The 56,925-nt window shown below is 59.3% G+C and carries 52 protein-coding genes, 1 tRNA gene and 1 riboswitch (2 of these 54 running past the window's edge); of the genes, 23 read left to right on the top strand and 30 right to left on the bottom strand.

The features are described from left to right. Positions 1-514 carry the 3' portion of a spermidine synthase gene (locus GJU83_RS09845; protein ID WP_153634204.1) on the top strand. Its footprint begins 230 nt before the window's first position, so 514 of the gene's 744 nt are visible here — the last part of the coding sequence; the start codon falls outside the window, past its left edge; it ends in the stop codon at positions 512-514. Between the two features lie 102 nt (positions 515-616). After that, positions 617-793 (top strand): hypothetical protein, encoded by a 177-nt coding sequence (locus tag GJU83_RS09840; RefSeq protein WP_227514443.1) that lies wholly within the window; start codon positions 617-619, stop codon positions 791-793. Between the two features lie 28 nt (positions 794-821). Here GJU83_RS09840 and GJU83_RS09835 read toward each other — a convergent pair whose 3' ends face one another. Then, positions 822-1,382 carry an LOG family protein gene (locus GJU83_RS09835; protein ID WP_153634203.1) on the bottom strand — a complete coding sequence of 187 codons (561 nt, stop codon included), beginning with the start codon at positions 1,380-1,382 and terminating at the stop codon, positions 822-824. Then, the gene (yghU, locus tag GJU83_RS09830; protein ID WP_069182518.1) at positions 1,379-2,251 is read right to left on the bottom strand and encodes a glutathione-dependent disulfide-bond oxidoreductase; all 873 of its coding nucleotides are present in this window, start codon (positions 2,249-2,251) and stop codon (positions 1,379-1,381) included. The genes GJU83_RS09835 and yghU overlap by 4 nt, the downstream gene beginning before the upstream one ends. Positions 2,252-2,360: 109 nt before the next feature. Here yghU and GJU83_RS09825 point away from each other — a divergent pair, with 109 nt between their 5' ends. Then, positions 2,361-4,469: a NosR/NirI family protein gene (locus GJU83_RS09825; protein ID WP_153634202.1), complete on the top strand. Its 2,109-nt coding sequence runs from the start codon at positions 2,361-2,363 to the stop codon at positions 4,467-4,469. A 26-nt stretch (positions 4,470-4,495) separates the two neighbouring features. Here the strand turns inward: GJU83_RS09825 and GJU83_RS09820 are convergent, their stop codons facing one another. Continuing rightward, entirely contained in the window at positions 4,496-5,047 is a 552-nt protein-coding gene (locus tag GJU83_RS09820) for a carboxymuconolactone decarboxylase family protein (RefSeq protein WP_069182516.1), read from the bottom strand. A 117-nt stretch (positions 5,048-5,164) separates the two neighbouring features. On the opposite strand from GJU83_RS09820, the gene GJU83_RS09815 reads away from it, so the two are divergent. Together GJU83_RS09815 and GJU83_RS09810 are read left to right on the top strand one after the other, a co-directional pair. Beyond that, positions 5,165-5,770: a TetR/AcrR family transcriptional regulator gene (locus GJU83_RS09815; RefSeq protein ID WP_153634201.1), complete on the top strand. Its 606-nt coding sequence runs from the start codon at positions 5,165-5,167 to the stop codon at positions 5,768-5,770. A 229-nt stretch (positions 5,771-5,999) separates the two neighbouring features. Next, positions 6,000-7,310, top strand: coding sequence for an NAD(P)/FAD-dependent oxidoreductase (locus GJU83_RS09810; protein ID WP_153634200.1), 1,311 nt, complete (start codon positions 6,000-6,002; stop codon positions 7,308-7,310). Between the two features lie 24 nt (positions 7,311-7,334). On the opposite strand, the gene GJU83_RS09805 is transcribed toward GJU83_RS09810, so the two are convergent. Then, positions 7,335-7,408 (bottom strand) — tRNA-Gly (locus tag GJU83_RS09805). Positions 7,409-7,478: 70 nt separating this feature from the next. On the opposite strand from GJU83_RS09805, the gene GJU83_RS09800 reads away from it, so the two are divergent. The 3 genes from GJU83_RS09800 to GJU83_RS09790 all read left to right on the top strand — a co-directional run bounded on the left by GJU83_RS09800 (position 7,479) and on the right by GJU83_RS09790 (position 10,362). Beyond that, positions 7,479-9,203, top strand: coding sequence for a potassium/proton antiporter (locus GJU83_RS09800; RefSeq protein WP_069182513.1), 1,725 nt, complete (start codon positions 7,479-7,481; stop codon positions 9,201-9,203). Between the two features lie 107 nt (positions 9,204-9,310). Then, the gene (locus GJU83_RS09795; protein ID WP_153634199.1) at positions 9,311-9,874 is read left to right on the top strand and encodes a L,D-transpeptidase family protein; all 564 of its coding nucleotides are present in this window, start codon (positions 9,311-9,313) and stop codon (positions 9,872-9,874) included. A 206-nt stretch (positions 9,875-10,080) separates the two neighbouring features. Next, the gene (locus GJU83_RS09790) at positions 10,081-10,362 is read left to right on the top strand and encodes an Lpp/OprI family alanine-zipper lipoprotein (RefSeq protein ID WP_064229359.1); all 282 of its coding nucleotides are present in this window, start codon (positions 10,081-10,083) and stop codon (positions 10,360-10,362) included. A gap of 40 nt (positions 10,363-10,402) precedes the next feature. On the opposite strand, the gene GJU83_RS09785 is transcribed toward GJU83_RS09790, so the two are convergent. The 7 genes from GJU83_RS09785 to GJU83_RS09755 all read right to left on the bottom strand — a co-directional run bounded on the left by GJU83_RS09785 (position 10,403) and on the right by GJU83_RS09755 (position 17,986). Then, entirely contained in the window at positions 10,403-11,206 is an 804-nt protein-coding gene (locus tag GJU83_RS09785) for a slipin family protein (RefSeq protein WP_153634198.1), read from the bottom strand. Between the two features lie 37 nt (positions 11,207-11,243). Further along, positions 11,244-12,731 carry an NfeD family protein gene (locus GJU83_RS09780; protein ID WP_153634197.1) on the bottom strand — a complete coding sequence of 496 codons (1,488 nt, stop codon included), beginning with the start codon at positions 12,729-12,731 and terminating at the stop codon, positions 11,244-11,246. A gap of 101 nt (positions 12,732-12,832) precedes the next feature. Then, positions 12,833-13,870 (bottom strand): L,D-transpeptidase family protein, encoded by a 1,038-nt coding sequence (locus GJU83_RS09775; RefSeq protein ID WP_153634196.1) that lies wholly within the window; start codon positions 13,868-13,870, stop codon positions 12,833-12,835. 52 nt (positions 13,871-13,922) lie between these two features. Then, the gene (locus GJU83_RS09770; RefSeq protein ID WP_069182508.1) at positions 13,923-14,492 is read right to left on the bottom strand and encodes a TMEM165/GDT1 family protein; all 570 of its coding nucleotides are present in this window, start codon (positions 14,490-14,492) and stop codon (positions 13,923-13,925) included. 4 nt (positions 14,493-14,496) lie between these two features. Next, positions 14,497-14,679, bottom strand: a riboswitch (yybP-ykoY riboswitch). Positions 14,680-14,719: 40 nt separating this feature from the next. Beyond that, complete coding sequence (locus tag GJU83_RS09765; protein ID WP_069182507.1) at positions 14,720-16,111, bottom strand: DHA2 family efflux MFS transporter permease subunit; 1,392 nt, start codon at positions 16,109-16,111, stop codon at positions 14,720-14,722. A gap of 3 nt (positions 16,112-16,114) precedes the next feature. Beyond that, positions 16,115-16,540, bottom strand: coding sequence for a MarR family transcriptional regulator (locus GJU83_RS09760; protein ID WP_069182506.1), 426 nt, complete (start codon positions 16,538-16,540; stop codon positions 16,115-16,117). A gap of 162 nt (positions 16,541-16,702) precedes the next feature. After that, positions 16,703-17,986: an MFS transporter gene (locus tag GJU83_RS09755; RefSeq protein WP_069182505.1), complete on the bottom strand. Its 1,284-nt coding sequence runs from the start codon at positions 17,984-17,986 to the stop codon at positions 16,703-16,705. A 271-nt stretch (positions 17,987-18,257) separates the two neighbouring features. Between GJU83_RS09755 and GJU83_RS09750 the strand changes: the two genes are divergently transcribed. The 4 genes from GJU83_RS09750 to GJU83_RS09735 all read left to right on the top strand — a co-directional run bounded on the left by GJU83_RS09750 (position 18,258) and on the right by GJU83_RS09735 (position 23,177). Next, positions 18,258-19,160, top strand: a complete 903-nt coding sequence (locus tag GJU83_RS09750; protein ID WP_174805037.1) for a helix-turn-helix transcriptional regulator — start codon at positions 18,258-18,260, stop codon at positions 19,158-19,160. Positions 19,161-19,169: 9 nt separating this feature from the next. Further along, complete coding sequence (locus GJU83_RS09745; RefSeq protein ID WP_167516393.1) at positions 19,170-20,930, top strand: ExeM/NucH family extracellular endonuclease; 1,761 nt, start codon at positions 19,170-19,172, stop codon at positions 20,928-20,930. Positions 20,931-21,065: 135 nt separating this feature from the next. Further along, complete coding sequence (locus GJU83_RS09740) at positions 21,066-21,953, top strand: alpha/beta fold hydrolase (protein WP_153634195.1); 888 nt, start codon at positions 21,066-21,068, stop codon at positions 21,951-21,953. A 156-nt stretch (positions 21,954-22,109) separates the two neighbouring features. Further along, complete coding sequence (locus tag GJU83_RS09735; protein WP_069182502.1) at positions 22,110-23,177, top strand: AraC family transcriptional regulator; 1,068 nt, start codon at positions 22,110-22,112, stop codon at positions 23,175-23,177. On the opposite strand, the gene queE is transcribed toward GJU83_RS09735, so the two are convergent. Beyond that, positions 23,178-23,834, bottom strand: coding sequence for a 7-carboxy-7-deazaguanine synthase (gene queE, locus GJU83_RS09730; protein ID WP_069182501.1), 657 nt, complete (start codon positions 23,832-23,834; stop codon positions 23,178-23,180). After that, on the bottom strand, positions 23,834-24,499 hold the full coding sequence (queC, locus tag GJU83_RS09725; protein ID WP_069182500.1) for a 7-cyano-7-deazaguanine synthase QueC: 666 nt from the start codon (positions 24,497-24,499) through the stop codon (positions 23,834-23,836). The genes queE and queC overlap by 1 nt, the downstream gene beginning before the upstream one ends. Before the next feature lie 185 nt (positions 24,500-24,684). On the opposite strand from queC, the gene GJU83_RS09720 reads away from it, so the two are divergent. After that, positions 24,685-25,218 carry a 3'-5' exonuclease gene (locus GJU83_RS09720; RefSeq protein ID WP_069182834.1) on the top strand — a complete coding sequence of 178 codons (534 nt, stop codon included), beginning with the start codon at positions 24,685-24,687 and terminating at the stop codon, positions 25,216-25,218. A 15-nt stretch (positions 25,219-25,233) separates the two neighbouring features. On the opposite strand, the gene GJU83_RS09715 is transcribed toward GJU83_RS09720, so the two are convergent. Next, on the bottom strand, positions 25,234-25,488 hold the full coding sequence (locus GJU83_RS09715) for a hypothetical protein (RefSeq protein ID WP_227514442.1): 255 nt from the start codon (positions 25,486-25,488) through the stop codon (positions 25,234-25,236). Between the two features lie 533 nt (positions 25,489-26,021). Here GJU83_RS09715 and GJU83_RS09710 point away from each other — a divergent pair. Then, positions 26,022-26,294 (top strand): hypothetical protein, encoded by a 273-nt coding sequence (locus tag GJU83_RS09710; protein WP_069182498.1) that lies wholly within the window; start codon positions 26,022-26,024, stop codon positions 26,292-26,294. Between the two features lie 25 nt (positions 26,295-26,319). Here GJU83_RS09710 and GJU83_RS09705 read toward each other — a convergent pair whose 3' ends face one another. Genes GJU83_RS09705 through GJU83_RS09695 form a run of 3 tightly spaced genes read right to left on the bottom strand, consistent with a single transcriptional unit; the run spans position 26,320 to position 30,827 of the window. Further along, positions 26,320-26,733 carry a response regulator gene (locus GJU83_RS09705; RefSeq protein WP_069182497.1) on the bottom strand — a complete coding sequence of 138 codons (414 nt, stop codon included), beginning with the start codon at positions 26,731-26,733 and terminating at the stop codon, positions 26,320-26,322. Positions 26,734-26,747: 14 nt separating this feature from the next. Next, a complete protein-coding gene (locus tag GJU83_RS09700) occupies positions 26,748-27,305 on the bottom strand; it encodes a hypothetical protein (RefSeq protein WP_153634194.1) in 558 nt (185 codons plus the stop codon). Positions 27,306-27,338: 33 nt separating this feature from the next. Further along, on the bottom strand, positions 27,339-30,827 hold the full coding sequence (locus GJU83_RS09695) for a hybrid sensor histidine kinase/response regulator family protein (RefSeq protein ID WP_228715166.1): 3,489 nt from the start codon (positions 30,825-30,827) through the stop codon (positions 27,339-27,341). Between the two features lie 171 nt (positions 30,828-30,998). On the opposite strand from GJU83_RS09695, the gene GJU83_RS09690 reads away from it, so the two are divergent. Beyond that, positions 30,999-32,069, top strand: a complete 1,071-nt coding sequence (locus tag GJU83_RS09690; protein WP_153634192.1) for a hypothetical protein — start codon at positions 30,999-31,001, stop codon at positions 32,067-32,069. On the opposite strand, the gene GJU83_RS09685 is transcribed toward GJU83_RS09690, so the two are convergent. Then, positions 32,066-32,317, bottom strand: a complete 252-nt coding sequence (locus GJU83_RS09685) for a hypothetical protein (RefSeq protein WP_069182493.1) — start codon at positions 32,315-32,317, stop codon at positions 32,066-32,068. The two genes, GJU83_RS09690 and GJU83_RS09685, sit on opposite strands and share 4 nt — an antisense overlap. 196 nt (positions 32,318-32,513) lie before the next feature. Between GJU83_RS09685 and GJU83_RS09680 the strand changes: the two genes are divergently transcribed. Continuing rightward, positions 32,514-32,858 carry a hypothetical protein gene (locus GJU83_RS09680; protein WP_008176786.1) on the top strand — a complete coding sequence of 115 codons (345 nt, stop codon included), beginning with the start codon at positions 32,514-32,516 and terminating at the stop codon, positions 32,856-32,858. A gap of 10 nt (positions 32,859-32,868) precedes the next feature. On the opposite strand, the gene GJU83_RS09675 is transcribed toward GJU83_RS09680, so the two are convergent. Together GJU83_RS09675 and GJU83_RS09670 are read right to left on the bottom strand one after the other, a co-directional pair. Further along, positions 32,869-34,155, bottom strand: a complete 1,287-nt coding sequence (locus GJU83_RS09675; RefSeq protein ID WP_153634191.1) for a serine hydrolase domain-containing protein — start codon at positions 34,153-34,155, stop codon at positions 32,869-32,871. A gap of 126 nt (positions 34,156-34,281) precedes the next feature. Then, complete coding sequence (locus GJU83_RS09670) at positions 34,282-35,469, bottom strand: sensor domain-containing diguanylate cyclase (RefSeq protein WP_228715165.1); 1,188 nt, start codon at positions 35,467-35,469, stop codon at positions 34,282-34,284. Positions 35,470-35,684: 215 nt separating this feature from the next. Between GJU83_RS09670 and ybaK the strand changes: the two genes are divergently transcribed. After that, entirely contained in the window at positions 35,685-36,155 is a 471-nt protein-coding gene (gene ybaK / locus GJU83_RS09665) for a Cys-tRNA(Pro) deacylase (protein ID WP_153634189.1), read from the top strand. Between the two features lie 3 nt (positions 36,156-36,158). Then, entirely contained in the window at positions 36,159-37,352 is a 1,194-nt protein-coding gene (locus GJU83_RS09660; RefSeq protein WP_153634188.1) for a cation:proton antiporter, read from the top strand. Between the two features lie 94 nt (positions 37,353-37,446). On the opposite strand, the gene GJU83_RS09655 is transcribed toward GJU83_RS09660, so the two are convergent. The 8 genes from GJU83_RS09655 to GJU83_RS09620 all read right to left on the bottom strand — a co-directional run bounded on the left by GJU83_RS09655 (position 37,447) and on the right by GJU83_RS09620 (position 50,138). Continuing rightward, complete coding sequence (locus GJU83_RS09655) at positions 37,447-39,690, bottom strand: NADP-dependent isocitrate dehydrogenase (RefSeq protein ID WP_153634187.1); 2,244 nt, start codon at positions 39,688-39,690, stop codon at positions 37,447-37,449. A 493-nt stretch (positions 39,691-40,183) separates the two neighbouring features. Continuing rightward, positions 40,184-42,172, bottom strand: a complete 1,989-nt coding sequence (locus GJU83_RS09650) for an acetoacetate--CoA ligase (protein WP_153634186.1) — start codon at positions 42,170-42,172, stop codon at positions 40,184-40,186. Positions 42,173-42,188: 16 nt separating this feature from the next. After that, positions 42,189-42,968 carry a 3-hydroxybutyrate dehydrogenase gene (locus tag GJU83_RS09645; protein WP_153634185.1) on the bottom strand — a complete coding sequence of 260 codons (780 nt, stop codon included), beginning with the start codon at positions 42,966-42,968 and terminating at the stop codon, positions 42,189-42,191. Positions 42,969-42,981: 13 nt separating this feature from the next. Beyond that, positions 42,982-44,346: a TRAP transporter large permease gene (locus GJU83_RS09640; protein WP_069182485.1), complete on the bottom strand. Its 1,365-nt coding sequence runs from the start codon at positions 44,344-44,346 to the stop codon at positions 42,982-42,984. Then, positions 44,346-44,984 carry a TRAP transporter small permease subunit gene (locus GJU83_RS09635; protein WP_153634184.1) on the bottom strand — a complete coding sequence of 213 codons (639 nt, stop codon included), beginning with the start codon at positions 44,982-44,984 and terminating at the stop codon, positions 44,346-44,348. Before GJU83_RS09635 ends, GJU83_RS09640 begins: the two co-directional genes overlap by 1 nt. Positions 44,985-45,100: 116 nt before the next feature. After that, on the bottom strand, positions 45,101-46,153 hold the full coding sequence (locus tag GJU83_RS09630; RefSeq protein WP_069182483.1) for a TRAP transporter substrate-binding protein: 1,053 nt from the start codon (positions 46,151-46,153) through the stop codon (positions 45,101-45,103). A 324-nt stretch (positions 46,154-46,477) separates the two neighbouring features. Next, the gene (locus tag GJU83_RS09625) at positions 46,478-47,890 is read right to left on the bottom strand and encodes a sigma-54 interaction domain-containing protein (RefSeq protein ID WP_153634431.1); all 1,413 of its coding nucleotides are present in this window, start codon (positions 47,888-47,890) and stop codon (positions 46,478-46,480) included. Positions 47,891-48,032: 142 nt separating this feature from the next. After that, complete coding sequence (locus GJU83_RS09620) at positions 48,033-50,138, bottom strand: 3-hydroxybutyrate oligomer hydrolase family protein (protein WP_167516392.1); 2,106 nt, start codon at positions 50,136-50,138, stop codon at positions 48,033-48,035. A 351-nt stretch (positions 50,139-50,489) separates the two neighbouring features. Here GJU83_RS09620 and GJU83_RS09615 point away from each other — a divergent pair, with 351 nt between their 5' ends. Further along, complete coding sequence (locus tag GJU83_RS09615; RefSeq protein WP_228715164.1) at positions 50,490-51,413, top strand: alpha/beta hydrolase; 924 nt, start codon at positions 50,490-50,492, stop codon at positions 51,411-51,413. Between the two features lie 11 nt (positions 51,414-51,424). Here GJU83_RS09615 and GJU83_RS09610 read toward each other — a convergent pair whose 3' ends face one another. Continuing rightward, the gene (locus tag GJU83_RS09610; protein ID WP_153634181.1) at positions 51,425-51,787 is read right to left on the bottom strand and encodes a DUF6164 family protein; all 363 of its coding nucleotides are present in this window, start codon (positions 51,785-51,787) and stop codon (positions 51,425-51,427) included. A 97-nt stretch (positions 51,788-51,884) separates the two neighbouring features. On the opposite strand from GJU83_RS09610, the gene GJU83_RS09605 reads away from it, so the two are divergent. Genes GJU83_RS09605 through GJU83_RS09590 form a run of 4 tightly spaced genes read left to right on the top strand, consistent with a single transcriptional unit; the run spans position 51,885 to position 56,382 of the window. Next, positions 51,885-53,294 (top strand): DUF2868 domain-containing protein, encoded by a 1,410-nt coding sequence (locus GJU83_RS09605; protein WP_153634180.1) that lies wholly within the window; start codon positions 51,885-51,887, stop codon positions 53,292-53,294. After that, positions 53,291-54,721: a GTPase/DUF3482 domain-containing protein gene (locus tag GJU83_RS09600; protein WP_153634179.1), complete on the top strand. Its 1,431-nt coding sequence runs from the start codon at positions 53,291-53,293 to the stop codon at positions 54,719-54,721. The genes GJU83_RS09605 and GJU83_RS09600 overlap by 4 nt, the downstream gene beginning before the upstream one ends. Before the next feature lie 50 nt (positions 54,722-54,771). After that, a complete protein-coding gene (locus GJU83_RS09595; protein ID WP_069182478.1) occupies positions 54,772-55,167 on the top strand; it encodes an ectoine synthase in 396 nt (131 codons plus the stop codon). Between the two features lie 12 nt (positions 55,168-55,179). Continuing rightward, complete coding sequence (locus GJU83_RS09590; protein WP_136630970.1) at positions 55,180-56,382, top strand: MFS transporter; 1,203 nt, start codon at positions 55,180-55,182, stop codon at positions 56,380-56,382. Between the two features lie 170 nt (positions 56,383-56,552). On the opposite strand, the gene GJU83_RS09585 is transcribed toward GJU83_RS09590, so the two are convergent. Next, on the bottom strand, positions 56,553-56,925 hold the final stretch of the coding sequence (locus tag GJU83_RS09585) for a type III PLP-dependent enzyme (RefSeq protein ID WP_069182477.1). The gene runs 803 nt beyond the window's last position; only the last 373 of its 1,176 coding nucleotides appear in the window; its start codon lies off the right edge, out of view — the gene reads right to left on this strand; the stop codon is at positions 56,553-56,555.

Here is a 56,925-nt window from a genome sequence, read left to right as displayed (position 1 = left end):
CATGGCCGGTGCATTTCACCATCTCTATCCCGAATGCCGAATACACGCTGTGGAACTTCGCCAGGCGGTACTGGATACGGCCAGAGAGTTTTTCGACTTGCCAGACAGCGAGCGCCTTGAGGTCACCATTGCCGATGCCCGGGATGCCCTGGAAAAGCTGGCGGACGCAAGCACCGATATGGTTCTCGCTGACCTGTATAACGCAGACCGGATGAGCCCGGCGCAGGCCCAGAAGCAGTTCGTGGACGAATGTGCCCGTGTGTTAACCGATGACGGCTGGCTGGTGCTGAACTACCACAGAACACCGGATGTCGAAGGCGCCTACTTCCGAAGGCTGAGGAGGCATTTTGCGGTGCTTCTGGGCTTTCGAAGCAAAAGCAACAACACCGTGGTTTATGCCAGCAAACAGCACTTTCAGTCCGTACACCCGAAAGACCCGGTGCTGACAGATCTGGAGAACCGGCTGCCCATAGACTGGCGTCGCTTGATGGCCAAAGTCAGCCGGATGGAATAAGGGGGAAAACCGTTCTGGAGTTGATCCAGGTCCTTGATGATTGCCGGGGATGATCCATAGTTACTGTCATGGAGTCCATTGTTTTCATCAGGAGTGCTGACCATGAGTGAGGAAGACTACAAAAAGCTTCATCCGGTACTGAGCGAGGTCACCAAGACCTATGTCGATCTCTACACCAACCGGCCCAATGAGAAAAACCGGGAAAAGCTGATCAAACTGGAAGCCCTGCTGCACGAGAAGCTGGAAGCTATTCGCAAAGCCAAGGAAAAAGAGGAATAGGGCCCGGCTGCGCCGGGCCCTGGAGCGGTCACGACCATTTTTCTCCCGGGCTCTGATAGTGCAGGAAAGCCCGGTGCAGAGTGTCTGGCTGATCGGCCTGGATCAGCATGTCGATATACTGCTGCTTGAGAAACCCGGCCTGCTCCATGGTTTGCGCCATCGCCAACAGTGGATCGAAAAACCCGTTGACGTTGTAGATGGCACAAGGCTTGTGGTGCAGGCCCAGCTGGCCCCAGGTCCAGGCCTCGAACAGCTCTTCCAGGGTGCCAATGCCGCCCGGCAGCGCCACGAAACCATCGGCCAGATCGGCCATCAGGGCCTTGCGCTCGTGCATGTTCTTGACCACATGCAATTCGGTCAGGCCGGAATGGGCCAGTTCCCGGTCCCGCAGGTGCTCCGGGATTACCCCGTGAACCCGGCCACCGGCCGCCAGTACCGCATCGGCCACCACACCCATCAGGCCGACATGACCACCGCCGAACACCAGCTCGATACCGTTACGGCCGAGGTAATCACCCAGCTCCCGGGCCTTGTCCGCGTATAGCGGATCGTTGCCGGACCGGGAGCCACAATAGACCGCGACCTTCATTCACCGTCCCCGATTTTGTCCTGGGTCCGGGTCTCGAAATCGCTGGCATCGTGGCGTTCATGCAGCTGGCTGCTCGGCTCACCCCAGGCCCGGTTAACCATCCGGCCACGCCGGACCGCCGGGCGCTGAGCGATCTCATCGGCCCAGCGAATCACGTTGGTGTAGGTGTGAGCTTCCAGGAACTCGGCCGCGTCATACACCTTGTTTTTCACCAGGGCGCCGTACCAGGGCCAGATGGCCATATCGGCAATGGTGTATTCGTCGCCCGCGATGTATCGGTTGTTTGCCAACTGACGGTCCAGTACATCGAGCTGACGCTTGACCTCCATGGTGTAACGGTTGATCGGGTACTCATAGTATTCCGGCGCATAGGCGTAGAAATGACCGAAGCCGCCACCAAGCATGGGTGCGCTGCCCATTTGCCAGAACAGCCAGTTCATGGTTTCGGCACGCCCGGCAACGTCCTTGGGCAGGAAGGCCCCGAATTTCTCCGCCAGATAGAGCAGAATCGACCCGGATTCGAACAGACGGATGGACGGGGTGACACTGTGGTCCATCATGGCGGGAATCTTGGAGTTGGGGTTCACCTCCACAAAGCCGCTGCCGAACTGATCGCCCTCGGTAATCTTGATCAGCCAGGCGTCATACTCGGCGTCTTTGATACCCAGCTCCAGCAGTTCCTCGAGCATCACCGTCACTTTCACGCCGTTGGGGGTGGCCAGCGAGTACAACTGCAACGGGTGCTTGCCAACCGGCAGCTCCTTGTCGTGGGTCGGGCCGGCGATCGGGCGGTTGATGCTGGCAAACCGCCCCCCGCTCTCGGAGTCCCATTTCCAGACTTTGGGCGGCGTGTAGGTAGCGTCGGTCATGGCATTTCTCCTCACAAAGTAGCAGTCAGCTGGCTCCGAGGTCGCATTGAGCCCGGGGCCGAAAACTCTAGCATGGAAGATCAAACAAAAAGAACCACAGGAGTACCCCATGGCAGGGCGCATTGTGCTCCTTCTTGCCTGTCTGTTTGTTATGCCCCTGGTACAGGCCGAGCTGTCAGACAGCAAGCGGGCGCTGATCCAGGAGCTGTTTCCCTCGGCAACCATCATTGAAGACAAGCTGCCGGATTTCCCGGTGTATCCGGTGTATCAACTCCAGGAACTGCTCGGCTATGCTTACGAATCCATAGATCACAGCCGCCTTCAGGGCTTTGCCGGCAAACCGATCAGCATGCTGATTGGTCTGGACACCAAAGGCCGTTTTACCGGTATCAAAGTCCTGAATCACCACGAGCCGGTCTTTCTACATGGCCTGGGCGAAGCTCCCCTGTTCGAGTTTGTAGACCAATACGAAGGGCATTCGTTACAAGAGCAAATCATTGTCAGCACCTCCAATTCCAGCCGTTCAGGTCGAACCAGTGAAGGCAACGTCGTGCACTTTGACGGTGTCAGCAAGGCCACGGTCTCGGTGCTGATCATTAACGACACCGTACTCTCTTCTGCTCTCAAGGTGGCCCGCAAGAAACTCGAGGGCTTTGCCCAGAGCGCGCCCACAAAGGCAAAACCGGATTTCTACCAGCCACTGTCGTGGCAGCAGCTCCTGGACCGAGGTTATATCGGACACTGGCAGATTACCGCCGAGTCCATCGAGGCCGAGCTGGGCCGGCCTCTTTCCGACTACCCCATGGACATACAGCCCGCAGACGGCGAACCTTTTACCGAGCTTTTCTTCGCCTACATCAATTCGCCCATGGTGGGACGGAACCTGCTCGGCGACGATGGTTACCAGCGCCTCATGCAACGGATAGACGAGGGCGCACAGGTTCTGGCCGTCATGTCCCGGGGCGCCTTTCCCCACGTTTCCCGCGAGTTCGTACCCGGCAGCTCTCCGGACCGTGTTGGTCTGACCCAGAACAACCTGGCCGTGGAAATGCGCGACCTGAACCTGCTGGATCAGAATCTCGATTTTCGGGCCGCTGGCATCCCATCGTTCGATGCAGGGAACCTGTTCCGCGTGGGTGGTAACGCCGGCTTCAACCCCGGAGCGGACGCCAACCTGAAGCTCAATGTCGAACTGGCCCGCAATCACCTGATGGTGGACCGCACCTCCCTGAATATCCCGGTTCGGTTCAACGAAGAACTGTTTGAGGCCGTCGAGATTGCTCCCAACCCGGAGGACACCCGTCAACCAGTCTGGATCGGCCTTTGGAAGGAACGCTGGTGGCAGATTTCACTGCTGGTTCTCGGCCTGACCGTTCTGACCGTGTTTTTCGCCCGCCAGAAAACCCTGAGCCGCAACCCGAAGCTGGTACACCGGTTCCGCTGGGGATTTCTGTTCTTCACCCTGTTCTTTATCGGTTTCTACGCCCAGGGTCAGCTTTCGGTGGTTAACATCTACACCCTGTTCCTGGCAGTCTGGGACGGTTTCTCCCTAAACGTCTTCCTGCTGGATCCGATCATTTTCATTCTCTGGGTCTATACATTCATCACCCTGTTCATCTGGGGCCGCGGCCTTTTCTGTGGCTGGCTCTGCCCCTTTGGCGCCCTGCAGGAAATGGCCGCCTGGCTTGGCGAAAAACTGAAGTTCCGCCAGATCAAGGTTCCCGAGCAATGGCACCGGCGCCTGATCCTGCTCAAATATCCGATCCTGCTCGCTCTGGTGGGCACCGCTTTCTATTCCCTGACCATCGCCGAAAAACTGGCAGAAGTGGAGCCATTCAAGACCAGTATTACCCTGTTTTTTGTGCGCTCCTGGCCTTTCGTGCTCTATGCCGTTGGCCTGCTGGTGATCGGCATGTTCATCCACAAGTTCTATTGCCGTTACCTGTGCCCGCTGGGTGCCGGCCTTGCGGTGCTTGGCCGGTTCCGGCTGTTCAGCTGGCTGGACCGGGTTGAGCTCTGTGGAAACCCCTGTCAGCACTGCAAAAACGAATGCGGCATCAATGCCATTCGCAAGGATGGCCGGATCGACTACGACGAGTGCATTCAGTGCCTTGAGTGCGTGGTTATTCTCGAAGACGACACCCGGTGCGTCGATAAACGCCTCGAGAGTAAAAAGAGGTCAAAACAGGCGAACATTCTGGCAACGGACGCGGGCTGACCCGCTCCGTTGCCGCAAAGCCCGGATTACTTCTTCTGCCATTCAAACCTCTTGAACGGCTCATCCACCGGCGTCTCCGCGATGTGGTTCACGTAGTTACTCATCACTTTCTGGGACAACACCAGAATCACTTCCAGTACCTGGCGATGCTGGTACCCGGCTTCATAGAAGGCATCCAGGTCCTCCTTGCTGACATTGCCGTGTTTGCGCATGACCGCGAGGGTGAAGGTTCTGAGCGCTTCCAGCTTGTCACTGGGCAGCGGCGTTTCGTCCCGCAGAGCATTGGTAATGTCATCAGACACTTTCATGGATTTGGCAATCCCCGTGTGCGCGGGAACGCAATAGTGGCAAGCGTTTTCCACGTTAATCGTCTGCCAGACCACGGTCTTCTCATCGTTGTCGAAGCTGCTGTCCAACACCAGTTGGTGCAGTTGCTGATAGCCCTCGAGAAGACCCGGCGCTTCCGCCATAACTGCATGCAAACCGGGAATCATGCCGAACGCCTTGTGCGAATTGTCCAGCAGGGGTTTGGATTGTTCCGGTGCCGTGTCTTTGTCGTGAAGGGTAAAGTCTGTCATTGCCAACTCCATTTTTGAATGAATGCTCAATTACAACTTCAGGCTAACTGTTATTGAGCGATCATTCAAGATATAATTGAGCGGTCATTCAAATCACGACAATGGTGAAGTGTTGTTATGGCCAGACACGCGCGCTATGACCGAAAGACCGCCCTGGAAAAGGCCGTTGGCCTGTTTTGGGAGAAGGGCTATCACGGCAGCTCCATGAAACAGATCGAGCAGGCCCTCGATATGCGCCCGGGCAGCATTTACGCCACCTTCGGAAGCAAGGATGGCCTGTTTTCGGAAGCACTGGCTGCCTATGCCGAACAGGGCGGCAGAGAAATGGCTGTGCACCTCAAGGGTTATGATTCGATCGTTGACGGTCTCCAGGACTACCTGCGCGGCATCGCATGCAGTTGCGGCAACCAGAATGCGACACCCGCCCGGGCCTGCATGATCGTGAAAACACTGCTGGAATCGAAAAACACCCACGCAGAGCTGGCCGAGCTGGCCGACAGCATTCTTGCTGCCATTGAGCACTCCGTTGCAGACCTGGTTGAGCAGGCCCGGGTGAAAGGTGAGCTGGTTCAGTCCGTAGACAGCCGGCGGATTGCCCGGCTTATCCAGGCGCAGATCATGGGCCTGAGATCCATGGGTGAACGCCACCTGGATCCGCAAGCCATGCAGGACCTGGGTGACGATATGGCAGCCATCCTGGACGGATACCGCACCCAGCACTGATCCTCCCCTTCCAGCACCCCGGTGAGAGAGCACACACCGGGGCTGAAAGTATGAGCACTTCCGTAGAATTGTGCCCACAGCCCGGGCCGCGTTAACATTAGCGCCCGGCTCAGACCCTGCGCTGTTTCCCGACCGAGTCCTGGCGACACGGCTGGCCCCCACAGTGAGGACAGCCAAGCATTCTTACCTGAAGAGTGCTTGGCTCTCTTCACTTACAGGTCTGATTGTTATGGATAACCTTCATCACATTGTTGTGGTCGGCGGTGGCGCCGGCGGTCTCGAACTGGTTACCAGCCTTGGCAACAAACTGGGTAAAAAACGCAAGGCGCGGATCACGCTGGTGGATGCCGGCCTGACCCACGTCTGGAAACCTCTGTTGCATGAGGTGGCCTCCGGCTCCCTGGATGCCAGCGCCAACGAGATCAACTACCGCGCCCATGCCCGCAAACACCACTACGAATTCCAGCTGGGCCGAATGAGCGGTCTGGACCGTCAGAACAAACACGTGGTTATAGCCCCGTTTCACGATCTCGACGGCACAGAAGTGGTTCCCGAACGACACATCCCCTATGACACACTGGTCATCGCGGTAGGCAGCACCGCAAACGATTTCGGCACTCCCGGCGCCCAGGACAACTGCCTGTTCCTGGACAGCCTTGATCAGGCGAGACGCTTTCACAATCTGATGCTCAACGCCTTTTTGCGCAAGAATCACGAAGCATTCCAGGGGGCCGAACACACCCTGAACATCAGTATCATCGGAGCCGGAGCTACTGGCGTGGAACTGGCAGCAGAACTGCGCCTGGCTTCCCGGGAACTTCCTGTCTACGGCATGAACCACCTTCAACCCTCGGACGTTTCCATTACCGTGATTGAGGCCGCCGACCGCATTCTTCCGGCGTTGCCCGGCCGGCTGTCTGCGGCGGCTACCAAGGAACTGGAACACCAGCGAGTGAAGGTACTGACCGGCCAGCCGGTCAATGAGGTGCGGCCCACCTCGGTCGTAATGAAGGACGGTACCGAACTAAGCTCGGAAATGACCATCTGGGCAGCGGGCATCAAGGCTCCGGCGTTCCTGGCGGAGCTTGAGGGCCTGGAGGTTAACCGGGGCAACCAGCTGGTTGTGGAGCAGACCCTGCAAACTACCCAGGATTCGGATATCTTTGCCTTTGGCGACTGCGCGGCCTGCCCGCAACCGGATTCCGACCGGCCGGTTCCGCCTCGGGCCCAGGCAGCGCACCAGCAGGCCGACACCCTGTTCAAGACTCTGTGCAATCGCCTGGACAATGGTGAGGCGGTTCCCTTCGTGTACAACGACCATGGTTCGCTGATCAACTTCAGCCGCTACACCACCGTCGGCAACCTGATGGGCAATCTTTCCGGCCGCAGCATGTACGTCGAAGGCAAAGTGGCCCGCATGTTCTACCTGTCCCTTTACCGGATGCACCAGGTGGCCCTGCACGGCATGTTCCGCACCGGCATCATATGGTTGATGGATAAAATCAGCCGTGCCATGCAGCCACGACTCAAACTACACTAAAGGGAGAGCGGGCCAGCGAGGGAGTGGAGCGGGTGAAGGGAATCGAACCCTCGTATGCAGCTTGGGAAGCTGCCGTTCTACCATTGAACTACACCCGCAAAAATAGGGCCGCGACAGCAATATAAGCGGTCAGCCCGGCATTGGGCAAGCATTCTGTCTGGAGCAACAATGGACCCCACCCTGACCCTGATTGGCGCCCTGATGCTGGTCATCAGTATCGTGCTCAGCCCGCTTTCCAGCCGGGTGGGCATGCCTGTGCTGCTGATCTTTCTGGTGGTGGGCATGATGATGGGTGAGGACGGCCCGGGTGGCATCCAGTTCGATGACTTTGAACTGGCCTTTCTGATTGCCAATCTCGCGTTGGGCGTGATTCTCCTCGACGGTGGCATGCGCACCCGGGCGGAGACTTTCAGGGTAGGCCTGAAACCTGCCCTGGTACTTGCCACCCTCGGAGTCGCCATGACCGCCGCTGGCGCCGCGGTTGTGGCCTGGTGGGTGTTCGATCTGCACTGGCTGACTGCCCTGCTGATTGGCGCCATCATTTCCTCTACCGATGCCGCCGCCGTTTTTTCCCTGCTGCAGGGACGGGGGCTGCACCTGAACGAGCGAGTCAGTGCGACCCTGGAAATTGAGTCCGGCAGCAACGACCCTATGGCGATTTTCCTGACGCTCATGCTGGTTACGTTGATTGGCAACGACGGCGACCAGGCGGGCTGGGCCGCTCTTTCCATGCTGGTACAGCAGTTCGGCATCGGCGCTATTGCAGGGATTATTGGCGGTTTTGCCGTGGTGGAGCTGGCCAATCGAATCCGCCTGACCCCTTCTCTGTACCCTTTGCTGGTGGCGGCCGCGGGCATCTCGGTGTTCTCCGCCACCAACGCTCTCGGCGGCAGCGGATTTCTGGCCATTTACCTGACTGGCGTGGTAATTGGTAACCGTCACGTCCGGATGATGCCGATGATCCTGCAGGTTCACGACGGCCTGGCCTGGCTGGCCCAGTTGTGCCTGTTCCTGATGCTGGGGCTTCTGGTCACTCCGTCAGACCTGATCCCCCTGGCTGGAGGAGGGCTGATACTGGCCCTGGCTCTGATCTTCGTCATCCGCCCGCTGACGGTCTTGCTGACCCTCTGGCCTTTTGCCTTTAACCGTCGCGAGATGGGGTTTATCAGTTGGGTCGGCCTGCGAGGGGCTGTCCCCATTGTTCTGGCCCTGTTTCCGATCATTGCAGACTTGCCGGAAGCCCAGCTGGTGTTCCACGCCGCTTTCTTTATCGTCCTGGTCTCTCTTCTGGTTCAGGGCACCACCATGACCCCTCTGGCCAGAAAGCTTCGCCTGGAGGTGCCGGCCGGCGAGGACCCCTATCGAAGACTCCCTCTGGATGCTCCAGCGGCGGGAGACCACGAGTTGATGCTGTTCCCGTTGCGCGGCGAAACCTGGCAAACGCCACGTCGGCTGGGCCAGTTGCGCTTTCCGGAGAACACGGCTGTGGCCGGAGTCTTCCGCAACCGGGTCTGTCTGCAGCCAAAAGCGGACCTGGAAGTATCCAGTGGCGACATGGTCGCAATGTTTGCGACTCCCAGTGTTCTGCCTGAACTCGGCAAGGCGCTGAGCGGCAGACACGCACCCAAGTACCTGGCCGAACGGGCGTTTTTCGGGGATTTCGTACTCAACGGCGATGCGCTTCTGGGTGACGTGGAGCAAGTCTACGGCATTGAGTTCGACGACCTGCCGCCGGAGCTTTCCCTCGCCGAATGCTTTGCCAAAAGGACAAAAGGGCACCCGGTTGTTGGTGACGTAGTAACCCTGGGCCCGGTGACACTGGTTGCCCGGGCTACCAGCGCCGACAAGGTCACCAAGGTGGGCCTGAAGATGGACAGTTCACAAAATGTGTGAAGAGCAAACCAGATAGCCAAAAAAGTTAACAAAACCCCTTAACAGATCCCTTTTGGCCTATGGTATAAAACGTCTGAACAAACATTAATCATTGGTAAGTTGAGGACATGAGCATTTTCCGCGCCCTCCCAGCCTCCATTGCCCTGCTCTGTCTGGCATTGGCTCCGAGCGCTTTGGCCACCGAACTGCTGGCCAAGGCCGACACCCGTATGCCGGCTGCCACCATGTACAAGCCCGCGGATATCGAGAGTGTCAGCAAGGTGGTCGTTCGCAAGGGAGAGCGCCGCCTGTACCTGATGGATGGCGAGGAGGTGATTCGCAGCTACCGAATTTCCCTTGGCGACAATCCGGAAGGTCACAAGCTGTACGAAGGTGACGAGCGCACGCCGGAAGGCGATTACACGCTGGACTGGCGCAACGCCGAGAGCGACTTCTACAAATCCATCCATATCTCGTACCCCAGCGAGCGGGATCGCGAACTGGCATCTGCCTGGGGCCTGGACCCGGGTGGCAGCATCATGATTCATGGCCTGCCCAATAACGTAGGCGATATGGCTTTTGCTTATGCTGGTCTTGACTGGACCGACGGCTGTATCGCCGTGACCAACGAAGAGATGGACGAAATCTGGCAACTGGTCTCCAACGGAACGCCCATCAGCATTCATCCCTGAAGCAAACCTGACGGCAGCATTAAGTTGTTGTCATATGCTTAGCAAATTTACGTATCTCTAGTTAACATTCCTGCTTACAGTGTTTTACACTGTTTTACGACTCCGGTAGTCACTACCTGACAAGCGATGCTGCGCAGGTTGACAGGAAGTCGTCTATACTGACTTTCGGATCACAGGAAATAACTCGACCAATAAGGGGATTTACAATGCGTAAACTGACGATCGCCGGGATTGCACTGGCCACTGCTCTGACTGCAGGTTGTGCCACCACTGACCAGGGCGCCATCGACGAAGCAAATGCAACCGCCAGCTCCGCTGAGCGCACTGCAGAAAATGCACTGAACACCGCTAACAGCGCTGCCAGCTCTGCCCGCACTGCCCAGCAGACTGCGGAAGAAGCCCTGGCCGCTGCTCGTGCAGCCCAGAAGGCTGCCGATGAGGCAAACGAGCGTGCCAAGCGTATGCTCGAGCGTGCCAGCCAGAAGTAAGGCTGATACGTAACGAAAAGGCCGGCATTGCCGGCCTTTTTTATGCCCCGGTATCCGGTTTGTCCGGATCGGACTTGTCAGGGCTGGCAGGTTTGTTGTCCTTGAGGAACGTGGTAATCAGCTCCATTGGCAATGGGAACACAATGGTGGATGAGTTGGTGTTACTCATATCCGCCAGCGTCTGCAGGTAACGCAGCTGCATGGAACCGGAATTCGTGGACATGACATCCGCCGCTTCCACCAGCTTTTTGGACGCCTGCAATTCGCCCTCGGCGTGGATGACCTTGGCGCGACGTTCGCGCTCTGCCTCTGCCTGACGGGCAATGGCACGGATCATCGATTCATTGAGATCCACATGTTTGATTTCAACGTTGGCCACCTTGATGCCCCATTCCTCGGTCTGGGCATCGATGATCTCCTGGATATCGGAATTGAGCTTGTCCCGCTCTGACAGCATCTCGTCGAGATCGTGTTTGCCGAGCACCGACCGCAGCGTGGTCTGGGCCAGCTGGCTGGTTGCGGAATTGAAATCCTCCACCCGGATAATGGCACGCTCGGGATCCACAACTCGAAAGTACAGCACGGCATTCACCCGCACAGTCACGTTATCCCGGGAGATCACGTCCTGACTGGGGACATCCAGGGTGATCACCCGCAGGTCTACCCGGACTATCTGCTGAATGCCCGGAATAACAATGATCAGCCCCGGACCTTTGACGCCCTGGAAACGCCCGAGAAAGAACACAACGCCACGTTCATACTCCGGCAGGATCTTGATCGCCGAAGCAAGAATGAGCAGTAACACCACCGTAGGTGCCAGATAGGGAATCAGATCGCCAATCATACGGCCTCCTTGTATTGCCGTTACTTTGTCTGCCGGTTCAGTCGTTGTCCGGAATGACCCTGACAGTTACCGTTAAACCCTCAATCGCTGTCACTTGAACCCGGTCGCCCTCTTTGACGGCTCCCTCGCTGATGGCATTCCAACGTTCACCACTGAGCCGCACGTGGCCCCGGTAGTGGCCATGTTCTTCGGAGAACTCATCCAGGGCCACGCCCTCTTCATGGGTCAACTGTTCGGTGCCACTGACCGGATGCCGCCGACGCAGACCGATAAACCGGGTCACCGTCCAGAGGATAAACCCGGCAGCCACCACGGCGGTGCCTCCGATCGTTGGCAGGGAAATATCCCGGTGACTGCCGTCCATCAGGATGATCGAGCCGGTAACAAAGGCAACTATTCCGCCAACCCCCAGTATCCCGAAGCTGGGCACGAAGGCCTCGCCCACAATGAACGCCAGTCCGAGCAGAATCAGTGCCAGGCCGGCGTAATTCACCGACAGGACCTGGAAAGCGAAGAGCGCAAGGATCAGGGAGATGGCGCCAATCACGCCCGGCACCACCGCACCGGGGTTCGCCAGCTCGAAGATGATGCCGTAGAAGCCGATAATCATCAGGAAATAGGCGACGTTCGGATTGGTGATCACGGAAAGCAGGCGCGTGCGCCAATCCGGTTGGGACCTGACAATTTCCAGGCTGGCCGTGTTCAGGGTCGTGTCGCCCGACGCCATCCGAACGGTGCGGCCATCCACCTGCTGGAGCAGATCCCGGATGTTGGGCGAAACCACGTCGATAACGTTCTTCTCAAGGGCCTCATCGGCACCCAGATTCACAGCCTCACGGACGGCTTCTTCAGCCCAGTCGGCGTTGCGGCCATGGCGTTCGGCCAGCCCGCGAATGTAACTGACCGCATCCTCCAGAACCTTGCGCTCCATGGCGGTGCCACCGCGCCGTTTGCCGTCATCGTCGCCGGCCTGCTGTTCGCCGTTCGACGAAGAACCGGAGTCTGAATCCGAACCTTCCCCGGATTTTGGCTCGCCGGGGGCCGGATCGCTCTCCGGTTCGGGACTACCCGGCAGACCGCCCATCTGGACCGGCGTCGCCGAGCCCAGGTTGGTCGCCGGAGCCATGGCGGCAATGTGACTGCCGTAGAGGATATAGGTGCCAGCGCTGGCCGCCCGCGCGCCCTGCGGAGAGACATAGGTAGCCACGGGAACCTCAGAGGCAAGAATCGTCTTGATGATATCCCGCATGGAGTCCATCAGACCGCCCGGCGTATCCATTTCGATGATCACCAGACCAGCGCCCTCGGACTCAGCCCTACGAATGCCTCGGGTAACGTAGTCCATGGTGGCAGGGCCAATGGCGCCCTCGACAGTAAGTACCAGGGCCGTTTGAGATGATTTTTGCTGGGCAAAGACCTGATGTGCCAGAGAACCCAGTGCGAGCATAACGCCTGTCAGCAGCACCAGGGCCCAGAGCCGAAGGCGGGCGGGATTCGGTGATCGCACGGGATGATGTGCCTGCATAATGCCTCCCTGGACCGGAACAACTTCAATGCCTGGATATGCGGTGGCTCAGCGGCCGCGGTTTTTCCCTGCAAGACGGCACCCGTGCCCGGACGCCTGACTTAGAAGTATAGCCGCTGCTCAGGTTCGCCCGTCGGTTCCGGCGATTTCTCTTCCACGGTCTTGTCGGCGGCCATTCGGGTCACACGTTCACCAATCATCGTTGGCAGGCCATCGGCCTGGTCCACTGCCAGCTCAATGGCGCCACGCTTGACCTCGACTCCCGGGTGCTGGCTGCGGAAGGCTTCGACTTCGGCAAACACCTGGTTCCAGAGCCGATCCCGATCCTCGCGGGGGTAGTCTTCGTGGGGGCGATGCACCTCAAGCCAGACTTCACCATTCGAAAAACCGATCTTGACCGCATCGTGGACAACCTGAACCGGCGTACCCTTCTCCACCTGATACACGAACCGGGAAATATCTTCGTTGTACATCCGGAAGCAGCCATGGCTGACCGGCATACCCACGCCAAACTTCTTGTTGGTACCGTGGATCAGATAGCCTTTTTCACTCAGCAACAGGGCGTGGGTACCAAGCGGATTGCCGGGACCGGGGGGAATCATCCGGGGCAAATACTCACCGGACGCCTCGTATTCCGCCCGGATGCTCGCCGGCGGATACCAGGCCGGAGACTCCAGTGGCATGGTGACCTCTGCGTCGGTCAGGGGGGAGGGGTTCTCCGCCGTACCGACGCCCACGGGGTAAACCTGCACACCCTCATCGGTGAAATAATAGAGACGATACTCGGCGAGGTTGATGACAATACCTTCGCGCCGCGCATCCGGCAGCACATACTGGCGCGGCAGGGTGATGGTGGTACCTTCTCCGGGTAGCCACGGATCCACACCGGGGTTGGCCTTCACCAGCTCCAGATAGCCCATCGCTAACCGGTTACCGATGCCGGCAAAGGTGTCTTCATAGCGGGTTTCAAAAACACCAAGCTCACCGGCCAGATCACCCTGAACCGGGAAGGTGGGCACGCGGGGACTTCTGTCCGGCGCTTCCGGGCCGCTGGCGGCGTCCAGGGGCTCCGCCGACCCCGCGGTCGGAAACACGAGGAACTGCGCCAGGGAAAAAACCGCTAAAAATCTGAACCACATAGAAAACGTTCCGAAAGCATCAGGCAACCGGGTACAGTGACAGCAAGTACCCTCAGGAGTTCACATAGGTAGCCCATACTGTTACGACGGCAAGCGCGACGAACAGCACACTTGCACCAATCCGCGCTGTGGCGAGGGGCAATCTCTCCATCAGCCAGCGTCCTGCCATGATAACCGGTATGTTTGCCAACAGCATCCCCACCGTGGTGCCCAGAATCACCCAGAAAGTCTCGGTGAAGCGGGCGGCGAGAACAACGGTCGCCACCTGGGTCTTGTCGCCGATCTCTGCCAGGAAAAACATGATGGTGGTGGCCGTGAACGCCCCCATGCCCAGGAACTTTGAATCCTCGCTGTCATCCTTGTCCGGCACCAGCAGCCAGAGCGCGATCGCAACAAAACTGACAGCCAGAATCCACGGTAACCAGGCTTGTGGAATGAAGGAAGCAACCCAGGCACCAAGCCAGGCCGAGAGGGCATGATTGAGAACCGTTGCGACAAAAATGCCGAGGATAATGGGCAGGCGAGTGGCGTAGCGGGCAACCAGGAATAGCGAAAGCAGTTGGGTCTTGTCACCAATTTCCGCTATGGCAACAGCAACCGTTGAGGCGAGGAAAGCGTCCATGAAAAACTCCAGGGCGGATAACCAGACATGAGGCAGCCCACCTTCCGCCCAATGGAGGTGAAACCGCCTCAGGTCTTGCCAATATCACCGGAATCTCGGTGAAACATGATAGCCATGGGGATTTGGCCCCAAGTATGTTGACTATCATCCGACCGGCAGTTCCGGTGCGGAGGCTACTCCCCTGAAGAGATGTCGGCATAGTAATGAATCCGGAGCAGGGCCGCAACCTAGGTTCGCATTCTCCATACCGGAATCGCAGCCACCGCCACGAATACCGCCACCAGCCACCAAGCGGAATGGAACGCATTGATTGTGGGCATCCCGGAGGAGTGCTCGCCGAATTCCACAGTAAGTGCCACCAGATTGACCCCAAAGGCGCCTCCGAGCTGGCGCATGAAGTTGAGCGTGCTGGAGCCGGCCCCCAGCTCCTGAGGCTTTAGGGGATTCAGGGCGCCGGTGGACAGGGCGGGAAGCATGAAGCCGATCCCGATTCGGCCGAGGACCGTCCAGAGCACCAGCCAGCCGAAAGCCAGCTCGAGGTCGGACAGCGCAAACAGCATGGCGGAAAGGGCAAAAGCGCCGATGCCGAAGACCACCAGAACCCGGGCGCTATGCCTGTCCGCAAGCCGACCGGCCAGGGGAAAGGTCATACCCAGGACAATCCCTGCCGGCAGCATCAGCAAACCGGCTTCGGTCGCGCTGAATCCGAGCGCTGTTTGCACGAACAGAGGAATCAGGTAGGTGGACCCGAACAGCGCCAGCCCCAGGGCCACAGCACCGAGACAGGCGAAGACAAAGACCGGTTTGCGCAGCAGGGCCATGTTTACCAGTGGATGCGCTGTTCGTCGCTCACGCAGCACGAAGAGCAACAACCCACCAAGCGCCATTACTGTTCCGGCGAGGATCCGGTTTTCCTGGCCCGCCGCGTGCTGTAACCGGTTCAGAGTATCGAGGGACACGGCGATGGTAAATCCGAGCAAGATCAGGCCAGGCAGATCGAAACGATAGGGTGCCGGCCGGGAAACCGGCAACGGCAGAAATCGCCAGGCCATGAAAACACCCACCAGGGTGACAGGAGCCGGCGCGAACATCACATAGCGCCAGTCCAGTTGATCAACCAGGAAGCCCCCCAATACCGGGCCAAGGGCCGGTGCCAGGATCACCCCCATGCCATAAATCCCCATGGCCTGGCCGCGGCGATCACGTGGAAAAATCCGGAACACCAGGTACATACCCATGGGCTGCATCAGGCCGGCCATGGCGCCCTGACCTATACGGGCAGCAATGAGCTGTCCCGGTGTCTCGGCAAAGCCACCGGCGAGGGAAATCAGGGTAAAGAGAAACATGGCTGCGGCAAGGGTCTTGCGAACCCCGAAGTGATCCAGCAGCCAGGAGGAGGCAAGCATGGTAGTGGTCATGGCTGCGATAAAGCCGGTTGCCAGCCAGTGGACCTGACCCTGGCGAATGCCGAACTCCACCATGATATCGTGCAGCGCCACGTTGACCACGGTGGCGCTGAGAACGGTGGCCATGGTGCCGATCATCACCGTGGCCACCGCCAGCCAGCGCCAGCGGTCTCCGTAGCGCGCCTTCAGGCCCTCAACCGAATTATCAGCCAAGGATTACTTCTGCTTTTCGGCGTTTTCCAGGATCTTGTGGAAGACCTTCACGGTGCACTCGATCTCTTTGTCGCTGATGCCCTCAAGCATCTCCTCGCGCAGCACCTCGGCTCGCTCGGAAAGGTCGTCCATGAACGCCCGACCGGCAGTGGTCAGATGCAGGCGCCGAGCCCGGCGATCGTGGGGGCACGGCCGACGCTCGATCAAACCTTGTTGCTCCAGGCTATCAAGCAGACGAACCAGGGTCGGATTCTCGATCGCCATGAGGCTGGCCAGTTCACGCTGGGTAAGGCCTTCGCCGCCTTTTTCCAGGTACACCATGGTGCTCCACCGCGCCTGGGTGACGCCCAGATCCTTCAGGCGCTCATCGAGCATTTTTCTCCAGCGTCGGGTAACCCGCGCTACTGCAAAAGGAAACTGGTCTCTCATTTATCGTCACTCCATCTCAAAAAAGGGCCTGGCCCGGGCCGGGCGCTGCCGCGCACTCGGCCAATTCATCACATTATCGGAAAGTCACCAATAGTATGCTAACCATTGTGATGAAAACAGATACGGAAGTAAAAACAAAATTGGGGAAAACCGAAAGCAGCGTCAGCTCGCCTGACGCTGCTCTTCGTGCATCTCCTCGACTTCCGGAGACTCGTGGAACTCGGTATTTCGCGGATCGATCTCGGCGAGAACCGGCGACGCTTCGGGCATGGCCGGCACGAAATGCTCCTGATCTGCAACCGCGACATCCTCGGTGTGACTGATCCGATAGCTGGTGATCAGCGCCAGCAGCACCAGAAAGCCCGCATTGCCAAAGAACAGGCCTTTGGGCCCGAGCAGGTTGATCAGTTCAGCCATGACCACAGGCCCGATGACGCTGCCCACCCCGTAACTGAGCAGCAGCGTCGCGCTGGCAGCCACGATGCGGGAACTTTCCATACGGTCATTGGTAATGGCGACCGCAACCGGGTAGAGGGCCGCGGACAGGCCGGTAAACAGTCCAACCAGAAGGGTCAACAGCCACGCATTGCCAGCCCCAAGGACGCCAACACCGCCTGCGGCGGAGGCCGCCACCAGAGCAATCCAGAACATTACCCGGCGCCGGTCAAAACGGTCGCAGAGCCGGCCCAGGGGCCAGGCAAGAATCATTGCGGCAACAATGGCGCTGGCCATGAACGTGGAGGTCCGGGCAACGTCCAGCCCCACCAGGGTTGCGTACACAGGCCCCAGCGCATAGAAGCCGCCAATCATCACGCCACAAATGAGAGCCCCGGCCACACCGCTGAAGGATTCTCTGGCCAGAGTGAAGATAGAGATACGCTGGACCTGCTCAATAACAGGCGCCTCCATTTTGGTTAGTGCAAGCGGCATCAGGGCCATTGCCAGCAGGATCGCGGCAATCGAGAACGGCATGAAGTTGGCCGGGTCGCCAACGTTCACGATAAGCTGTCCGCCGGCCGCGGACAGATAAAAAACAATCTGGTAAACCGCGAACAACGCACCGCGATTGGCATTGGTAGCCCGGCTTGAGAACCAGCTTTCAATCACCACCAGCACACCGGCAATACTGAACCCGGACAGCACCCGCAACACTGCCCAGAAAATCTCGGATACGGCCATTGGGTAGAGCAGTGAGGTAATGGCTGCCCCCGCAGCGAACACGGCAAAGGCACGGATATGACCAACCCGGCCTATAATCCTGTGGACATACAGCGTTCCCAGCACAAACCCGATGGAATAGCAGACCAGAATCCAGCCGATTATGTCCGGTGATATCGCTTCTATACTCAGACGTATACCCAGGAGCGTCATCAGGAAAGCATTACCGCTGACAAGCAGAATGATGCTCAGAATCAGGGCAGAAAGGGAGGTGACCATTCGGGTCATTACAGCAGCTCCGGGCGTAACAGGGTATTTTCGTTTCGATGAAAGACAAAATAGCAGCAAGCACCGGACTCTGCCGGCCGCGTATTAGATCAGGAGCGGAAAACGAAACCACTAGGCACTTCCCGAAACCTGTTAACCGCGTCACAAAAACCTGCAAAGGCCGCCGCAGAGCGGTTTAACAGGGTTTTACATTAATGTGCCGTAACAGACCCTAAGGGCCGGAGCAGGTAACATGAAAGCGAGCTATTCATTGGACCGTGAGCGCCTGGTTATGAAAAAAACGGACTGGCCCATACGCTGGGATCTGCTGCTTCGCTACCGACTGATCGAAACCATCGCCCTGTGGGAAGGTCGCCTGACCACCAACCACATCTGCCACAGTTTCGGCATCGGTCGCCAGCAGGCGTCCAAGGACATCAACACCTATCTGCGCGAACTGGCGCCGGGTAATCTGGTTTATGACCGCCATCTGAAAGGCTACGTGCCGGCCGAGAAATTTCGTCCGGTGGTTACCCGTGGCGTGGTAAACGAGTATCTGGACCTGCTGGCCCGCCAGCAGAACCTGAGCAATACCTTTGAATCACTGAATATAGACCTGCCGGACAGCACCGTGGTTCAGGGCCCGAACCGGGTGATTGCACCGGAAACCATGCGTGCCGTGGTGACCGCCACACGTCAGGGCAGACAGTTGCGCGCCAGCTACGCCTCCCTGAGTCGACCTGAAGCGGTGGAAAGCATTCTGGAGCCCCACACACTGGTTTGTGCCGGCAATAGCTGGCACTTGCGTGCCTGGTGCGACTCCAATCGGGAGTTCCGGGACTTCGCCCTGAGCCGTTTCCGTACCTCGCCCGAGGCATTGCGGCAGCGGGCCAGGCACAGCCGGGAGCAGGACGAGCACTGGAACCGTGAGGTTACCCTGGTCGTTACGCCGGACAGACGCCTGACCGAAGCCCAGCAACAGATCATCGCCCGGGACTATGGCATGGAACATGGTCGTCTGGAGGTTGCCACCCGCGCCGCACTGGCTCCCTATGTGTTGTCCCGTCTCGGAATCACCTTCGACAACGAGCATCCGGATCCGTTGGTTCAGCAGCTTGAACTGGCCAATCCGGACCAGCTGGGCTTTGGCAGCAAACGTGAACAGGCTCTGAAGGCCGTTGCCGGTCTCAGCTAAACTGCCGGTGTGAATTCTAAAATTCGACGCTATTCCTATATCTGCTTCCTGATTCTGCCGTTCCTGCCCATGGCGGCAACGGCGGAATCAGCCTGTGGCAAACCCGCAACACCAATTTCCGAAGTACAAGGGACCGGCCCGGCCTCACTTCTGACAGGCAAGACGGTCACGGTGGAGGGTATCCTGACCCAGGATTCCCGATCAGAAGGCGGGTTTGGCGGCTTCTATCTTCAGCAGGCCGACCACCAGACCGACAATGATCCCACCACGTCCGAGGCCCTGTTTGTCTATACCGACCGCAAGGTCGGCAAAACCGGCATGCGGCTGCGGGTTACCGGCAAGGTGAAGGAATACCACGGACTGACTGAACTGGTAGCGGTCCGGACCATTGATATGTGCGGACAGGAAGCGCTGCCGGCCGCCATGCCGGTGACGCTGCCGTGGACGGTGGATCCGGAACACCTGGAGAATATGAGGGTGACCTTCCGCCAGCCCCTGACGGTGGTCGACAACTACAACCTCGACCGCTACGGCGAGCTGGCGCTGGCCGGCGCCGATCAGATCCAGCCCACCGAGTACCTTACGCCGGGCGAGAGCGCCCACAGGGCATCCCTCCGCAACCGTCAGAACCGCGTACTGCTGGACGACAATCGGTCCATCAGAAATCCGAGGCCCATACCCTGGCCGCCCGAAGGTTTGTCCTCAGGATCCGTGCGCGCTGGCGACCAGATTACGGGGCTCACCGGGGTGCTGGACTTCCGTTTCGATGCCTGGAGAATCCAGCCCGCCCGGGAACCTGTCTTTCTGGATACCAACGAGAGAGAACCTGCGCCGGAGTCGCCGCCCGGTGATTCCGTGCGGATCATGGCGCTGAATCTCGGCAACTTTTTCAACGGCGATGGTCGCGGCGGCGAGTTTCCAACAACCCGGGGTGCCAAGACATGGGCAGAGTTTCAGCGCCAGCAACAGCGGCTAGTGCAAACGCTACTGGCACCGGACCCGGACATTCTTGCGGTCACGGAACTCGAGAACGACGGCTACGGTCCGCACAGCTCCGTCGCCAGCCTGGCCGATGCCCTGGGCAGCCCCTGGCGGTTTGTCAGCACGCCGGGCCAGGACGGCGACGACGAAATCCGGACGGGCCTGCTCTATCGCGGCGACCGGGTGCGCATGCTAGGTGAACCCGAAAGGCTTGCCGGTGGGCCTTTCGCCTCCGCCGGTCGACCTCCGCTGGCCCAGGATTTCAGTCGTGTCGATGGTGAGACAACGGTCCAGGTGATCGTGCCTCACCTGAAATCAAAATCCTGTCGGGGTGCCAGGGGGGATAATCGGGATCAGGCGGATGGCCAGGGCTGTTACGCCAGCCGGCGAACGGACGAAGCACAAGCGCTGGCTGAATGGCCCGGCATTGGTAAAGAAGGCCCCAATTCCGCCGGCACCCTGATTATCGGTGACCTGAACAGCTATGCCCGGGAACATCCCATTACGATGCTGGCAAGGGCGGGTTTTGTCAGCATGGTGCACCACTTTCATCCCTGCACCGAAACCAGCTGTCGCCAGTACACCTACCGATACCGTGGCGAGAAAGGGTCGCTGGATTACGCCCTGGCCTCCGAGACACTGAAACCACGGATTGTGGGCGCGCGCATCTGGCTGGTCAATGCCGATGAGCCCAGAGTTTTCGGTTACCAGAGCGACTACGTGGTTGACGGTCAAGGGCCCTGGCGGTCAAGCGACCACAACCCGGTGATTGTCGACCTGGAGCTCTGAGCCCCGAACCCTGGTCGTTGCGGCCCGTCCGTTGGTTGCCCTTGCGCCGGAGCGCGCGGGCGTATAGGCCAAGGCTCGGGAGGCCGATACCGGTAGACTGGCGACAAGACCCAAAACCGGTGATCGCTGACAACCATGAGAATCCCTGCCCCCAACCTCTGGCCCGCTGCCCGCACAGGACAACGTTTTCTTCTTCAGGCTCGCCGCCGCACAGCGCTTGTGGATGGCCACAAGATGGTTTTCCTGGAGCGGGGCGCTCCCAGCTCGGGGAACCCTACCGTCGTGCTGATTCACGGCTTTGCCGCCATGAAAGAAAACTGGGCCCTGTGGCTGCAACGGCTGCCCAGGCACTGGCATCTGTTGGTACCGGATCTGCCTGGCTTCGGGGAGAGTGATTACCGGCCCCACGCCTGTTACCGCTATGAGACCCAGGCACGGCGACTGGAACAATGGCTTGCGGGCTTTAACACCAACGATATTCATCTGGCCGGCAGTTCCATGGGCGGCGCTATAGCCGCCGTGCTCGCCCACTCACTGGATCCGAAGCCCCGTTCGGTAACGCTGCTCAACAGCGCTGGAATCCCGGAACATAAGGATGTCGACATTCACGCCCCCCCAAGGTCCGACCGGGACGGCATCCTGATTCCAAAGGACTGGAAAGGCGTCTACCGCATGTTCAACAGCGTCGGCACCGGCAAGCCCACGGTCTCCGGGCTGGCCATGGCCGGCCTTCTGGGGCCGGACCTGCTGGGCCGCACCGACGCGCTGCGTCACATCTTCAGTGACATGGTGGCAGACGCATTGGCACCAGCGCGCTACCTGGGCCCCGACACACCGCCACTTCAGGTTCAGTGGGGTGATCGGGACGTGATCACCCCCACCCGCTGCATCGACTGGTTCGGCTCGGCCACGCCAGACGCGGAAATCCACGTATTCCGGGGCGTGGGGCACCTGCCCATGCTGGAGACACCCGCGCGATCCGCCGCGACTCTTGAGCGATTCGTCCACCGCCATGGCCGGTAAGCCGGTCAGGCCAAGTGTGCCTGTCAGCTATTGATTGGCCTTTCAGGCCATTTATTTCGTCAGTGGAGTCATGGGGGAACGGGCCGGTAGCCGCCATAATCGTTGAAACTGCGCGCTCTGCGACATAACAAGAACAGAATAAGACGAGGAACCCCCATGCGAGCCTCCGTTTCAACGGCACAGGACCTGGGCATGCCGGCCATTTATCTGCATCTCTTGGCCGAACTGCTGAATACCATCGGCGTTGATGAACAGGACCTTCTGCTTCGGGTCGGACTCGACCCGGCCCGCCTGCAATCCACCGATCTGCGGGTCAGTCAGACCCAGGCCAGCGAATTTGTTACCCGGGCCATCATCGAAAGCGGCGAACCGGGGCTCGGGATCATGCTGGCACGGGAACTGAAGTTGCCACTGCACGGCGCCCTGGGTACGGCGGTCATGAGCAGCCGGACCCTTGGCGACGCCATGGAGCTGATGACCCGGTACCTGACACTGCGGGTACCCCATCTTCAGGTCTGCAAACGGGAAACCGGAAAACTGGCCTGGTACATTGTCAGTTGTGACATCGATCTCGGCCCCCTGCACGGATTTATCATGGACGCCATGCTGTTCGGATGCGTTTCCATGGGCGCACAACTGACTGGCTCGGTGGTTGATGGGTTGCGAATTGTGCGCCGGGGCGCGGAGCCGGCGTATTTCCATCGGTTCCGACCACAGATCCCGGTACCCGTAGAGTTTGGTGCCACTGAGAATGCCCTGGTGATCCCCACCGCGCGCCTGGACCTGCCCGTGCGCTTTACCGACGATCAACTGGCCGCCTCATCCAAAGCCCAGTGCGAGGAGGCCCTGCGGCAGCTGACCGAAGATGCCGGATTTGCCTGCCGGGTTCGGCGGGTGATCGAAACCAGCCACCCCTTCCCCCCGAAACTGGCCAGGGTTGCGGGCACCTTGTTCGTCTCCGAAAGGACGCTCAAACGCCGGCTGCAGGAGGAAGAAGCCAGCTTCCAGCAGCTGGTGGACCAGGTTCGGCTGGAGCGGGCACAGGATCTGCTCCGCAGCACCGGCATGAATCTGAGCCAGATTGCAGATGCCCTGGGCTACGCCGATGCGGCGAACTTCACCCGCGCCTTCAAGCGCTGGACTGGGGCCAGCCCCAGCCACTACCGAAGCGCGCCCACTCGCTCCGCCTCGACGCCCGCGGAGCGGTCACTGGCCACCGGGTGATCAGTCGATCCCGATAATCTTGTGCATCTGCAGGGTGAGACGCCACTGGGGGTGAGCAAGACAGTAATCGGTAGCACGGCGGGTGTTGCTTTGCTTGATCTCATCCACCGCCGTTTCCGGCATTGAAGGTGAGGCCATCGGCGACAGGAAATAATGGCTCGCGCGAATGCCTAGAAATCGCTCCGGCATCGCCAGGGGCTGCGGATAAACCAGCTTCAGCTCGTCACAGGCCTCGATAACCACAGGGGCATCGGCCTTGGGGCTGACGCAGAGCCAGTCAATGCCTTCCGGGGCTGGCAGGGTACCATTGGTCTCTACTCCGACCTCGAACCCTTCCCGATGAAATGCCTCAATCAGGGGAGCATCCAGCTGCAGCAGGGGCTCGCCACCGGTGCAGACCACGTAGGGCTTACCGGGTGCGTCCGGCCAGAGATTCCGTATGTGACGGGCAAGGGCTTCCGCTGTCTCAAAGCGGCCGCCATTCTGGCCATCCGTTCCCACAAAATCGGTATCACAGAAATTGCAGACCGCACCGGCACGGTCTTTCTCGCGTCCGGTCCAGAGATTGCACTTGCTGAAACGGCAGAACACAGCAGCACGGCCCGCCTGGGCACCTTCGCCCTGAAGGGTGTAAAAGGCTTCCTTTACCCGGTACATCAGCTGGCGTCCTCGTAGTCCAGAGGATCATCCACACCATTGGCGGCAAACGCTTCCAGCCGCTCAACGCACGACCCACAACGACCACAGGCCTGTTCACGGCCGTTGTAACAGGTCCAGGTCTGGGAATAATCCAGGCCCAGACGGAGACCTTCGGACAGAATCTGGCCCTTGTCCATGGCCATGAAGGGCGCCTCAATGGCCACCGGTTCGTAGTTGGCAACCCGGCAGACCGCGTCCATTTTTTCGACGAATTCCGGGCGACAGTCGGGGTAGATGGCATGGTCGCCACCGTGAGCGCCGTACCACACAGCACCGGCTCCCGCCGTCACGGCGTAACCGGTTGCGAGCGACAGGAGGATCATATTGCGATTCGGCACCACCGTCGCTTTCATGCTGTCTTCCTCATAGTGACCTTCCGGTACATCGAGATCCGAGGTCAGCGATGAACCGGCCATCACCTCACTCATGGCGCGGATGTCGATCACTTTGTGGGGAATACCCAGCGACTCACACACCGAACGCGCGCACTCCAGCTCCCGGACGTGACGCTGCCCGTAGTTGAACGACAGCGCATGAACCTGATGCCCACGTTCCCTGGCCAGATGCAGCAGAGTGTAGGAGTCCATGCCTCCGGAATAGATTACAACCACGGTGTCTGTCATTCGGGCTCCCCGTATGGTGCGATTGGGTTTGGGCTGGTTTACTGTCGCGCCCGTTGCCTGTTGCTGTCATCGGGCTTTTACAATGAATGGACATATTGTAACAGTGCAGGCACAGGTTGGGTTCGCGTCTCGGTTGCGGGGCGGGTAAACTCAGCGAAAAACAACTCATCAGCTACACTGACTCCATGACCACTATCCAGCCGGCATTCATCGATTTCGAGGCATCCAGCCTTGATCTGATCGCGAGCTACCCCATTGAGGTGGGGATCTGCATGCCAGACGGCACCCTTCATAGCTGGCTGATCTGCCCCCATGTCCTCTGGCAGGACTGGTCGGAAAGCGCTGAGCAGATTCACGGGATTACCCGCCAGACTCTGGAAGCGGACGGCATTGCCGTCGGTGAGGTGGCCAGGGCGCTCAATGAGCTGTTGCCGGCGCAGGTTTTTTGCGATGCCTGGACGTTCGACAGCTTCTGGCTGCACCGGTTGTTCAGGGCTGCCCGCATCACTCCGGCATTTCAACTGGAGTCGATTTCAGCCCTGTTGGATACCCAACAGGTACGCCAGTGGTCGGCGATTCGCCAGCAGGTGATTACCGAACTTGGCCTGCCAGTGCACCGGGCGGCAAATGACGCCCTGATCCTTCACAAAACCTGGGAACGGATTGCCCGCGACCATGAAGCCATGGTGCCGTTAACGGGTCAAAGCCGCCAGGCCTGAAGCGGTTTCAGGCGATCAGTGCCTGACGTGGCGGACCCGCAATGCGATGACTTCAAGACCGTCCCGAAGGGTATTCAGCGTCCAGTAGGTAACCAGCGCCATCAGCGCGGCCCCTGTTACTGTAAACACCAGATTCTCACCCACAACCTGCTCCTTGGCGGCGAACAGGTAAAGGCCCAGGGCAACAATCAGGGCGAGCTCGATCAATGCGTGCGAACGGAATTTTCTACTGGCAGATCCGGCGTCGTCGGACATTTTGCTAGGTTTCAACCTCTGTCTTTGTCTGGCAATGAATTAAAAGATAGTGTGCAAATTATCGCCAGAACAGAGAAGAACATCTGTACGAAGTAGTGGCTACGAAGATTCCACTACCCCAAAAAAAAACGCAGCCATAAAGGCTGCGTAGAAAGGAGAGATCCATTGACTGCCTGGCGCGGCAGGCAGTCAGGATTGCACAACGTAAAACACGTGACGCTGCGAATTATGGCAAGCGCTCCTGGCGCCGTCTGTAGGGGTTTGCCGAAGAGTAAGACCTATTGCAAACCGTCCGTTAGCCTATACACTGGTAGTCGAACCGAAACATAAGAGCCGGTATGACCAGAATGATTCCACAGTTTATTGCTTACCCAGCAGCAGGTTGCCATGCAGTGCAGTCTGTTCGCGCCATGGTGAAAGACATCTAACGGCTTTCGGTCAGTCCCGGGAGCCTTCGTAGCGACCGGGTCAGATTCTCCGCGAAACCCCGGTTGCTTCAGGCGCCGGGGTTTTTGTTTTTGCAGCCGCAAAACGACAAGGAGAACATCATGAAAAGACATCCGACAACTCGCGCAGCAAACCAGCCCATGAACAATCGTCAGGGCCCGATCAAGCGCCCGGAAAAGCTGCCGCTGCTGGATGCAATTTGTAAAAAACTGAATCAGCGCGTCAACCTGGACGACGAACAGCGGGTGCTGGGTGTTTACGAGCGGGGCTGGATCTTCAAAGGCGTTCTGGGCAACCTGAACGACGCAGAGGCACGGTACGTGAGAGCGTTGGCTACCCGCTACAATTCCTGGATTGCAAAGCAGGTCGCCTGATTCCTCTCCTGCAGGTCTGAACCGGTCAGTGGCGCCGGTTCAGACCCTGCATCATTGCCATGTCGCCACCGTGAACCATGGCGTAGTTATTCACCACATCGTGGATCTTTTCCTGGGAATAGGGCTTGACCACGTACCCGTTAGCGCCGGCACTGATCGCCCGTTGAATACTCTCTATGGAATCGTCCGCCGTCACCAGCACAATGTGCTGCTCTTCGCGGGCATCCTTGAACTCCAGCATCAGCTCGTGGCCGTCGCCATCCGGCAGGCCCAGATCCAGCAGGATAATCTGAAACTCCCCAGCCTTGAAGGCGGCCCTGGCTGACGCCGCATCGACACACTCGATCACCTTGGTTGCGCCTGCCTTGTAGAGCATATCCACCAGCCGCTCGCGCATCACCGGCTCATCTTCCACTACCAGTACTCTCAGATCCGTCATGGGGGTTGCTCCTGTCAAGCTGTCGGGTCGTTGCCGGTGCGCCGGGGCAGATCCAGTGGCGCCGGGCGAGGTTTACCCATTTCTCTGTCGCCAGACCAGGCCGAGTTCTCGTCATTTAAGGTTCTCGCCTCTTCCATGCCAAATCGTGTGAGGATGTTGCTGATGCTCACCGCCGTTGTATACAGAGAAATGGCAATAATCAGAAGGATCGGCTGAACAAAGGTCACGAAAGCGGGCACCTCTGCGCTCCCCAGTATACTCAATATCAGGATGATTGCCGGGCCCAGCACCACAAACAGGGTCAGCGCGATGAAGAAAACGATCCGCTCCTTGTAACGCCCGAGATCCCGATTGGTCACCAACCCGAGGACGAACTTGCCGATAGCAAGGCCCGCGAGAATGGCGGCGGCTATACTCAGGTCCGGTCGAAGCAGGGTTTCATACAGCCGGCCTTCCCACAGCCTTTGCATGCCAATGATCAGAAACGGAAACAGCACAAACAGGATGTCTGCGTAGGTTCCGTACATCATGCTCAGGGAATGGTGTTCTCTGCGTTCCGGCAATTCACTCATCGGGTTCTTCCTGTTGGTTGTTCTCGACACACATCAGCCCGGGGCCTGTGCCGCAGTAAGGGCACGATCTATCATTTCACCGAGCCCCCGGAGTTCGCTGCGAACCCGGTCCCAGTCCGGTTCGGTGACTTTCACCAGGTCTTCCAATACACCCGCCTGTCGGGTCATCAGCGGGTAGCCCATGGCCCCCGCCGTGCCCTTGATCTGGTGGGCTTCGGTTTTCATTGCGTCCCGATCCGCTGTCGCCAGGGCGTCTTCCATCCGCGCCCGGCGTGCGGCCAGGCCGTCAAGAAACTGTGCAACCAGATGGGCAATTTCGTCATCCTCGCTGGCTTCCGCGGCGGCAACCGCACCAGCACCAAGCAATCGATCCAGCAGGGACGTCAGGTGGGACTGATCAATGGGTTTGTTCAACACCCCGTCACAACCGGCATCGAGCAGGGCATCGGTTTCCTGCTGATCACCAGCCGTAAAGGCAATCACCGGCCGCCGGAACCCGGCCTGGCGCAGCAACCTGGTTGCAGCGACACCATCCATCCCGGGCATGTGACGGTCCATCAGAACCAGATGGACAGTATCGGACAGCGCCGTCCGGACCGCTTCGTCGCCAGTGGTAACCGACAGCACATCCAGACCCGCGCGGCGTAGCATGCGCTCCACCAGCTGCCGGTTCTCGGTATTGTCTTCGGCAACCAGCACCTTGCCCTGATAGCGTGGCGCGGGGCTCTCGACAAACTCCTGGGCAACGGAGAGATACCGGGCCAGGGCTTCATAGAACCGCTGCTTGTCGATGGGCTTGGCCAGATGCTCATTGCAGCCCGCCAGCCGATAATCGGCAATATCTTCAGACATCACATTCGCGGTCAGGGCAATCACCGGCGTATTCACCCCGGCCTCCCGGAGGGCCGCCGTGGCATCGCGGCCGTTCATCACCGGCATCTGGATATCCATCAAGATCAGATCAAAAGGCTCGCGAATGGCAAGCTCCAGGGCTTCAGCGCCATTACTTACATGCACCAGCTCCGCGCCGGTTCGCGACACCAGCAGGGACACAAGACGCCGGTTCACGTCGTTGTCTTCAGCGCACAGGATTCGCCCGGACAGTCTCGGAGCGACCACCATGGGTATGGCCCTGCGGCGCTGGCTCAACTCAGACGCATCGCGCAGGAAATGCACCGAATCCAGTGGTCCGGTCCGGATCGACAGCTCAAACTCACTGCCCTCGCCATAGGTACTGTTAACCCGGATACTGCCGCCGAGCATTTCCGCGAGACGCCTTGAGATACTGAGCCCGAGACCGGTACCGCCATACTGTCTGGAAATGGCAGCGCTACCCTGGGCAAACGGATCGAAGAGCCTTCCCAGTTGTTCCGGCTTCATGCCAATGCCGGTATCCACCACCCTGGCCACCAGCAGTTCCTGCTCGCGATCGCAGCGGACCACCAGGGAGATGGAACCCTTATCGGTAAATTTCAGGGCATTACCACACAGGTTGATGATGATCTGGCGCAGCCTGGTGGGGTCGGTGAGGACCTGTTCCGGCAAGGGGTACTCGCAGATAATACTGAAATCCAGCCCCTTTTCCCGGGCCCGGGGGGCGAAAAAGGCGCGGATTTCATCGAGGAGTTCCGGCAGATTGACCGAGACGATATCCACATCCAGTTTGTTGGCGTCGATCTTCGAATGGTCGAGGATGTCGTTGACCAGGTCCAGCAGATGACGACCACTGCGCACCACGGTCTCTGCGCTGCTCCGTTTCTCCGGATCACTGAGGTCCGGATCAAGCAGGGTTTCACCGTAACCAATGATCGCCGCCAGCGGTGTGCGTATCTCATGGCTCATATTCGCCAGGAACTGACTCTTGGCCTCGGCCGAGTTTCGGGCCAGCTCCTTTTCGAGCCGCTCCTGCTCGCGCTCCCTCTCGATTCGCTGCCGGTTGTGACTCTCCGTAGCATCAATGCAGGTGCCTTCCAGGTGGGTTGGATCGCCGTCGCTGTCATAAACCGTATGGAGAGAGATGGTGGCCCAGCGCTCGTCGCCGTCCCGGGTCAGGTATCGGGCCTCTATGCCCTTGACTGTCCCCCGGGCCTCCAGCTGTTCGATCACCAGCCGCCGGAGGCGGTCATCGGCGATGCAGGTTTCCAGCACGTCCGGATTCCGCTTGAGCAGTTCGCGGCTGCTGTTGTAGCCCAGCAGGCGCGCCATGGCCGGATTGGCAGTAACAAATCGCCGGTCCGGAGACATCTGGAAGACACCCTCGATTGCATTGTCGAACAACGATTGGTAGCGCTGAAGATTCGACAACGCCCGCTGGCTCCAGCCCAGCGCCTCGCCCTGAACCTGTTTGATCCGGTCGGCCAGGGCAAACGAGAACAGGATAATCTGTGCGGTCAGACCGAACTGGGGCGAGTAGGCAGTGAAGGTGTTCAACGGCAAGATACCCATCACCGTCAGGGCGTAGATACCGAAACCCACCAGTGCCAGTGTCCAGGCAAAGAAGTAGGAACGGGCCGCCGGGTTGTAATAACGCCAGGACAGGTAACTGACCACAATCAGGATCAGACTCAGCAGCACGGAACCAACCACTATCCATTCCATGGCCACGTGGTAGGGCAGGAACAGGGACAGCACAAAGGTCGCAACCACCGAATAAAGACAGAGGCGGATCACCTGGTCCAGGTCGGCAGACCGCTCCCGGGTCTCCAGCAGTGACCGTGCCATCAACAGGCCCCAGAACCAGGTCAGGATGATCTGGAAGTGCAGGAACTGCTTGTCGAACAGGGCGGGGCGGCTATCCAGCAACTGGATACCGTGGACCTGTTCGGTGAAGATAAAGGTGGTCGCGAATATCAGATAGAGCACGTAATAGATATTGCTTCGCTCACGCACCGAAACCGCGACGAAAAGGTTGTAGGCGAGAATGGCGAGCACCGCACCGAGCAGGATGCCCCGAACCAGCTCATCCACAGAGACTTTTTCAATATAGCTGTCCGGGTGCCAAAGACTGATTGGTAAACGGAAGGTGTTGGTGTTAACCACCCGAAGATAGACGTGGCTCAGCGAATCGGGTGCCAGGGAAAGTCGGAATGTGGGATTGGGCACCGCCAGGTCCCGTTCCCGCCAGTTGTCCTCGTAACCGGCCTGGCGTTGCTCGACCAGGGCACCATCACGAACCATGAACAGGGCGACTTCATCCACCAATGGCAGGGCAAGCTCCAGGATCCAGCCGTTCTGGTCCAGGCTTCCGGCAGAACGCAGGTCGAGGCGCACCCAGTATGCCGACTCGGTGTAGCCCAGGTTCAAAACCCCACCTTCGTGGCGGGTAAAGGCACCCGATTCGAGTTGGCGCACCTCCTCAAGTGAGAGCGACTGCCCGGGATCCTCCAGGTACCAGATACAGCCGCCCAGATCGCGGATGCTCTCGACACCTTCATCAAGGACAATCTCGCCATCACGGCAGGGCACGGCTGCACTGGCCGGGGACGGCATCATCGCCGTGGCCAGAAGCAGCAGGGCCACCATAAAAGACGTCACCGCTGGGAGCGCCAATTCAAGCCATTGCCGCAAAATGTGATCTCCGCGAGGGTAGATACCTGTTTTTTGTTTTACTGTCAGTAACCGCGCCGGGCAATACCGTCCTGGTGACTCACTTTAGCCGTTTACACCGTTTTCCGCACCCCGGGGCCTTCTGAAATGAGACATTCCTGCATTTTCGCCGCTGTTTCCATGACCACGCTTGCCCTGGCTGGCTGCGGACTTGAGGATACCGGCCCTTCCGCGTTCAATCCGGCCACCAATGTCTACCTGACCTTCTCGAGTTTCGACCTCCAGAACACCGAGGTGGCCCCGGACAACCTGAGTTACACGCGTTTCTGGGACTTTTACCGGGGCATCCAGCCCGCAGCAGAAGACTCCGACGACCTGGCGACCACCAGCGAAATACGTGGTCACATCGAGATTTTTACCCGCGCGACGGCAACCGACTCCGGCACCAGCTATGACAGCGTGCGTAATCCACTGGACCTGATGAACCAGGTGCTCGCCTCAGGCGAAGTCACCAACTTCCAGGAGGGCAAGCGGTACATCAGCCAGCGCATTGCCGATGATGCCGCAGGCACCTACAACACCCGGGGCAACGGTGCCCAGATCCGGTTCACAGACCAGTCGGCGGTGATTGCCGATCTGCCGCTGAACGATCAACTCTGGATCTATCCCACCCTGGACTGGCGCTACCTGCCGGATGGCCCGGAGGGGTCGGATCTCGACAACAAGGTGTATCGCACAATCCAGTACGTCAGCCGGAGCGTGGCGGAAGACGAACAGGCGGCCCAGCCGGAACTGGTCAGTGTGCTGGCAGGAAGCCGGTTTGATGCCAACAGTTTCATGACGCTGGGCTACAGTCCAACCGAGTTCGCCACGGCCGACTTCCTGAGCCGGAATCACGGCAGCATTGAATTGCGCCAGGATTTCATTGACGAAAACACCGACACGCTGTTTATCAAGAACGACGATGCCGAAGTCATCGCGCTGGACCGCTATCCGGGATACACGCGGGAGGACAACCATCCCGACTGCCTGAGGATCGAGCTGGACTACAACATGGAGCAGGTGAGAATTTTTGCCTCGGATGGCGAGCCCGCCCGCATTGACGATCCCGATTCAACAGACGAGCAGGACACCATTGCCAATCCGGACAATTGCACCTATCAGGAAGACGCGGACGCGATTACCAGCTGGACAACGGTGCCTGTCGCCGGGCGCTAGCGGGCGCCCCCGTCCCTGAGATCCCAGTTTTGCAGGAAACCTTTCTTGCGGTCGATCATACGTTCATAGGTGGAAATCATGATGGCCGCGTGGGGCGCTTTGACCAGACGGAGGGTTTCAATCCGGCGTTCGAGCCGTTCGACTTCCGAGCGCACCTGCTGATGCACGTGATGACGGACACTGTCGTGGTGGTCCAGTTTAACCTCGCGGGAGGCTTGCTGGTGGCTGGGGGGTGCGGGCTTGTCCATTCGGCTTCTCGTCCATTGAGTCGTGAAAGATCCTTATCCCATCACGCAAGTTTGCACAACTGTCTGACAGAGTGCAATTAAAATGAATAGAGTTTCATTTTTGTTTTCTGTCGTGATGGTCTTCCTGTCATTCACACGACCGAAGCCCTGCTATAGTTCCCTGTAGATACAACATTGCCCACCGACAGGAGCTCTCATGACCCAGACATCCGTGGCGGACACCCTCCGTGAATATCTGTCGCTGCTGGAACTTCTGGACGACGCCTACTGGGAAGCCAGCAGCATTCACCACAAGGACATGCTGTACGACATCATCAGCATCTTCAGCCAGGAAGTGGCCGAGATAAACAAGCTCAGCATCCAGGACCACCACTACCCCTATGAGGTCATTACCGAGGGCATCCGCAGGGTCGTACCGAAACTGGAGCGACTCGATGAAAACCGCGAGGACGTGATCCAGCGCACCCAGACTCTGACCGATTTCCGCGACATCCTGTCGTCAGTTCTGGGCATCCTGGAAGCCCAGCTCCGGACCCTCTGAACGAAACGACTCAGGCGGCGATCAACGGCCGCCGGTGTTCCGGTATCAGCGGGAAGCGGTTACCCACGGTATAAACGAACTTCGCGAGCGCCGGCAGATGGTGGCCGACAATCGGGATACCCGTGTTGAGGAGGCTGACCGAAATATCACGGGCAGCGTCTGCCCAGCACAGCTTGTTGATCAGACCTACGTGCCCAAAGGCAAACCGGCTATTCTGGCCCCAGAGCCCCACCGGATTGCCACCAAGCATCATGCCGGCACTGAAACGCATGGGCACCATCATGGTACGGTCGATCTGCAGGGAACCGAACTGCTGGATGGCCCGGCGAATGGTGATTTCGCTGCAGATTCTCCGGCCGTTCCAGAGCCCCCCGTTCAGCATCATCTGGAAGAACCGACTCATTTCCTCTGCCGTCCCGCACAGGTTTCCCGCCGGAATCACCGCTTCCTGGAACCGTGGATCGTTGGTTACCTGCGCCACTGTGCGGATATCGCCGCCGAGTGCACGGTTGACCACCCAGGAGACCGGGAACCGGGGCGTTGGACCCGTGGCGTAGTTGGATGCCAGATCATTCAGGTGCTCGGGCGTAATGCCGTAGGTAAACCACTTCATGCCCATGGGCCGACGCAGGTGTTTGTCGAGATAATGCTCGATGGTATCGCCGGTCACGCGTTCCAGTACCCGCTGAAGTACGAAGCCGCCGGTGATCGCGTGATAGGCCACCTTGGCGCCATCAACCTCCACCGGTCGCGCGGCACAAAGCAGGCGCCAGATTTCGTCGTTGTCCCAGAGCACATCTATCGGCGTTTCCCGCGGAATGGCGGGAATGCCACCACGGTGGGAAAGAATCTGGTGAACGGTGATCGTCCGTTTCCCGTTCACCCCGAACTCCGGGCAGTAGTAGGACACCGGATCCATCAGGTTCACCAGCCCCTGCTCGGCCAGCATATGCATCAGCAGCGCGGTAACTGCTTTGGAGGCAGAGAAGTAGCAGATCGGGGTATCGGTGGTCATCGGGACTTTGACCGCATCTCGCGGATCATGAGGGCCGTTACCACTGGCATGGCCGATGGCCCGGTGCAGGACATGTTCGCCCCTGTGACGAATGGAGATCTGAATCCCCGGATGGACGCCGGTCCGGTAAAGGCTCTGGACGCTGCGCCACAGGGCATCGACGGTTTCCTGGCTGACGCCTGCAGCAGCCGGGTTTTCACCAGCGGCGTCCCGGAAGGTGACGGTTTCAAGGTCCTCGGGAATCTGGCTGGTGTGGAGGGCACGGCGGGCAAGTCGGTTCATTTTTTTCAAACCTTTTTCAGTAACTTGTTGTTTTTCTATCTTCAGAGAAACCGACCCGTTGTACATTGGCCGGGACGCAATCGGGCGGACGTCAGCACCTCCATCTTATCCGGAACAAAGGTCTCATTATTGATTATGGACCCGGTCGTGCAGGTGCGCCATGGCAACGCAATTGCGACCGCGTTCCTTGGCCAGATACATGGCCGTGTCGGCCGCGGCACAGAGCGCGGAGGCAGTCTGTCCGTGATCGGGATAGACCGCAATGCCGACGCTGATGGTCAGGGGCACCGTCTGGCCATTCCCAAGCGGCTGCGGCTCGTCGGCCACTTTTCGACGGAGCCGCTCGGCCGTCTCACGGGCCTCTTCAAGATCCATCTCCGGCAAGACGATAACGAACTCTTCACCGCCGAACCGGCCGATGGTGTCGACGCTGCGCACGCTCCCCAACAACAGGCGGCTGATGGACCGGAGAACCGAATCCCCGGCGGCATGGCCAAAGGTGTCGTTCACATCCTTGAAATGGTCAAAATCAACCCAGAGCACGGCCATGGGTCTCTGATAACGCCTGGCCCGCTCCAGTTCCTCCTCCAGAACCCTGGACATTTCGCGGCGGTTGAACAAGCCGGTCAACGGATCCCGGGTGGCCAGTTCCTCCAGCTCATTTTCAAGGGTCTTGCGATCTGAGATGTCCAGCACGATACCCTCGAGCACAACCGAGCCATCTTCCTCCTCGACACCGCGGCCACGCTCCCAGACCCAGATGCGGCTGCCATCCTGGCGGGTAAGGGCATATTCCAACGAGAAGGATTCGTCCTTGTCCAGCGCCGCCTGGACCTCAGTCATAATCCGCTCATTGTCCTCACCATCCATCAGGCTCGCATAACTGGCCACCCGGTTATTGATCAGGTCTTCCGGCTCATAACCAGTGAGGCGGGCACACCCCTGAGAAACAAACAACATGGTCCAATGGGGATCATACCGGCACCGGTATGCCATGCCGGGGAGGTTATCCATCAGGACCTGTAGCTGACGCTCTCGCTTGCGCAGGGCCTGGCGCTGATTGTGCTGCAGAGTAAGCAGGGCACGGTCCTTGGTAAGCTGACGCAAAAGGACCACAAACAGCACAAGCCCCGTGGTCAGGACAAAGAGGAAACCCTTCCAGGTCTGAACCAGGGACAGGGTTTGAGGGTCGGGGAACCAGGCCTCAGCAGCAGTATCGGAAAAAGCAATCCATGCAAAGCCGGCAATCAGATAGACCAGCGCAGCCCACCCAGCTCGCCGCAGGGGTGTCCGGTTTTCGTTCAATCTTGTCATTCCTTGAGAGTCTGGCCGCTGAGGTACCATGAACACACAGCCATGGGGGTTTGAACATTTATAATGTACGAAAAATAGTCACAACAGAACGTTAAGTCGAGTGACAAATGTCATGCTCGGTAAAATCGTGCGCTGCCCCCCGGACCCTGGCAGTTGTTGCAGTGCCGCTTAGCTGCTTTAATTCCCGATCTCTGTCCCCCATAGAGGAGTCGAGCATGACGCCAGGCATTAACGCGGCGCGCAAGGCGGCAGTGCCCCACACGATTCATGAATATGAACACGATCCGGCCAGCGAGAGTTATGGCATCGAGGCGGCCGAGAAAACCGGTGTGGACCCGGCTCGGGTGTTCAAGACGCTCGTTGTGGCTATCGACGGCAAGGAACTGGTGGTGGGCATCGTGCCGGTGACCGCCATGCTCAACATGAAACTGATTGCCCGGGCAGCGCGCGGAAAGAAAGCCGCCATGGCTGAAAAAGAAGCGGTTGAACGTACTACCGGCTATGTTCTGGGTGGCGTGAGCCCACTGGGGCAGAAGAAGAAGCTGAAAACCTTTATCGACGACTCAGCCCTGGAGTTCGACACGATTTATGTCAGCGCCGGGCGCCGGGGCCTGGAAATTGAGCTTGCACCCCGGGATCTGGCCACATTGGTGAACGGCGGTTTTTTCCCACTCCACCAGGAGTAAGCCTTGAACCACGCAACGGACCTGCTATTGATCGGCGGCACCCTGCTGCTGGCCCTGGCCGCGCACGGCATCGGCCAGCGCATTCATGTGCCCAGAGTCACCCTGCTGCTGTTGCTTGGCGCGCTTGCCGGACCGGATCTGCTGGATCTTCTGCCACCGGGCGCCGACGCCCACTTCGGATTCATTACCCAGTTAACCCTGGCCATGGTCGGCTTCCTGCTGGGTGAACGGATGGCGGTGAAGAACCTGGCCGAGGGGCGCGAGGCGGTGATCGTCAGCCTCGCCGTCACCCTTGTAACAGCGGCATTTGTTGCCGTCGCAGTCTGGCTGGTTACCCGGAATCTTGCCGCTGCCCTGCTGCTTGGTTCCATCGCAACGGCAACGGCGCCGGCGGCAACCCTAGACACGTTGAAGGAAGCGGGCGCCAACGGTCCGCTGACCCGTCTGGTCTTCCAGGTCGTCGCGATTGACGACGCCTGGGGCGCGATCCTGTTCAGTGTCACCCTGGTCGGCGCCCAACTGCTACTTGGAAATGGCGATACCGGGCTCTCGACCCTCGGGATCGGATTTCTGGATGTCGGAGGCGCGGTTTTGCTGGGGATGGTCCTGGGTCTGCCCATGGCCTGGCTCACCGGTCGACTGCGGCCCGGCGAGCCCATGTTGCTGGAGTCTGCCGGTTTTGTCTTCGTCGCCGCCGGATTTGCGTCGTTTCTTGGCCTCTCCTATCTGCTTACCTGTATGACCCTGGGCATCGTTGTCGCCAACCGGGCACGGCATCATGTTCGGCCATTCCGCTCGATTGAAGGCATCTCCGAACCCTTCCTGGCTCTTTTCTTTTTCATGGCCGGCTACCAGCTTGAATGGGCGATGCTGCCAACCCTTGGTGCGCTGGGCCTGGCCTATGTTGCCGCCCGGATTGCAGGCAGGCTGGCAGGCGGAAGGTTCGGCGGCTACCTGGCCGGGTCCGAACCCCATACCCGTAAACGGATCGGTGCCTGCCTGATGCCGCAGGCCGGCGTTGCCCTTGGCCTGGCACTTCTGGCCACAGAGCGGCTGCCGGAGCTGACTTACATTTTGCCTCTGGTGATTGGCGCCACGGTGATTTTCGAACTGGTGGGACCACCGCTCACGCTGATCCAGTTGCGGCGTGCCGGCGAAACCGGCAAAGGCTACCAGGACGAACCGGACGAAGACTGACCCTGGCGCTGGCCACAAAAAAGCCGGAGAACCCGTCAGGGTTGTCCGGCTTTTCCTGCACCCAGAGCCTTGCCCGGGATGCGTTACCGCTGACTTACTTTACAGATGCACGGGCATCTTCAAGGATCTTGTTCAGCGTGGCACTGGGCTGCATCACTTCGCAGACCTTTTCCATCGGCGGGTGGTAGTAACCACCGATATCCGCGGGGTGACCCTGGACCACGGTCATTTCCTCCAGGATCTTGTCCTTGTTCTCCTCCAACTGTTTCGACAGCTTGGCGAAGAATTCCTTCAGTTCCTTATCGCTGTCCTGGTTGGCCAGCTCTTCCGCCCAGTAGCGGGCCAGGTGGAAGTGGGAGCCCCGGTTGTCCAGCTCGCCAGTGACGCGGGACGGCGACTGGTTGTTTTCCAGCAGACGCTCGGTGGCCTTGTCCAGGGTCTGCCCCAGCAGGCGCGCCCGCTCGTTGTCCTGTTTCTCACCCAGTTCGTCCAGAGACACCGCGGTGGCCAGGAATTCACCCAGGGAATCCCAACGCAGGTGGTTTTCCTGAATCAGCTGCTGCACATGTTTGGGCGCGGAACCGCCGGCACCAGTCTCGTACAGGCCGCCGCCGTTGAGCAGCGGAACGATGGACAGCATCTTGGCGCTGGTGCCCAGCTCCAGGATCGGGAACAGGTCGGTGAGGTAGTCACGCAGAACGTTACCGGTCACGGAAATGGTGTCCAGACCGCGGATCAGACGCTCCATGGTCCAGCGGATGGCGCGAACCGGCGACATGATGCGGATATCCAGGCCTTCGGTGTCGTGATCCTTCAGATAGGTGTTCACCTTCTTGATCAGCTGCGCATCGTGGGCACGCTCGTCGTCGAGCCAGAACACCGCAGGCATGCCAGTGGCACGGGCGCGATTGACCGCCAGCTTGACCCAGTCACGGATCGGCAGGTCTTTCGTCTGGCAGGCGCGCCAGATGTCGCCTTGCTCTACGTTATGCTCGGTCAGCACAGTACCGTCTTCGGCAACGATGCGAACAACACCGTCTTCCTTGATTTCAAAGGTCTTGTCGTGGGAGCCGTATTCCTCGGCTTTCTGCGCCATCAGACCAACGTTCGGCACGGTACCCATGGTGGTGGGATCGAAGGCGCCGTGGGTCTTACAGAAGTTGATCACTTCCTGGTAGATGGTGGCGTAGGTGGACTCCGGCATAACTGCCTTGGTGTCCTTGAGCTTGTTGTCCCGGGCCCACATTTTGCCGGAGTTACGGATCATGGCCGGCATGGACGCATCAACGATAACGTCACTGGGGACGTGCAGGTTGGTGATGCCCTTGACCGAATCCACCATGGCGATTTCCGGACGATGCTCGTAGCAGGCGTGCAGGTCTTCCTGGATCTGCTCCTGCTTGGATTCCGGCAGCTGCTTGATCTTCTCGACCACGCTGGACAGGCCGTTGTTCGGGTTCACGCCGATCTCGTCGAACAGGTCGCCGTACTTGTCGAACAGGTCCTTGTAGAAAACCTTTACCGCGTGACCGAATACGATCGGGTGGGAGATTTTCATCATGGTAGCTTTGACGTGCAGGGAGAACATGACACCGGTGTTCTCGCAATCTGCAATAGCGTCCTCGAAGAACTTCACCAGCGCCTTCTTGCTCATGAACATGCCGTCCAGCACTTCGCCTTCCTGCAGCGGCAGGTCGGACTTCAGAACCGTCTGCTTGCCCTGTTTGTTCTCGAACACGATGTTGGCTTTAGTGGCCTTGTCGAGAGTTACAGACTGCTCACTGGAGTAGAAATCGCCACCGCGCATATGGGCCACGTGGGTACGCGACGCAGGGCTCCATTCGCCCATGGTGTGCGGGTATTTTCGGGCAAAGGCTTTTACCGCGGCCGGCGCACGACGGTCGGAGTTGCCCTCACGCAGTACCGGGTTTACGGCACTGCCCAGTACCTTCGCGTAGCGGGACTGGATTTCTTTCTCTTCGTCGGTCTTGGGATGCTCGAGGTACTCGGGCACCTTGTAACCCTGCTCGTTCAACTCCTTGATGGCGGCACGGAGCTGGGGAATGGACGCAGAAATGTTCGGCAGCTTGATGATGTTGGCGTCCGGGTCCTTGGTGTATTCACCCAGTTCAGCCAGCGCATCCGGAACCCGCTGATCTTCTTCAAGATAATCCGGGAAGTTCGCCAGAATACGCGCCGCGAGAGAGATGTCGCTGGTTTCGAATTCAATACCAGCCGGCTTGGCATAGGTTTCCAGGATGGGAAGAAGCGACCGTGTTGCGAGGGCTGGGGCCTCGTCGGTCAGTGTGTAGACAATCTTGGCTTTATATGATGTCATTTTCGTCCTCAGGCTAATGGGTGGGTTCAGGACGGTCATGGCGGGGTCAGGCGTCTTTTGAACGTCCGACCTGGGCAATGACTGATTAGGAACTTTTGATAGACCTACTAAGATACCATTTTTTCGTTAATTTTGGTTACGATCTTAGTATAAGAACGGACTAAAAATGCCTAATCTTCGGTTACAAGACGATGAAATGGCGGGAATTTACGAAACTTTCTAACATTGCTTCGGAGTGGACGCAGGGCGGGTAAAGCCTCCCAAAACACGCTCCTTGCGGCACATCCCTGTGGCGCTTGGGCTCCGCCATCCATGGCTCCGCACAGTTTTGGGAGGCTTTACCCGCCCCGCTATTCAAGCTTTTCAGTTGGGTTCCGAAAGACGAGTTTGGCCCGCCTTCGGTGGTTGATTGTCAACAAAATAAGCCTCAAACCGACAGTAGGTCGGATTAGCCAGCGGCGTAATCCGACAACCACCCTCAGATTTCAGACCTTCAATCGGGCAACAACCCAACCTCAGCCAACCGCTCCCGAATATGATCCAGCGCCTCGGGATTCCCCAGGGCGTCCCGGTTGTCGGCCTTTTTCGAGCCGTTGATCAACCGGGCCACCGCCAGCTCCACCTTTTTGCCACTGCGGGTGTACGGAATGTCGTTCACCTGCACGATGTGCTTGGGCACGTGGCGTGGGCTGGCGCCTTCGCGGATTCGGCTCTTTAGCTGTTTCAGCAGGTCGTCGGTGATTTCCTGGCCATCGGCCGGAACCACCAGCAGAACCACTTCCACGTCGCCGTCGATCTGGCGGCCAACTACGAGGCTGTCTTTGACCTCCGCGACGGTTTCCACCTGGCGGTAGATTTCTGCGGTGCCGATGCGGACGCCGCCCGGGTTCAGGGTGGCGTCGGAGCGGCCGTAAATGATGGCGCCGCCGTGTTCGGAGAATTCGATGAAATCACCGTGCGCCCAGACGCCGGGGAAGGTGTTGAAGTAGGCATCCTTGTAACGCTCACCATCCGGGTCCTGCCAGAAGCTGACCGGCATGGACGGCAGCGGCTGTCGGCAGACCAGTTCGCCCCGGCCTTCGCTGACCGGCTGGCCGTCGTCACCATAGGCGACAGCATCGACCCCGAGGAAGCGGCACTGGATTTCGCCGCGACGCACGGGCAACAGCGGCGTTGAGCCTAAGAAGCAGCCACAGATGTCAGTGCCACCGGCGATGGAACCGAGCAGGGCGCCTGGGGCGCCGTCGGTGTAGATCCAGTCGTAGTCTTCCGGCAGAAGCGGGGAGCCGGTGGAAAACACCACTCGCAGGTTGCTCTGGTCCAGGGTTTTTGCGGGCTGAAGTTCGCCTTTGCGGCAGCCGGCGATGAATCTCGCGCTGGTGCCGAAGTGGGTGACTTTTTCCTCCGCCACGGTGTCCCACAAGAAGTTAAGGCTCGGGTAACCCGGGGAGCCATCTACGGTGATCACGGCTGCGCCGGTCATAAGGGCGGAGGCCTGCCAGTTCCACATCATCCAGCCGCAGGTGGTGAAGTACAGGAACCGGTCTTCGGGACCCACGTCGCCATGGAGCATCAGCTCCTTGGCATGATTGACCAGTAGGCCGGCATTGCCGTGAACGATGCACTTGGGCTTACCGGTGGTGCCGGAGGAATACAGGATATAGACCGGGTGGTCCGGAGGCAGCGGCGTAAACGAGGGAGCGTTTCCTGTGCCATAGGCCAGTACGTCTTCCCATGTCGTCACCAGATCTCCGGCAATCGGCGCCTCGTCGGGCAATTGCTGGACACTGACAACCGATTTGAGCGTGGGCAGCCCGGCAATCAGCTCTGCGAAATCCTGCTGACGGGCGAATACCTTGCCGCCATAGCCGTAGCCATTCACCACGATCAGCGCTGAAGGCTCGATCTGCCCAAAGCGGTCGAGAATGGCCCCGATGCCAAAATCGGGGGACGCGGAACTCCAGATGGCACCCATGCTTGTCGCAGCCAGCATACCAACAAGGGCTTCGTAGCCATTGGTCACAACGCCGGCCACCCGATCGCCCTGCCGAATCCCCTTGTCACGGAGAAAGGCTTCCAGCGCGCCTGCATCTGACTTGATCTGGGCGTAGGTGCGACGTAGCACGGGGCGGGTTTCGCAATAAGCTACCACCGCTTCCCGATCCGCGTGTTCGCCGTCCGCCAGCCGAAGCAAATTGGCGGCAAAGTTCAGCTTCATGCCCGGGAACCACTCGGCGCCCGGCATATCGCGCTTGCCCAGTACTCTCTTTGCCGGGGTATCGCAGACCAGGCCGCAGTAGTCCCAGACCTTCTGCCAGAAAGTCTCCAGCTCCTTTACGGACCACTGGTGCAAGGCATGATAGTCGGCAAAGGGACCAAAGCCCTGCTGCTCCAGCCAGGCCTTGAACTGGCCCATGCGGGAATTGGCCAGGGTGTCTTCCGACGGAGACCAGACTACGGGTGATTGTTCTTCATTGCTCATCCATATCTCCTGAATGTTACTGCATATGCCAGCCATGGCTGACCACGATAGACTGGCCAGTCAGGGCGGCAGAGGGGAATGCGGCCAGATGAACGGCCAGCTCTGCCACGTCTTCCAGGGTGGTGAACTCCCCGTCCACAGTGTTCTTGAGCATCACTTTACTGATCACTTCCTCTTCGGAAATGCCCAGCTCCTTGGCCTGCTCCGGGATCTGCTTGTCCACAAGGGGCGTGCGCACGAATCCGGGACAGATAATATTGCTTCGCACCCCGTGTTCCGCGCCCTCCTTCGCCACTGCTCGGCACAGCCCCAACATGCCGTGTTTGGCGGCAACGTAGGGTGCTTTCAGGGGCGAGGCCTCCAGAGAATGCACCGACCCCATATAGAGCATGGTGCCCCCGCCGCTCTCATACATGTGCTTGAGTGCCGCGCGAGTCACCAGGAAGGCGCCATCGAGATGCACATTCATGACTTTGCTCCAGTCGGAATAGGCAAGTTTGTGCACCGGGTCGATGTGCTGGATGCCGGCATTCGCGATAGCGATATCCAGGCCACCCCATTGTTTAACCACAGTGTTGACGTTTACGTCAACTGCATCTTCATCAGTCACATCCATTTCAAGGGCAATCGCAGTGCCGCCAGCCTGCTCGATGGCCGCCACAGTATCCTGTGCCGCCTCCATGGTAAGGTCAGCCACCGCAACCTTGGCGCCTTCGCGGCCATAGGCTTCGGCAATGGCCCGGCCGATGCCGCGACCGGCACCGGTAATCAGGGCAATCCGGTTTTCCAGACGCATTGATATTTTCTCCTTAATCGTAAGCCACGCTGGGCAGCCAGGTTGCGATTTCCGGCACCACAAACACGATGGCCAGAGCTACCAGCTGAATAATGATGAACGGAATAACGCCGCGATAAATATCGGTAACTGCGATCTCCGGCGGCGCCACGCCCTTGATGTAGAACAGCGCAAATCCGACCGGCGGTGTCAGGAACGATGTCTGCAGACACATGGCAAACAGGATGGTGAACCACACCAGATCAAAACCGAGACTTTGGACAACCGGCGCCACCAGGGGCAGGATGATCAGGGTGATCTCGACCCAGTCCAGGAAGAAGCCCAACAGGAAAACGCCAAGCAAAATGGTGAGGACCACGCCATAAGGCCCGAAGGGCAGACCCAGCAGGGCGTCTTCAATCACTTGATCGCCACCCAGTCCGCGCAGGACAACAGAGAACGCGGTTGCGCCCAGGAAAATGGCGAAAATGAACGCAGCCGTCCGGGTGGTCTGCTGCATGGAGGAGTTCAGAACCTTCAGGTTCAGTCGGCCAGACATCAATGCCAACAACAGGGCACCCAGAGCACCCACACCAGACGCCTCGGTCGGTGTTGCCACACCGGCGAAGATGGAGCCCAGCACGCCGAGAATCAGGGCCGCCGTTGGCACCACTGCCTTGGCCACTTCCCAGACGATGGCCCAGCTCACTTTCTCCGTGCCTGCCGGCACCGGCGCGATGTTCGGCTGCAGCATGGGACGGAGGATGGCGTAGGCCACGTACATGGCACCCAGCATCAAACCGGGAAAGAACGCGCCCATGAACAGGTCACCCACCGAGGCCTCGGGAACCGCCAGGCGGTCAGCCATCAAGACCAGCATAATGGAAGGCGGGATCAGGATACCCAGGGTACCGGTGGCACAGGCGGTACCCACGGCAAACCCTTTGTCGTACTTGTTCTCCATCATGACCGGCAGGGACAGCATCCCCAGGAGTACAACGGACGCACCAATGATGCCGGTGGTCGCGGCCAGCAGAACGCCGATCACGATTACCGTGACGGCATAGCCGCCGCGAACGGCGCCAAACAGCTTGACCATGCTGTTCATCAGCCGCTCGGCCACACCAGACTGGTCAAGCATGATGCCCATGAAGATAAACATGGGCAGGGCGACAAGGGTTTCGCTGCTGACCACCTTCCATATTCGTTCAGGGACAAGGCCCATTGAAGACTGGTAATCAAACCAGAGATTGGCACCAAAATTTTCAACGGCGACGACACCGACGACGGTCCAGATAACCGCGGTGCCACCCAATACCCACGCGACCGGATAACCGGTCATCAACAGCGCCCCGAAGGTGAGGAACATGCCGATTACAAAAAGGGTTTCAAGCTCCATCAGGACGCATCCTCTTTCTTGTTCTCACCGGATTCGACCCGGATTGGCTTTGGAAAGCCGAAAAGCAAAGCGGTAACTTTCAGCAGACGGGACAGGCCCGCAACGATCAGAAGCGCAAAAGACAGCGCCAGGATGCCCTTGAGAATCCAGCGGTAGGGAAGCCCCGCGGGTGCCTGACTGGTCTCGCCCTGTTCCCAGGAGCTCACCGCGTAGGGAATCATTTCGTACACCGCCAGAACCAGAAAAGGTAACAACAGGAATACCAGGCCAAACAGTTCAATCCAGGCCTGGCCTTTAAGCGACAGGCGTTCATGGATGACGTCGACCCTGACATGATCATCGGTCACCAGGGTGTAACCCAACCCCAACAACCAGCCCGCGCCAGCCAGGTGCCATTGCACTTCTTCCAGGGTGACCGAGCCCATGCCGAAGGCATAGCGCCCCACCACCGCGTAGATAATCACACCGGTGACCACGATCCAGAGCCAGGAAGCGCTCTTACCAATTGCGGAAATGACCCCGTCCAGGATCCGGCTGAACCGGGTAGTCGGGAACTCGGTGTGATGATGAATAAATTGACCGGCGTCCGACGCCGACGCATGCACCTCGGGCGGTGAGCCTTTATCAGACACTGTCATACAACAGTTCCTCGTTCACAAAGCCTGCCATGAAACAAGGATGGCCCCGCAGGGCCATCCAGACTAGATACGTGAACACCGGACTTGCATCCGGTGCTCTGGGTCAGCCCCGAACCTTACAGGTCCGCCGGTACATAAGCGCGGGTATCCCACACCTTGTAGGTTTCCATGAATTCCTGCTGGCTTTCATAGACACGCTTGAAGTCAGCATCCTTGGCGGCTTCTTCCTCAAGCACTTCCTGGGTTACATCTTTCAGCTTGAGAAGAACGTCGCGGGGAATCTGGTCAGCTTGAACACCCTTATCCTGGAACTCAGCCAGAACCTTGCCGTTCTTGTACTCGCCCTCAGCCAGACCACGGGTTGTGGCCGCGGTGCAGGAAGCCTCAACCAGAGCCTTCTGCGCCTCGGTGGCACGATCCCACTCGTCCTGGTTGATCAGCATGTACTGAGCAGTGAACTGCTGGTGCCAGCCCGGGAAGAGGTTGTACTTGACCACCTGATTGAAGCCCAGAATCTGGTCGATGGCGGGCATGGAGAACTCGGTGGCATCGATGGTGCCTTTCTCCAGCGCCTGGTAAAGCTCACCGCCTGGCATCATGGTGACGGAAGCGCCCAGCTTTTCGAGGACCTTGCCACCCAGACCCGCAAAGCGGATCTTCAGACCCTGGTAGTCTTCCAGTGATTCAATCGGCTCGGCGTACCAACCGGCTGTTTCGGGCCCGATGATGCCGCACAGCTGGGCATGCACGTTGAAGCCCTTGTTGGCGTAGGTTTCCTGCAGCATTTCATGACCACCGCCGTAGTAGTACCAGCCGATATAGGCCCAGGGCTTCATACCGAAGGGAACTGCCGCAAACAGGGGAATCGCGGGCACTTTGCCCTGGTCGTAACCGATCCAGGTGTAGCCAGCCGAAACCTTGCCGTCAGATACGGACTGCAGGATGTCGAACGGAGGAACCAGCTTGCCGGGCTCGTAAACACGGACCTGGATGCTGCCGTCTGAGGCGGTAGTGAGGTTGTCTGCAACCCAGGCAGCGGGAGAACCGAGGCCCGGAAGGTTGGTAGCGAAGGCTACGGGCATTTTCCAGCGCAGATCGTCAGCAAACGCAGAGCCCGTGGTGAGAGCGATCGCACCGGCCACACCGGTGAGAGCCTTGAGAAGTTTCATTGGCAAGTCTCCTAGCATTGTTATTGTATCTGGCCTGGCGCGGATAGCCGGGGCCTGATCTGAGTATAGTCAGAAAACGCAGGAACAGACGGACAGGGTAAGTCTTGGGGGTCCAACAGTTAGCGTCAGCCTTGTTCTCTGCATTGTTCTGACGTCCTGCGTAACGGATTTAGCAGACACCGTGCCAGATTATATTTATTCAGATAATTCAAAAGGTTAAAAGCTGAAGAGAAAATCGAAACAAAACGAAATGTCCGGATATCCAGACAGTCTTAGACATCAGTCGTAGGTAGTTGTACGGACTGCCAGACAGCCGTCCGGAATTCAGGACAGCTTCGCCAGCTTTTCGTAAAGGACGGATCTGGAGATGCCCAGCAGCTTGGCAGCACGGGTGCGATTGCCGCGGCTCGCCACGAGGGCTTCTTCGATGGCCTGGGCCTCGGCCTCGGCCAGGGTCCGGGATAGAGGCCTGACAGGTTGTGGAGCCAGCGAAGAAACCGGGCGCGTTCCTCCACGGGGCAGGACCTTGAAAATGGCGTCGGCATCCAGCAGTCCGCCCTCTTCACCCATGGTCATTGCCCGCTCCAGAACATTGCGCAGCTCCCGGATATTGCCTGGCCAGTCGTAACTGCCCAGAGCCGAGACGCCGGCGTCAGTAATTTCGCCGCGCAACTCCAGTCCTTCGCAGATCTCTTCAAGTAGTGCCTCGCAGAGCACACCGAGATCCGCCAGACGATCCCGTAACGGAGGAATGGGAATTTCCAGAACATTCAGACGGTAGTAGAGATCCGAGCGGAAGGTGCCCTCGGCAATCATGACCTCGAGGTTTCGACTGGTGGCGGCAATAACCCGCACATCCACCGACACCACCTTGTTGGAGCCGAGGGGCTCGATCTCGCCTTCCTGTAAGGCACGCAGGAGCTTGGCCTGCAGGGGCAGCGGCATGTCGCCAACTTCATCCAGGAACAGCGTGCCGCCGTTGGCCAGCTGAAACTTGCCATCCCGGGTTCGGCGATCGGCGCCGGTGTAGGCGCCAGGAGCCACGCCGAAGAATTCTGCCTCCAGCAGGTTGTCCGGAATCGCAGCAACATTCACACCCACGAACGGCTTCTCTGCACGACCCGAGACGGTGTGAATCGCCTGGGCAAGCACTTCTTTACCGGTGCCGGTTTCTCCCAGCAGCAGAACCGGCATATCGCGGCCGGCCGCCAACCGCGCCCTGCGCTTGACCTCCAACGCTGCCGGACTGGCCCCGACAAAATCGCCAAGACTGTAACGGGTGCCCCGGGATTTCCTGGCCAGTGCCTTGCGGGCCGCTGCCAGATCCTGGTGCAGTCGCCGGTACTTGGAAACCAGCGGTGTCAGGGGTTGCAGATCGTCGTACAGCACAAACGCAACGGCACCGACAATCTGGCCCCCATCGTCAAAATAAGGCAGCCGTGTCACCACCAGTTGTTGCTGGTTATGTTCCATGATGTCCAGCAGCAGGGGTTTACCAGACTCAACCACCTCGGGCATTCGGGTATGGGGGATCAGCTGGCGCACCGGTTTGCCAATCACTGTGGACGGATCCCCAAGACCCAGAAGATGGGAATAACTGCTGTTGATCCAGGTGATGCGGGCACTCCGGTCGACAGCGATCGCTCCGGCACTGGCTTCCTCAAACATCGGGAACAGGGCTTCGATCAGGTCCCGGGTCAGTCCACTCTTGTTCTTGTCGGAAAACAGCTCTGTCATGTACCGCGCACCAACGGGTCGAATGTCATTCATGGTATTAACCCTGGCACCCGGCAGGCCGGGTGCAGTCACGGAAGTATATGGGGCCCCCGGATCGGGGGCAAACGAAGCCGGCCCGATACCGGGCCGGCCACTGGCTGCTTTATTCCGGAATCCGGACCTGGTCATCTTCAAAGACAATCTGGTCTGCGGGATCCGGCGCGGGATTGATCGCCGGCAGGTTGGCCTCTGCCAGCGGTGTCGTAATATTGCCCCGGGGCACGGTCCGAACCACCTGGCTTGGCGGTAACGCCTGCTTCTCGGTCAGATTGGCCCAGACCAGATCCAGCGCCTGGAAGTAGTAGTGGTGCAGCGGGACATAACGGTCAGCAACGCCCGGGAAACCATTGAGCACATCCAGGTGATGGGCGTTGAGGATTTCGTAATACCGAAGGTTGCTTTTCTTCCCCTCTACCCGCTGGTTCAGGCCGAAATAGGGTCTGGACGTGTGGTTAATTGGCAGAATCGCATCGGCGCGACCGGTCACGAAAACCGTCGGCTTGCCCTGCAGATCGCCCGAGGCACGAACTTCGGCAATACCGCCGGCAATGTCCGTTGCCAGCTCGGCGTCGGAGCCCTGCAAATCAGCGCCGCTGATGGCGTCGCTGCCCTGGGCAAGGCTACGAAGACACAACAGCGCATCCAGGCCGTAGTCCAACTGGTTCGTGCTGGGAGACGCACTGGCAGGCAGATTGGTGGGCTGGCCGTCGGCAACGTCGTAGACGATGTTCACCCCGGCCGACGGCGGAATGCCATTGCTGGCCGAAAACAGGGCCGCCTCTGCAGTGGGCGCCAGCTGGGTCACCGCTCCGGCGGAATCGGTGGCCGCCAGGCTGAGGTCACAGACCCGATCCTCGACACCGGCCCGGCCATAGGCATTGGCATAGGTCATGGAAATACTCGGAGCCACCGCCAGGCCAAAGTGCACGGGCGCCAGCAGATTCTGCTCTGGCTGAATACCGAACTCTTCGTTGAGGATACGCAGGGCGTCGGTGGCCCGGTCATCCAGGGTGGCGCCGCTTACCAGCCCCTTGTTGGCAAGCGAGTTACAGATATTCTCGCCGATCTGTGGGGGATTGAAGGTGGCGTTCAATGGCGCATCGTCCCGGATCGCCGGCGCCTGATTGGCACAGCCCTGATAAACGGCAAGGGCCGTGGTGTAATCCAGCAGGCTCCGGCTGTGCTCTGTAATGACCGGGCCGTCGCCCTGGCGAATAGTGAAACTGCGGTCCACTTCCGGATTCACGTTGGGTTCGGACACCGCCACGCCGTCAATCAGTCCGCGAGTGTCCTGCTCGGCCGCACGAACGGAAGAACCACCTCCATTGGAGACGCTGGAGGCAATCACCACGGTATTTTTGGGATTGATGGTCAACAGCGTTTCGCCATTGCCCAGTTCCCGACCAAACTTCTCGTTCAGCACGTAAAACCCGAATTCAATAGACTGCAACACATGCAGCCCCCAATCGGCTTCCGGGTTGGCTTTGGAGTGTGCGTGCTTGTAGGCAAACCGGTCCGGCCAGACGCTGTCGAAATCTGCGCGCTGCTCATCCGTAAGATCAGCCCGGAACTGCACTGGCTCATCGGCAGAGGTCAGCGTGCCATCAATGCGTTGGGCGGTGTTGGTGGCCAGGTTATGGGAGCCAGTGCCGGTACCCTTATCGGTGTAGACAACGGCACATCCCTTTTTCAGTCCCCATTCGCCGGCCGTACCTATAGCGCCATAGATGCCACGGGAGCCGGACGACGGCGCCGTCACCATGCAGGGACGATCGGGATCAAAGCTATCAGGCACCTGGGCCATGACCGTCACCGGCACGTCGGTACCCGGAACCGCCATGTAGGCGATGAATTCGTCGCCCGGAATGAGTCCTTCACCGCTGGCGCCCACCTGGGGGCCAAAGAAGGTGCCATACCCTCCGCCGGGCGCGGTATCCACCAATGCGCGGTAGTTGTTATAGATCGCCAACCGGCGGAGTTCCGTTGCGGTCGGGTTCAGAGGATCCGCGAATGCCGGCGCGGGCGTACTGGCCAGACCGCTGGCACCGAGGCCGGCGGTCAACAGGTCATCATTTATCCCGTCATAACTGGTCTGGGTTATGTCGCCCTGGATAAAATCAGGGATCTTGTTGAAGGGAGGGTTATCCTTGCAGGCAGTGAGGGTCATCCCCGTGGCGCCGATGAGGGCGCAGAGCATTATTCGTTTCATGATCGTTCCTTGTTTGTTGTTGTAAACGAACAGACCAGGCCTCAAGCCAGGCCCCGGGAACGCCATGCGGATCCTGTGCCAATCAGCTATCCTTCTGATTTATATACCTTTAATCCATCTTTCGGATGTGCTTCGAACAATTGTTCCGGATTTCCGGACAGTCTCTTGCCAATCGATGAGCATGAAAGACTGTGAGAGCGCACTCTGAGCAGATTGTCCTGAAAACCGGACGCTGTATGGAATGTCGGACAATGGGGTCTGGGTCGGCTCAGTCGCCAGACCAACATCCACCATCATTGCCGCTTCGTAAATCAGACAGACGCTTTCAGGCGCTTTATAGAGGAGATGCCATTGTCCGTCTACCAGACACGACTGAGACGTGGTGGGATATTCGGGTTGATCGGGAGTCTGCTGATCCTCGCAGGCTGCGCGACCCATCACAATGAGTCAACCACCGCCAGCCTCCCGGATGAAGGACCCTTCCGGGTAGAACAGGATTTGCGGTTCTCTCCCGATGGTTGGCCAGAAGCCCTGTTCGCCGACCTCTACCTCCCGACCGGGCAGGCCTCAGAGGCCCGCCACCCCGTTGTTCTGATGGTCCACGGTGGTGGCTGGCAACGCCGATCCCGGGAAGACATGGCCTGGATCGCGGAGGAAGTGGCCAGCCACGGCTTTGCAGTGCTGAACATCGACTACCGGTTTGCCCCGGCACACACCTTCCCGGCCCAGCTCTATGATCTGCAACTGGCCCGACAGTGGCTGAACCGGCACGCCGACGAGTATCAACTGGACGCAGGTCGGGTAAGCGGCTTTGGCTTTTCCTCCGGCGCCCATCTGATTGCGCTCCTTGCCCTGGTGGCGAGCTCCGACAGCGACCTGAACCAGCCCCACGGCGGGCCGGAAACCCGATTGCATGCGGTCGTCACAGGGGGCCTGCCTTCCGACCTGATGGCCTTTGGTTCGGGCAAGCTGATCCGGCAATTCCTGGGTGGCGAGCAGCAGGACATACCGGAAATCTATCGCAAAGCATCACCAATCAGCCATGTGACCGCCGACTCACCGCCTTTTTTCCTGTTTCACGGTGCCATGGATATGCTGGTGCCATTCGACCAGGCAAAGCGATTTCAGGAAGCGCTTGAGGATCATCAGGTTTACAGCGAACTGTATGAAATGCACCTGCGGGGGCACGTCACCAGCTTTTTGACCGCAGGCGAAGCGGTGGACGCAGCGATCGGGTTCCTCGTTGGTCCGCAAGCCCGCCAGCAAGAGGGCTAAGACCCTGTCCGCTACCCGATCCGGATGAACGGAAGCAAACTCAGGCCCATGATCACCAGGATGGCAATGCAGGCGGCGAGGGTCCGGACTGGCCGCTGCCTGAGCATGAACCAAAAATCGCCGGATTCGCCCCGGGCCAGGTGCTCCTCGTAGGCCTGCCGCTGGGTTTCGTAGCGTTGCCGCTGATACTCATCCAGCAGTGCCCGGGCCCTTGCTGCCTCATCGTCATCATGAACCCAGAAACCGCCCATGCTGATGCCCCAGCGGCTGGGTGGTGTCTCGTAGTAGGCCACCTCGTGGGCATCGAACAGAGCCCGGATTTCATCGGCCTCGTCATCGGGTACATGGCGCAGGTTCATCAGATGGTGGGGCATGGACTCTCGTTGTCTGGTATCGGGTGCGGGTATCCCTATATCCTAGCACTAAAGCCCGACCGGGCCCGACTGCCCGAATTCGACACCGGAACTCTGAATGACCGACAGCTCCCTTCGATTACTGCTGGAGTTTGAAAACCAGGCGCAACGGGACAGATCACAGCCCCCCACCTTCCTGCATCGCCGCGACCGCAAGTTCGCACTGATGTGCGAAGAGCAGGGCGTGGCCCCGGACGCTGCCCGTTGGCTGGCCCACCTGAACCGGCTCAGTGGACCCGGAACAACCCAGACATCCGCCGACCCGATTCTGCGGTCCTGGCGCCGGATTGCCACAGGTTTTGCGGCCGTGGGGCTGATCGCCGGCGCACTGACCATGGCCGGACTGCTGTTCTACGACGGCGGCCAGCGCATCAACATCACGGTGTTTCTGGCCTTCGTTTTACTGCATCTGGTCCTTGCCCTGTTTACCACCGTGCAGTCCCTGGCCGGATGGCAGCCCTGGCGTTGGCTGTTACAGCGTTTCGGGGTCAACCCTGGCCATGGGGAATTCAACAGACTCCAGCCACTGCTGATGGCCAGGGCCGCTCACCTGGGCGGCATCGCGTTCGCCAGTGCCGGGCTGATCACCCTGCTGGCCATGGTGGTGGTCCAGGATCTTGCCTTTGGCTGGAGCACGACCCTGGATACCGCTGCGGCGAGCTACCACGAACTGGTGAGCGCGGTCGCAACGCCCTGGGCCTGGCTCTGGCCGGCGGCCGCCCCGGATCTCAGCCTGGTCGAGGCAACGCGTTTCTTCCGGGCCGGAGAACCTGCGACAAATCCGGACCCGGCCCTCTGGGGCCAGTGGTGGCCCTTTGTCACCATGCTCTGGACAACCTGGATTCTGCTACCACGTTTGCTTCTCTGGGGATTCGCCCTCACCCAGACCCGACAAAAGGCCCGTCGGCTGCTCGCCAGTCACCCGGCCATGCATGCCCTAATGTACCGTCTGGAAACGCCTGCCCTGGACACCGGAAACAGCCACCATGATGCCGACGACCTGCCGGATACGAACGCTCGAAGCGATTGCCTGCCACTGCCGGACAGCGACATCCTGCTTTGCTGGGCTGGCGCCGGCGAGCCGGAATTGCCAGAGGGGCTTCGTTCAGGCAAACAGTTTGTACTTCATGCCGGCGGCACCGCGAGCCTCTCGGACGATGATCAGGCCATGCAGTCGATCGCTGTGCATCTGAGAGCGCGCCCAAAACCCGTTATCCTGCTGGTGCGCAGCTGGCAGCCCCCCACGGGTGAACTGGCGGACTTTCTGGAGAGTGCCCGCGGCATCTGGCCCGACGGATCCAGGGTCGCTCTGGTACCCCTGGCCCCGGATAGCAGCCAGGAGCCTGATGCCCATCAGATACAGCCCTGGCTCCGATTTGCCGAACGGGTTGGCAGCGATTTCGTTCAGGTGTCGCTACCGCCCCTCCAGATGCGAGATCCCTATTCAGCACTCGGGGAGCATTTATGACAAAGGCACCTACGTTTGCCGTCGTTGGGCACCCGAACAAAGGCAAATCCAGCGTGGTTGCCACCCTGTCCCAGAATGATGCCATCGCCATTGCCCTGGAGCCCGGCACCACCCGCAAGCGCCAGGCCTACCCCCTGAAAGTGGATGGGCAAATCCTTTACACCCTGGTAGACACCCCCGGTTTCCAGCGCCCGCGGCGGGTACTGGAGTGGCTGGAAGCCCACAGTGTCTCCGCGTCAGACCACGCCGACACGGTCAAAGCCTTTGTCACTCAACATCAGGGGGATGGCCGTTTCACCGATGAATGCGAGCTTCTGACGCCCCTGATCGAGGGCGCCGGAATCATTTACGTGGTGGACGGCTCGGTACCTTACAGCGCCGAACACGAGGCGGAAATGACCATCCTGCGCTGGACCGGCCGGCCCAGCCTGGCATTGATCAACAGCATCGGAGCCGACGATTACAGTGACACCTGGCAGTCAGCACTGGGCCAATTCTTCCAGGTTGTTCGCCGCTTCGACGCCGTTCGCGCTCCTTTCGAGCAACATCTCGGCCTTTTACGCGCATTCGGACAACTGGAGCCAGACTGGGAAGCGCCTCTGGAGCAGGCCACGCATTTTCTGTCTGCCCAGCGCCAACAGCGCCGCCAACAAGCCGCTGCACTGATCGCCAGGGCACTCGAGGACATGATGTCGTTCCAGGAAAAACGCACCCTGACCGCTGGCCAGGCGGCCGGGACCAGTGACGATTCACTGGCAGACCAGCTGCGCCGGAACTGGTACCGCCATCAGCGGAAGCGGGAGCAGACGCTGCGTGTGGATATCGAACACCTGTATCAGCACCAGCGCATCCGCCGTCAGGAAGCCGAACTGGAATGGCACAGTGAGCACGACCTGTTCTCGGAAGACAGCCGCAAAGCCTGGGCCGTCAGCAAACGCTACCTGGCCACCGCCGGCTTCGGCGCCGGTGCCGTCAGCGGTGCCGGGATCGACGCACTGACCTTCGGCTCCTCCCTCGGAACCGGCGCTCTGGTAGGCGGACTCATCGGTGCCGCCGGGAGTTATTTCTACGGTGATCGGCTGGCCCTGCCGGCGCTGAACATCGGGGTACTTCGGGACGGTTTGAAAACAGCTACCTTTGGCCCTGTACAGGACAGTCAGTTCGGCTATGTTGTATTAGGAAGGGCAGTGGATCACTGGTGGCACATCTCCCACCGCAATCACGCTGGCCGCGACCTGTTGGACCTCGAGCCGGCAGACCATCACTGGCTCGAACGCCTGGAAAAATCGAGCCGGCAACAGATTCAGAAAGCCTTCGATAAAAGCCGGAAACGGCGCCCTCTGGATGAACATCAGCGGGAAAAATTCGCCAACTCGATCGAACAGGCCATGGCTGTTTACGACGATTGGCGGTTGAACCGCAACTGAAAACGATGTTTATACTTAAAGGCTATTCCATCACAAAATGAGGAATGCGAATGAAAATCGTACGAGTGCAAGACATCATCGGTACCGAGCGCGAAGTACACGGCCCCGGCTGGACCAGTCGCCGCATGCTGCTCAAGAAAGACGGCATGGGCTTCTCCTTCCACGAGACCATTATCCCGGCAGGCGCCGAACTGAACCTCTGGTACAAACACCACCTGGAAGCGGTCTACTGCGTCGCCGGTAACGGCAAAATTCTGGACAAAGCCACTGGTGAAACTCACGAGATCACCGACGGCACGCTCTACGCACTCGACAAGCATGACCAGCACACCCTGTACGGTGGCACCGAGGACATGCGCCTGATCTGTGCCTTCAACCCGCCGGTAACCGGCCGTGAAGTCCACGACGAAGACGGCGCCTACCTGCCAGATACCGGCGAAGACTGATTCGTTTTGAGCGTGGCTGAACCCCAGGCCGCGACCACACCGCCACCGCCAGCCAGGCTGCTGCCGGTGGCGGTGTTGCTTTGGCTGGCCGGAGTTTACCTGCGCATACCCGTACTGGTTGCACCGCCCCTGGCGCCGTTCATTGGTGATGAACTGGCATTAACCCAGGCCCTCACCGGCGCCCTGACCACCCTGCCCATCCTGATGCTGGCCATAGGCTCCATGCCCGGCTCACTGGCCATTGCCCGGATTGGCCCCCGCAATACCCTGGCTCTGGCCATGGTGATCATGGTGATCGGCTCCGCCGGGCGCGGCCTGATGCCCGACACCCTGACCCTGATGATTGCCAGTGCAGTCATGGGTATCGGCGTCTCCATGATGCAACCGTCACTGCCGGCACTGCTGCCCCGATGGCTGGAACCCCACCACCTCGCGTTAGGCTCGGCGATCTACATGAACGGCATGCTGATGGGGGAGTTCATCGGTGCCGGCATCACGCTGCCTGTGCTCATGCCCCTGCTGGATAACAGCTGGCGCGCCACCCTATTGGCCTGGTCACTCCCGGGGCTGCTGATTGCTGCGGCCCTGTTCCTACCCAAACGGGACCGGGCCAAACCGGTGCGAAAAGTGGCCTGGCTACCGGACTGGCATAACCCCTTGACCCTGAGAATCGGTCTTCTGCTCGGCCTCTCCGGCTCATTGTTTTTTGGCCTCAACGCGTACATGGGCAACCTTCTGCAGCATCAGGGCCAGTTCGACAAACTGCCGGACGCCCTGTTCTGGTACAACCTTGCTCAGGTCTTCGCTTCCCTGATCATGCTGAAAATGGCGCGCTACTGGGTCGGCCGTCGTGGCGTCATCGCCACACTGGCCAGCATCAGCCTGCTCGGCGCCATTGGCGCGGTCATGCTCAACGGCTGGTGGTCCATCGTCAGTGCCACCCTCATGAGCTTGGTCGCCGGCATGCTCCTGATCCTGCTTGTCGCGATACCTCCGCTGGTGGTCTCCGCCGCCGAAACTGGCCGCCTCTCCGCCGGCACCTTTCTGGTCGGTTACACCGTCGCTTTTTGCGTGCCCATGCTTGGCGGTGTCGTCGCCGACTGGACAGGCGATGCCCGCCACGCCCTGATGCTGATGATCACCTACGGCCTGCTGGTATTGCCCCTAGCCTTTACCCTGAATCTGGAACGAAAAAAGGACCAGCCCGAAAGCTGATCCTTCTCTGAATACCAATTTTCCCTTCGCGGACTCCCCGTATCCAGCCGGAACGGCCGTGGGGCGGGGGTGTCCTTTCCGCCGGGAAAAAATGTCTGAGCAAAGCGAGTTGTTTTTCCCAGAGGAAAGGACACCCCCGCCCCGCGGCCAGACTCCGAACTAATACATGGTCAGATGTAATAGTCCTTCAACGGAGGAAACCCATTAAACTCAATGGCGCTATACGTCGTGGTATAAGCACCGGTAGACAACCAATACATCCGATCCCCAATCGCCAGATTCAACGGCAACGGATACTTGTGGTGCTCGTACATGATATCGGCACTGTCACACGTCGGCCCGGCAATCACACAGTCCTCGCCTTCGCCCACCTTCTCGGTCCAGATCGGAAACTTGATCGCCTCATCCAGCGTCTCGATCAGGCCTGAAAACTTGCCCACATCGGTAAACACCCAGCGGTGCAGGGCAGTGCGGGATTTCCGGGAAATCAGCACCACCTCACTCACCAGCACACCGGCATTGGAAATCAGTGAACGGCCCGGC

It is taken from the genome of Marinobacter salsuginis, from assembly GCF_009617755.1.
In the GTDB taxonomy this organism is placed as follows: domain Bacteria; phylum Pseudomonadota; class Gammaproteobacteria; order Pseudomonadales; family Oleiphilaceae; genus Marinobacter; species Marinobacter salsuginis.
Note: the sequence above shows the minus strand (reverse complement) of the source record. Positions and strands in the feature narration are given on the sequence as shown.

Excerpts from the sequence above, each read along its gene's own strand:
- GJU83_RS09645 (WP_153634185.1), bottom strand. The coding sequence starts at position 42,968 with ATGCGTCTGGAAAACCGGATTGCCCTGATTACCGGTGCCGGTCGCGGC.
- GJU83_RS09655 (WP_153634187.1), bottom strand. The coding sequence starts at position 39,690 with ATGACATCATATAAAGCCAAGATTGTCTACACACTGACCGACGAGGCC.
- GJU83_RS09780 (WP_153634197.1), bottom strand. The coding sequence starts at position 12,731 with ATGCAGGCACATCATCCCGTGCGATCACCGAATCCCGCCCGCCTTCGG.
- GJU83_RS09735 (WP_069182502.1), top strand. The coding sequence starts at position 22,110 with ATGCGAGCCTCCGTTTCAACGGCACAGGACCTGGGCATGCCGGCCATT.
- GJU83_RS09835 (WP_153634203.1), bottom strand. The coding sequence starts at position 1,382 with ATGAAGGTCGCGGTCTATTGTGGCTCCCGGTCCGGCAACGATCCGCTA.
- GJU83_RS09680 (WP_008176786.1), top strand. The coding sequence starts at position 32,514 with ATGACCCAGACATCCGTGGCGGACACCCTCCGTGAATATCTGTCGCTG.
- GJU83_RS09705 (WP_069182497.1), bottom strand. The coding sequence starts at position 26,733 with ATGACGGATCTGAGAGTACTGGTAGTGGAAGATGAGCCGGTGATGCGC.
- GJU83_RS09815 (WP_153634201.1), top strand. The coding sequence starts at position 5,165 with ATGGCCAGACACGCGCGCTATGACCGAAAGACCGCCCTGGAAAAGGCC.
- GJU83_RS09695 (WP_228715166.1), bottom strand. The coding sequence starts at position 30,827 with ATGGTGGCCCTGCTGCTTCTGGCCACGGCGATGATGCCGTCCCCGGCC.
- GJU83_RS09810 (WP_153634200.1), top strand. The coding sequence starts at position 6,000 with ATGGATAACCTTCATCACATTGTTGTGGTCGGCGGTGGCGCCGGCGGT.
- GJU83_RS09595 (WP_069182478.1), top strand. The coding sequence starts at position 54,772 with ATGAAAATCGTACGAGTGCAAGACATCATCGGTACCGAGCGCGAAGTA.
- GJU83_RS09685 (WP_069182493.1), bottom strand. The coding sequence starts at position 32,317 with ATGGACAAGCCCGCACCCCCCAGCCACCAGCAAGCCTCCCGCGAGGTT.
- queC (WP_069182500.1), bottom strand. The coding sequence starts at position 24,499 with ATGACAGACACCGTGGTTGTAATCTATTCCGGAGGCATGGACTCCTAC.
- yghU (WP_069182518.1), bottom strand. The coding sequence starts at position 2,251 with ATGACCGACGCTACCTACACGCCGCCCAAAGTCTGGAAATGGGACTCC.
- GJU83_RS09840 (WP_227514443.1), top strand. The coding sequence starts at position 617 with ATGAGTGAGGAAGACTACAAAAAGCTTCATCCGGTACTGAGCGAGGTC.
- GJU83_RS09825 (WP_153634202.1), top strand. The coding sequence starts at position 2,361 with ATGGCAGGGCGCATTGTGCTCCTTCTTGCCTGTCTGTTTGTTATGCCC.
- GJU83_RS09635 (WP_153634184.1), bottom strand. The coding sequence starts at position 44,984 with ATGACAGTGTCTGATAAAGGCTCACCGCCCGAGGTGCATGCGTCGGCG.
- GJU83_RS09650 (WP_153634186.1), bottom strand. The coding sequence starts at position 42,172 with ATGAGCAATGAAGAACAATCACCCGTAGTCTGGTCTCCGTCGGAAGAC.
- GJU83_RS09640 (WP_069182485.1), bottom strand. The coding sequence starts at position 44,346 with ATGGAGCTTGAAACCCTTTTTGTAATCGGCATGTTCCTCACCTTCGGG.
- GJU83_RS09750 (WP_174805037.1), top strand. The coding sequence starts at position 18,258 with ATGAAAAAAACGGACTGGCCCATACGCTGGGATCTGCTGCTTCGCTAC.
- GJU83_RS09790 (WP_064229359.1), top strand. The coding sequence starts at position 10,081 with ATGCGTAAACTGACGATCGCCGGGATTGCACTGGCCACTGCTCTGACT.
- GJU83_RS09770 (WP_069182508.1), bottom strand. The coding sequence starts at position 14,492 with ATGGACGCTTTCCTCGCCTCAACGGTTGCTGTTGCCATAGCGGAAATT.
- GJU83_RS09630 (WP_069182483.1), bottom strand. The coding sequence starts at position 46,153 with ATGAAACTTCTCAAGGCTCTCACCGGTGTGGCCGGTGCGATCGCTCTC.
- GJU83_RS09690 (WP_153634192.1), top strand. The coding sequence starts at position 30,999 with ATGAGACATTCCTGCATTTTCGCCGCTGTTTCCATGACCACGCTTGCC.
- GJU83_RS09605 (WP_153634180.1), top strand. The coding sequence starts at position 51,885 with ATGACCGACAGCTCCCTTCGATTACTGCTGGAGTTTGAAAACCAGGCG.
- queE (WP_069182501.1), bottom strand. The coding sequence starts at position 23,834 with ATGTACCGGGTAAAGGAAGCCTTTTACACCCTTCAGGGCGAAGGTGCC.
- GJU83_RS09775 (WP_153634196.1), bottom strand. The coding sequence starts at position 13,870 with ATGTGGTTCAGATTTTTAGCGGTTTTTTCCCTGGCGCAGTTCCTCGTG.
- GJU83_RS09755 (WP_069182505.1), bottom strand. The coding sequence starts at position 17,986 with ATGACCCGAATGGTCACCTCCCTTTCTGCCCTGATTCTGAGCATCATT.
- GJU83_RS09785 (WP_153634198.1), bottom strand. The coding sequence starts at position 11,206 with ATGATTGGCGATCTGATTCCCTATCTGGCACCTACGGTGGTGTTACTG.
- GJU83_RS09620 (WP_167516392.1), bottom strand. The coding sequence starts at position 50,138 with ATGAAACGAATAATGCTCTGCGCCCTCATCGGCGCCACGGGGATGACC.
- GJU83_RS09700 (WP_153634194.1), bottom strand. The coding sequence starts at position 27,305 with ATGAGTGAATTGCCGGAACGCAGAGAACACCATTCCCTGAGCATGATG.
- ybaK (WP_153634189.1), top strand. The coding sequence starts at position 35,685 with ATGACGCCAGGCATTAACGCGGCGCGCAAGGCGGCAGTGCCCCACACG.
- GJU83_RS09675 (WP_153634191.1), bottom strand. The coding sequence starts at position 34,155 with ATGAACCGACTTGCCCGCCGTGCCCTCCACACCAGCCAGATTCCCGAG.
- GJU83_RS09820 (WP_069182516.1), bottom strand. The coding sequence starts at position 5,047 with ATGACAGACTTTACCCTTCACGACAAAGACACGGCACCGGAACAATCC.
- GJU83_RS09795 (WP_153634199.1), top strand. The coding sequence starts at position 9,311 with ATGAGCATTTTCCGCGCCCTCCCAGCCTCCATTGCCCTGCTCTGTCTG.
- GJU83_RS09760 (WP_069182506.1), bottom strand. The coding sequence starts at position 16,540 with ATGAGAGACCAGTTTCCTTTTGCAGTAGCGCGGGTTACCCGACGCTGG.
- GJU83_RS09800 (WP_069182513.1), top strand. The coding sequence starts at position 7,479 with ATGGACCCCACCCTGACCCTGATTGGCGCCCTGATGCTGGTCATCAGT.
- GJU83_RS09740 (WP_153634195.1), top strand. The coding sequence starts at position 21,066 with ATGAGAATCCCTGCCCCCAACCTCTGGCCCGCTGCCCGCACAGGACAA.
- GJU83_RS09600 (WP_153634179.1), top strand. The coding sequence starts at position 53,291 with ATGACAAAGGCACCTACGTTTGCCGTCGTTGGGCACCCGAACAAAGGC.
- GJU83_RS09710 (WP_069182498.1), top strand. The coding sequence starts at position 26,022 with ATGAAAAGACATCCGACAACTCGCGCAGCAAACCAGCCCATGAACAAT.
- GJU83_RS09670 (WP_228715165.1), bottom strand. The coding sequence starts at position 35,469 with ATGACAAGATTGAACGAAAACCGGACACCCCTGCGGCGAGCTGGGTGG.
- GJU83_RS09625 (WP_153634431.1), bottom strand. The coding sequence starts at position 47,890 with ATGACAGAGCTGTTTTCCGACAAGAACAAGAGTGGACTGACCCGGGAC.
- GJU83_RS09610 (WP_153634181.1), bottom strand. The coding sequence starts at position 51,787 with ATGCCCCACCATCTGATGAACCTGCGCCATGTACCCGATGACGAGGCC.
- GJU83_RS09720 (WP_069182834.1), top strand. The coding sequence starts at position 24,685 with ATGACCACTATCCAGCCGGCATTCATCGATTTCGAGGCATCCAGCCTT.